This window comes from Taibaiella sp. KBW10, assembly GCF_003852495.1.
GTDB lineage: Bacteria > Bacteroidota > Bacteroidia > Chitinophagales > Chitinophagaceae > Edaphocola.
On record NZ_QAJI01000003.1, the window covers coordinates 341239 to 385588 of the forward strand.

Consider the following 44350-nt stretch of genomic DNA (forward strand, 5'->3'; position numbering starts at 1 on the left):
ATTAGTTGTACTGTATGTGGTGGCGAAGGCTGTAATTTGTGTAAACACAGCGGTTGGGTAGAAATTTTGGGTTGTGGTATGGTACATCCTGACCTCTTACGCAATTTCAATTTAGACCCAGAGGTCTATTCCGGCTTTGCATTTGGTATGGGTGTGGAGCGGATCACGCAAATAAAATACCAAGTCAACGATTTACGTTTATATTCACAGAACGATGTGCGTTTTTTGAAACAATTTACGCCCATTCAATAATATTTCAGATGCAGTAAGCGCTTGTCGCTTACTGCATTTTACCCTTATAAATATTCCAGCATTTGATTTTAGTTACAGGCGCAAGCGGCTTTCTGGGCGCACATTTATTAAAAGAGTTGATACCCTTATCAATTCCGATACGCGCTTTGTATCATAAAAACCCTCCCGCAGTACAAGACCCCCGTATAGCATGGTATGCCTGCGATCTGTTAGATCCTTATGCCGTTGAAGAAGCCATGAAGGGCATAACGATGGTTTACCACTGTGCTGCGATTGTATCTTTTGATCAAAAAGACCATCACCGTGTGATCAATGATAATCAGGCTGCGACTGCAAATGTGGTGAATGAAGCACTGGATGCAGGTGTCCGCAAACTGGTACATGTAAGCAGTATTGCTTCTTTGGGTAGGGCACTGACGGCTACCGATCCGATCTCGGAAGAAACACACTGGCAGGACAGCAGCAATAATTCTGCCTATGCGGTGGGTAAATATTATGCCGAAATGGAAGTATGGCGGGCAATGGCCGAAGGCCTAAATGCAGTGGTGGTTAATCCGGGTATTATCTTGGGAGAAGGTAACTGGGACGAAGGTTCGGCCGCACTGATTAAGACGGCTTACAAAGAATTTCCCTGGTATACCGAAGGGGTTAATGGCTGGGTAGATGTACAGGATGTAGCCCGTGCCATGGTCTTACTAATGGACAGTGATCTTATCGAAGAACGTTTTATTTTGACAGAAGGCAATCATAGTTATAAGAGCATTTTCAGCTTGATGGCCGGGGCTTTGGGTAAAAAACCACCTCATAAAAAAGCCAGCCCTCTCATGACTGCTTTGATCTGGCGCTTGTCTGCCGTAAAAAGCATGCTTACCGGCAAAAAAGTGACCATCACAAAAGAAACTGCCCGCACGGCACAAACACAATGTTTTTACGACAATCAGAAATGGCTACAGGCAATGCCCGGCTTTAGTTTTACCCCCATAAAAGAAACGATTGCACGCATGGCAGCGGCCTTCCTGAAGACACAGACATAAGACAAATCCACGTCTGATTTACTCCTGAATTTTACGATCCTGATGCGGATAAAAACGGGTTAATCAAATAGTATTACCCCCGAATATACATAGGGATTAACGTATTATTATTTTTTTGCAGTTACAGAAATATTTTGTAATCTTGCATATCACGCGGCGCAGACAAACCAGATTGCGCCAACCGCTTCCTTAAAAATTTTCTATACGATCACCTACTACATCCCCTTAAAATTCTATTCAAAGAATATTTTAAATTAATTAAATTCATTAAATGCCATACGACATCAATCAACTTCAAGATATGATTGTTCCAGAATTGAATGACATTGCGGAGCAACTTGGAGTGGCTAATTTTAAAAAATTAGAAAAGCAAGCTTTAATATATAAAATTATTGATAAGCAAGCTGCAACAGGCGCATTAGAGCCGGAATCCAAACCGAAAAGAACACGGAAACCTAAGGTAGAAAAAGGAGAAACACCTGAAAGTGAAGCCCAGGATGCCTTACCGCAAACACAGGAAACCCTGGAAATAAAAGAGATACAGGAAGTAACGGATGAAGAGAAACCTAAAAAAGAAGCAAGGCCTAAGAAACCGATAAAGAAAGTAAAACCTGCAGAACAAGCCGTAAATGATGCCGCAGACCTGGAATTTGATACTCCGGAAAGCAACCCTACCACAGCAGCTACGGCAACCCCAACCGAGTCTACCCCTAATAAAGAAGTTATTGTTACCGAAAGCGGAGAGGCCATCGAATTACAAGAGCCCAATCCCGTAACTGAACCACAGGCAGAAAGACCCCAACACAAGCATAAAAATCAGCAAAACAACAATAATAATAACAATAACAGACACCGCAATCCGCAACAAGAACAACCCACCAGTTTCAATATCGAATTTGACGGGATTATTGAAAGCGAAGGTGTCCTGGAAATGATGCCTGATGGTTATGGATTCCTGCGCAGCAGTGATTATAACTATTTGAGCTCTCCGGATGATATTTATGTATCACCCTCTCAGATTAAATTATTTGGCCTCAAAACCGGAGATACCGTAAAAGGTAATGTACGTCCTCCGAAAGAAGGCGAAAAATATTTTGCGCTGTTGAAGGTATCAACCATCAATGGCCGTCTTCCTGAAGACATCCGCGACCGTGTTCCTTTCGATTACCTCACTCCCCTCTTCCCGAATGAAAAACTAAACCTTGATATGGGCGCTTCAAATCTAAGCACCCGGATCATGGATTTATTTACACCAATCGGTAAAGGACAGCGTGGTTTGATCGTGGCACAACCGAAAACGGGTAAAACCATGTTGCTGAAAGAAATCGCCAACGCTATTGCCGCTAACCATCCGGAATGCTACCTGATGATCGTTTTGATCGACGAACGTCCGGAAGAGGTAACAGATATGCAACGGAGCGTGAACGCAGAGGTAATTGCCTCTACTTTTGATGAACCGGCTGAAAAACATGTAAAAGTTTCCGGCATTGCCTTACAAAAAGCCAAACGTTTGGTAGAAGTAGGACATGATGTGGTGATCCTTTTAGATTCTATTACCCGTCTGGCGCGTGCGCATAATACCGTTGCCCCTGCGTCGGGTAAAGTATTGAGTGGTGGTGTGGAAGCAAATGCGATGCAAAAACCAAAACAATTCTTTGGTGCTGCCCGTAAAATAGAAAATGGCGGATCCCTTACGATATTGGCCACAGCCCTTACCGACACGGGTTCCCGTATGGATGATTATATCTTTGAGGAATTTAAAGGTACCGGTAACATGGAGTTACAGTTGGATCGTAAACTGGCCAACAAACGTATTTTCCCGGCAATCGATATTACGTCTTCTTCTACGCGTAGAGATGATCTGTTGATCAGCAAAGAAGCCCTCGGTAAAATGTGGGTATTGCGTAATCACTTAGCCGATATGAATACGGATGAGGCAATGAAGTTCTTACTCCAGAATATGAAAGGTACCAGGAGCAATGAAGAATTCTTAATTACAATGAACAAGTAATTGTTCATCCCGATATATAAATGATAAAGCCACTTCTTTTGAAGTGGCTTTATCATTTATACACGATCAGGCTTACCCATTTAGATAAGCCAAATATCTAAGACAAGGCTTATATTTGAGATGAATAAGACAAGGCACTTTTATGCACTATAATACCTACGACCCAAGCCCGGAGCTCAACCCGGTGATCAAATGCTATTGGACCATAGATAGTCCCAGGGAGGAGACTCCTCAAAAGCAAAGGATTGTGCCGGATGGTTGTATGGAAATGATCTTCCATTACGGAGATCTGTACAAGCAGTATATAGACGGTCAGGGCGTTATACAACCGCGGGCTTGTGTGTTTGGGCAACTGACTGCACCGCTTGAGATTGAACCCACCGGCATAACGGGTATTTTCTCTGTACGATTTCATCCCGAAGGGTTTATGCCCTTTGCAACAATACCCATCAAAGCGTTTGAAAATAAAGCGGTATCTCTGGAAACCGTGTTTGGGGAAGAAGGAATCCAATTGGAAAGCCGTGTCTTAGGCACCAAAAATACGGAAGAAAAAATCAAGATTGTCGAAGCATTTTTGTTAGACAAACTGGCCCATAAAGACACCCGAGATCGCATTGTGAGTGCCGCGCTCAGCACAATTCTGGAGGGTAACGGACAACTCTCGGTAGAGGAACTGTCCCTGCAAATGAGCATCAACCGCAGACAATTGGAACGCCGGTTTGCCGACACCATCGGCCTAAGCCCTAAACAACTCTCCAAAATCATTCGCCTGCAGGCGGCCTTAAAACTATTGCTGAGTAAACAGTATAACCGGCTTACTGACCTGGCCTATGAAGGAGATTATTATGATCAGGCGCATTTTATAAAAGACTTCAAAGAGTTTACCGGCTTATCTCCAAAGGATTTTTATAATGAAAACAGTAAGATGTCTGCCCTCTTTCACGGCAGTGATTAATTGTCGCATTTTTACAATTTTTTGTTTTGCCTCCGGCCTAATTTTGTAGGGCAATATTGCAGCAGACTTAAAATTATTTTCTAAATGGAGCATTTGATCAATTGGTTCGAAATTCCCGCAACCGATATTAACAGAGCAATTTCTTTTTATACATCCATCCTGGACACTAAAATCGAAGAAGCCGATATGTTCGGCACGAAAATGGGTTTCTTTCCTTCTGACGGGCAAAATGTAAGTGGTGCTATTGTACAGGGGCCTGATTACCTACCGGCAACAACTGGTGTGGTTGCCTACCTGAACGGCGGTAAAGATTTGCAAGCGATATTGGATAAAATAGCCCCGAATCAAGGCACTGTAATCGTTCCCAAAACAGAAATCAGTCCTGAAATGGGATATTTCGCAATGTTTATCGATACAGAAGGCAATAAGATGGCCCTACATTCTCCTCAATAAAAAAACAATAAACATGATGAAAAGAATAGGCATACTCTTCGGCTGTGTCCTCTTGCTCTGCAGTAGTCAGGCAAAGCCGAAAAAACAAATAGACAAAGCCGGCTGGCTTTTGGGTACCTGGAAAAACGAAACGGCCAAAGGTACCGTTTATGAAAGCTGGCATCGGGTAAATGATACGGAATTTACGGGGAAAAGTTATCTTCTTGAAGGGAAGGACACCCTGATTTTTGAATCTCTAAAATTGGTTCAGGAACAGCGATCACTGGTGTATATACCAACGGTAAAAGGACATAATAACGATCTGCCGGTACGTTTTACTTTAACTAAAATATCAGATACGGATTTAGTGTTTGAAAATGCACAACACGATTTTCCCCAACGCATTACCTACAAAAAAATAGCTGCGGATACCTTAGTGGCCGAAATTTCAGGTATTCAAAACGGACAGCAGGTAAAAGAGACCTTTCCCATGAAAAAAATATGAGGCAGATACATCGGTAGCTGAATATAAAGGAAATTTCCTTTTATCAGCTACCGGTCGATCTATCCACAGATCAAAAGCGCGCTTCACCTAAAAAGCGCCATAACTAAAAAAATCTTACTTTTGTAATCTCTAAAGCATAAGTAAGATAGATGTAGACATAAATTTCTTTCCAAAAAAATAAATACCTGGCACAGCCGCTCCGTGGCTTGCTATTTTATTCCATTTTTAAAAGATCGAGATTTTATGCTTATACTGCAACAGATCGCTTATATACATCCCAATAAGGAAGTATTGTTTGACAATATCAACCTTACAATCAATAAAAACCAAAAAATAGCCCTGATCGGGAATAATGGTGCAGGAAAATCTACCCTGCTTAAAATCATGGCCGGCACTTTAATACCGGCAAGTGGCGTGTGTACAAGCCATGCCCGCGCTTATTATATCCCCCAGATTTTTGGCCAGTTCAATGAATACACGCTCGCACAGGCCTTACAAATTGAAGACAAATTAAAGGCTTTAGCAGAGATTCTTAGTGGGGTCGTGAATGAAACAAACCTTACGATATTGAATGATGACTGGTCGATCGAAGAACGATGCCGGGAGGCCTTATCATGCTGGCAACTCGACCACCTGGATTTGGGACAAAAGATGAGTGGCCTAAGTGGCGGACAAAAAACAAAAGTATTCCTCGCGGGTATCACCATACACCAGCCCGAGATCATATTAATGGATGAGCCCAGTAATCACCTGGACAGGCAAAGCAGGCAGATCTTATATGATTTCATACAAAATACTTCCGGCACTCTGGTCATTGTAAGCCATGACCGGACTTTACTCAATCTGCTCGATTCGGTTTATGAATTGAGCAAGCGGGGCATCACCGTTTATGGGGGCAATTATGATTTCTATGCCGCACAAAAGCTCCTGGAAAGTACTGCGCTGGACATGGATATCAAAAGCAAGGAGAAAGCCTTACGCAAAGCCAAGGAAACGGAGCGGGAAACCCTGGAACGGCAGCAGAAATTAGATGCCCGTGGCCGTAAGAAGCAGGAGAAAGCCGGGGTGGCCACGATCATGCTAAAAACAATGAAGAACAGCGCGGAGCAAAGTACCGCACGCAGCAAGGATATACATGCTGAGAAGGTGGGCAACATCGCCCGTGAGCTTAACCAGCTGCGTAAAGAATTGCCGGATGCAGATAAGATGAAATTCGGTTTTGATCCCGCCGATTTACATAAGGGCAAGATCCTGATCCATGCTCAAGACATCAACTTTAGCTATGGCCAAAAGCCGCTTTGGAACAGCCCCTTAAACGTACTCATCACCAGTGGTGATCGCATTGCCCTGAAAGGACAAAACGGTTCGGGAAAAACGACACTGATTAAAATCCTTTTAGGAACCCTGGAGCCACAAAAAGGCAGCATACAGCGCGCAACGGTTAAAGCGGTCTATATTGACCAGGACTATTCCCTGATTGAGGCATCACACAGCGTTTACGAACAGGCACAGGCCTTTAATCACAGTGGATTGCAAGAACATGAACTCAAAATACGCCTGAATCGTTTTTTATTTTCCAAAGACTACTGGGACAAACCCTGCAGCGTTTTAAGCGGCGGAGAAAAAATGCGTTTAATCCTTTGCTGCCTGACTATTGCCAATAAGGCCCCAGACATCATTATCCTTGATGAGCCCACAAACAATCTGGATATTCAGAATATAGACATCTTAACGACGGCCATTAATGATTACCAGGGAACGCTTTTGGTTATTTCTCATGATGAGTATTTCCTGAGCCAGATTGGGGTAAGGCAGGCGATTGAATTACCATAAAAGCGATAGGGAGCACGCTACTGTGCTCCCTATTATTGAAAATGATTATAAAATATGCTTTATGTACACCAGTAAATTGCAATGCTATTTTGCCTTAATGATAGTCCTGGGATTTATTTCCTGCAACCGTAAGACTACAGACTTCAAGCAGCTTACAGGCTTTAGTCCCGGCACCGATGTGCACAATATCCAATATAAGGATGATGTATTATCAGATGCCATTTATTGGTTAGCTTTTGACTGTAACGCTGCCACTGCAGAGAAGGTGAAACTGACCTTAGCTCTTAGTTTGGATACAGAAAAAAACAGGGATAGTTATGCCAGCTGCTGTTATTTTCCGAAACAATGGTGGGATACCGCTGCTATTGCCCGTTCACCACAATATAGTACCTTCCGGAATGGGAGCCGCATATTCTTTTGGTATCATCCGGAGACTAAAAAAGCGTTTCTTTTAAAGATTATCCCTTAGCCTTTATTTAATCTTTGTTGCCGGTATCACCTGCCCACCCTGGTACCAAAGTAATTTTGTGATCTGACCGCCTTCTTTTGTAAATTCAAGATGTGCCTCAATATCTTTTGTAAAGAATTTATCCTCAGCAGCAGCATATAACTGAATTCTGTTCTGTCCGGTTGCCTGCCCGTATAATTTATTGCCCTCCTTAGTAACCGTTAAGATCATATCGGGCAACAACTGGTATTGGCCTTCGTATATATTCAGGGCTGTTTCGGGCAATTGAATTTCCTTAAAAGCAGGTTGTGGCAAGGGTTTGCCGTCCATCAAGAGTTTAATTTCTTTTTTAGGAATGATACCGGATCCATTCTGCAATAATATCATAGTCTGATGCGTTTTGGTATTTCTTTCTATATACGTAATATAACCCGGCCAGCTGCCACTATGAAATACGATGGGATCGCTCTGGGCATTGGTTTTCAAAAACCATCCAAAGCCATAATGAACCGGTGTGCCGTCTTTTAAGGTTCCGGAGGTAAATAGGGCCTTCATTTCCGACGCGGAAAGCAGTTGATTCGTATACAAGGCTGCATCCCATTTCAAGAGATCATTAACGGTTGAATTAACCCCGCCATCTCCAACGATACCATCAAAATTGTACACATACCGGGTATACAGATAGTCATCAGGTAAGACCAGCTTTTGTAAAGAGTCATCCATCACATAACCAAAGGCGTAATTATCTACCTTCTTGGGTGCATACCTTCTGGAATATACCATGCTACGGTTCATCTTGAGGGGCTTAAAGATATTCTGCTGTACATAGACCTCAAAGGACATACCCGACACGCGGGCTACAATACTGGCCAGGAGCATATATCCGGTATTGGAATACTCATGCTTTGTACCCGTTTCAAAAATTAATGCCGGTTTATATCGGGCATAAGCTGCAATCATATCTTCATTATTGGCAATCTTTTGATCATCCCAAGTACTCCACAGGGTATCCAGCGACATATAATCTGAAAGTCCCGAGGTATGATACAGAAGATTATTGATGGTAATACCTTTGTAAAAGCCGAGTTCAGGAATATACTTAGCAAATTCCTCCTCTACTTTCAGTTTTCCCTGGTGTTGTAACAGGGCAATCGCCATCGCCGTAAATTGTTTGGAGCAGGAGGCCAGCTCAAACATCGAATGTTCATTCAATGGTGCTTTGGTCGTTTGATTGGCCAATCCAAAGCTTTTTTTATATAATACTTTCCCATTTTCCGCCAGAAGCACATTCCCGTTAAATTTCCCTTCTTTATGCAGGCTATTAAAGAGGCTGTCGGCCGTTCGGGTCTGAAATTTTTGTTGTGCGTAGCTTGTATGATACACGGTCGCAAATATGCAGACCGCAGCACAGTAGATTAATCTTTTCATGATTTATTATTTTTATAGGGCAAAGAAACGCTAAGCGGAGAGCTCCTGAACCGTTTTTTGACCAAATGGTGCCTATCATTGACGTAAACTTTAAAAGTGCTTTTTCTTATTTTTGTCTACAAAAAAAGGGGATTTGTCCAATATTTTAGTGTGTTTAAAAATTCCTTCTGAATATTTGCACTATGTTAGCATGGATTCATAAACACGGCATCCGAATTATCCTCAATATACTTGGCTGGGGGCTGATCCTGAACGCCGCCTATAATAACAGCCTGAATTACCATCCTGCAGCAGGAATGCAAATGGAATTCACCTGGCATGTTATCGGGTACAATAGCCTCTTTGTCCTCTTTTGCAGTATCAATACCCTATGGCTGATGCCTGCCTATTTCGTGACCCAACGATACAAAACCTATCTAGTGGGTCTGTTCACGCTGATCACAATATTTACCATAATCATCAGCCGGTATAATGTCTGGCTGGTAGACCATTTCCGGGGTCTGGAGGATGGACAATTCTCTTCCATCACCATCGGCACTATTGGCTCGGACATGAGCTGGATAAATTATTACCTGAGTGTCTTACCGAGTGTCTTAATAGTACTCTTTATTTTTTCTATTGGCTTTTTAACACAGCAGTATTTCAGAATCAAAAAAAGAGCCGCACTCATCGAAAAAAGACAAATCGCTTCAGAGCTCAGCCTGTTGAAATCACAGATCAATCCCCATTTTCTGTTTAATGTATTAAACAGTATTTACGCCCTATCGCTTAAAAAATCAGATAGTACACCGGAAATAGTCTTAAAGCTCTCTGAAATCCTACGCTATATGTTATATGAAACCCAGCAAGAAAAAGTAGCCCTCGAGAAAGAGATTGATATGATTGAAAGCTACGTTGGTATTGAGAAAATAAGGATAGGCAACCTGCAACAAATCTCACTTGAATTAAAAGGCGATTTCAGCACAGCTGTTATTGCCCCGGTGCTCTTAATTCCTTTTGTTGAAAATACCATTAAGCACGGCCTGGACTCCATGAGCGAACATGCTTTTGTTGAGATCAGCATCGAAATAAACAATGGTATACTTGTGTTTCATGCAAAGAATAATTTCAAACGCTCGGGTATCAAGAAGGCCGGTGGCATTGGCTTAGAGAATGTGCGCAAGCGGCTGGAACTGCTCTATCCACAGAAACATACACTCCGTATAAAGGAGGAAAACGCTATTTTTACCGTATCGCTAAACGTAAACCTGAACACATGAAATGCCTGATTGTAGATGATGAATTATTGGCTCAGGAAGTCATAGAATCTTATATTGCAAAGGTGGACTCCTTAGTGCTTGTGGGCAAATGTAGCAGCGCACTACAAGCCTTTGCGGCACTTAATAAGGAGACAGTCGACCTGATGTTTATGGATATTAAAATGCCGGAAATGACCGGGTTGGAATTCCTGCGCACCTTAAAGCAAACGCCTAAGGTAATTATCACTACCGCCTTTCATGAATATGCACTGGACGGATTCGAATTGGATGTCGTAGACTATCTATTAAAACCGATTCCCTTTAATCGCTTTTTAAAAGCCGTCAATAAGGTAAAGCCCAATGTTGCAATTAATCCCGAAAACAGGCAGGAGAACAGCTTCTATGTGCGCAGTGATCGTAAGTTGATCAAAGTAAATCCGGAAGAAATTATCTTTATTGAGGCGCTTAAAAATTATCTCTGTATCTATATGCCGCATCAAAAAGTGATGGTACATAGTACGATGCTTTATATGGAGGAGCAGCTCGCTAACTTTCCCTTTATACACAGGGTGCATAAATCTTTTCTGGTAAACAAACATTTTATTAAAGAGATTGACAATGGCATACTCAAACTAAGCTCCGGCGCTGAAATCCCCTTGGGTGGATTATACAAAGATGCCTTTCTGGATATGATGCGGATCCTGTAATTTTCCCAAAATACACACTGAGGATCTGGTTTTAAGCCATATCTCATTTCGTTTACCCTGCTGCAAAAGAAATAAAAGTACCTTATCCGCACTTTTCCAAAGGCGGGGTGCTTTTATTCTTCAGTGCGTCTGGCTAAAGAAATACATCATTTTTTCCTGTGCGCCTTCTGCATGCATCCATGCTACCATGTCCAGCGAATCCCTTGCTTCCGCCGCAGCTCTTATACGCATCGGTTCCTCGTAGGCTGCAATGGCCATCCGGATGTTTTCATAAGCATCATTGGTCAGGCATTCGCTCAATTCCAAAGCATCTAACATGGCTAAGTTTACCCCCTCTCCCGAAGGCGGCATGATGTGCGCTGCATCTCCGAGCAAGGTTATATTTGGCTGCGCCGCCCAGGTTTGGTCAAAAGGCATACAATATTGCGGCCGTACCAAAATAGGTAAACCGGCCTTTTCAAACAAGGTATACCATAGAGAATCCCATCCGGCAAACGCTTCCCTGACCCATGTCATTATTTGTGATTGGTCCGAAAAATCGACGACAGCATTTTTTGCCCAATTTTCATCCATTATACCGCTGATGTAAAAATCAATACTGCCATCTCCTTTTTGAGATACATGGAAGTACTTTCCGTCACTATGCGCATATATCTTTCCACCCTTCAGCAATTGGAACATACCGGGAATTTTCATTTCCGCATCCGCTACATTTCCCTGCAGAATAGTGTTCCCCGCATAAAAAGGGGCTGCATCCGTCACCAATGGCCGCAGCTTAGAGCTGGCACCATCTGCTCCGATAACCAGGTCTGCTGTGGCGGTTGTTCCATTTTTAAACACCAGCTTCCATTGCGCGCCCTGCCGCGACAGGCTTAGCACATGACTATCCCACACAAGGGTATCCGGTTGAAGGGAATTTAATAATAGCGCTCTTAGATCACTGCGATCTATTTCCGGTCTGAACAACTCATGACCAAAGTCTTTAGCGCCTTCTTTATCGTGCTCGTCATATAAAATATGGGTATGTTTATCCAGCAAACGTCCCTTTTCCGCACCAGGTCTGTATCTTTCTTTAAATGCATCTGTAAGGCCTGTCGCTTCAATTGCTTTGAGTCCCGATTCAAAATGAAGGTCGAGGGTTGCGCCCTGCATACGCACATCCTTATCAAAATCTCTTTCATACACTTTTACATGCGCTCCTTTTTGTTGTAAAAGACGCGCCAGGGTGAGCCCACCCGGACCGCCACCGACGATCGCGATACTTATATTTTCTACCAGCATACTTTAAATGAATTTATACCTGCAAAATTATTTATTGGGTATGGAGTGGAATAGTAAAAATCGGTCGTTTACATCTTTAGATAGTTCTTTAGGCAACACACCGGAAAGCCTTTTGATTTCCTTAATGAAATGATTTTGATCGGTAAAGTTCAACTCAGGAAAAAGTTTTCCTTCCAGCAGGTGTGGTAATGATTCCTTGAAACGGATAATGTTGCTATAGGCTTTTAACGAAATGCCAAAGTACTCCTTGAAATATCGATTAATCTGCCGGCTGCTCCAGAACACTTTTTCAGATAATTCTTTTACCGACAGCGCTCCTTTTGAAGTATAGATTAATTCAAATAATTCCTGCTTTCTATTATCGATATCGGTTCTGATAAGGGAACGCATTTTTACGGAGACTTTATAGCAAAACTGTTCAAAATCATTCAAATCATCCGAAGAGATTCCCCAAAAGTCGCTTGGTAAGGCGTAAGCCGTATTGATGATAGCCGCCGTTTTCATATCCAATAAATATTCAATGGCCAGTAGCCTAAAGCTTATGGCAAAGATGATGGCCTTAGGGGGAATGGTGCTTTTTTGCGGTTCTGTTTCCAGTCCCATCAGCATCACATGATAAGGATTGTCCGGGGTATGAAAAAAAACGATATCAAATCTGCCGTTAGGTACTACAACTATTTCATGTGCGCGGTCTGCTTTATTTTCAAGCATCCAAAAGCTTTCTACAAAGCCGGTAAGGCTTGTCTCGGGCTTTAGGCTCCTATAGCTGATTGTACTGTCTGTTACCAAGTCTCAGATTAAATATTTGTGTATTGTCTGTTAGGTTAATCGATACTCAAAAATACAGGCTGCACACTTCAACACCAAAAACAAATCATGCAGCCAAAACGCAAATATCTTTTATTTTTAGCGTGTTTTCATCTTCTACATTCATTATAAAAACGCAAGCAATTACTCAAAAGTGAAGACTAAAAATCGCTGTAGGAGCAGCTTTGGAAGGGTGCAGAGCACAAGAAAATTCTGTAAAAAGAGAACGCCAAATATGCTAAAGCATATTTGGCGTCTTTGTGGGCAATACCGGGTTCGAACCAGTGACCCCTACCTTGTCGAGGTAGTGCTCTGAACCAGCTGAGCTAATTGCCCTTTTAAAAAAAGCTTCACATTGTAGTGAAGCTCTTGTGGAGAATACCGGAATCGAACCGGTCACCTCTTGCATGCCATGCAAGCGCTCTACCAAATGAGCTAATTCCCCTTGCGGAGTGCAAATATAGGAGAAAATTATCGGAAATACACAAAATTATTTTTGAAAAATCCAGGCCCCTTCTTCGGAGACATTATGAACCGGTATTCCTAAATCTTCTAAGGACCGGGAGAGCCTTAATGCAGGCTTTCGGGGTATTCCGGAACCAATCACGACCTGCCTAGGTTCTAAGCGGTGTATCCACTCTGGATCGACAAAGTCCTTTCCCGATAATATCAGATAATCCATACCGGGTTTCGGCAACACATTTACCTGTGTCCATAACACAATACGTTTACCCTGTATACTCAGCTCAGTATTCTGTAAGGGCACTTTTTCCATCCTGCGGATCCGATATCCTATATGGGCCGGCTGCAACACAAATTTCGCTTGTGTTGTACTCAAAGTACTATCGCTATAAGTACATGCAGTATGTCCTTTTATCAGATCAATGACACTACGGTTGTTAGCAGCATATACAATTACCTTTTCCTGTTGTGCCGCAAGCCCGTCTTGTATCGCCAGGTTGATGAAGTATAAAAGCAGCACAGATAATCCGGCAAACAAAGACCATTTATGCCGCTGTAGTCCATATACTGCCAGTGCAATAATAGCACCCATTAAGAGCAGGTAATCCAGGCCATCCATTGCCAGCCACCGTGCCATATCGGGTGTGTATTTGTTTAAGGCCACAATAAGCTGATGAAAGGCGGTGGTGACCCATACGAGCATCTTTCCCATAAAACCTGCAAGCATGCCCAATTGCAGTGCTCCGAAGAACAGGAGCAATAAGGCCAAAATCATCAGCAGGAAACTAAAGATTGCGGCTACAAAATTGGCGGGCAAAAACCAAATCGGGAATTGATGAAAATAATAAATGACCAAGGGAAAAACCAGGACTTGTACGGACAGGCTGATGGCCACCGTGTCCCAGGCTAAGCGCCCAATTTTGGTATTTATAAAGACCAGTCGCCGGATGGGCCGGTAAAAAATAAGGATCGACAAAACAGCCAGAAAAGACAGTTGCACGCCCACATGAAAGAGCCACATGGTATTACTGCATAACATCACAAATGCCGTTAAGGCCCATAATTGTATCGGTTTTACCGGTCTTTTTAAGAGCAAGGCCAAGGCGATTAAACTGAAACTGACTCCCGCCCGGATCGCGGAGGGCGGAAAATCGCAAAGGGCTACATAGATCCAGACAAAAGGGACTACCATAAGGTATTTGATCCATAGCTTTCTTTTGTCCCGTATCCAGAAGAAAGGCAGTAAGCACAGGGCAAACAACATTTGTACATGCATGCCGGATATGGCGATGATATGGGTTATGCCGGTCGCAGCATAGGCATTTTTCATGAAAGCGTCCATATCTGCTTTTTCATTGAATAAAGTCGCCTTGCACAGGGCTTGGGTTGTTTGTTCCGGAATATACCGGTCCATATATCGCAAGCAGGATTGCCGAAGCACCGACAGATACCCTTTTTCAGTCATTCCTCCGGCAGGACAGAGGGCATCGGGTGTTAAAAAAGTATGGTGATAAAAGCCTTCTCTTTGCTGCTTCTGTACAAAATTAAAGGCAAAGGGATTTTGATTATGCTGCATATCCTTCAGCTCATTCGGAATGATATACTCCTGCCCCACCGTGTAAGGTATAGCAGTGCTATTTCTATAGACATAAACCAGCGATTTACCCGATAAGGGTTGCCACATGGAATCGCGCAAACCGGAAAGCACCTGAACCTTCAGTAAAACCGTCTTGGCCTTTATCGCCGGCTCTTCTATGATCTTGACATGAAACGCACTATACTTTTCGGGCTGATGGCCCAACCAATCAGGCGCACTCCGTACATCCTGAAAAGCAGTAAGCCCCATACCCAAAAAGATAATTGAGACAAAGGCCATTATTTTTGTCAGCTGAAAAGAGCGCTGCTTGTATTTTTCCAATACCAGCAAAAGCAATAAAAGAAGCAGGCAGGAGGACAGGAGCAGATACCAAAAAGCACGGCTGTACACTTGCAGAAGGTTATCTTCTATCAAAATACCTGCAATCAGGGCGATAAGCAGGTATAACAAAGGTACTTTCTTCGGTGTAGGAAAGAAAGACATAAGCTATAGGTTAGGTTATCTCCTACAAGGTACAAAAAAATCCCCCGGGCTGTAGCCAGGGGGATAGAAAATATATTTTAAGAAAACTTAGTTATTCAATTGTTTTTTGAAGACATCCATACCTTTATCTTCAAAGTTAGCCCAGATGGTGCAGGCGTGACCCACAACCATTAATCCCCATGCAGCAGTAACCCAAGCCGGCCAAGGGTATACCCATCCTGTTTCGCCTTTGTATAAAGTGTACCACATGATCACATTGGCAATAGCAAATACGACTAAATGGAGCAAAAACATTGATACTTGTTTACTTGTATGTTTGATTTTTTGGGGCATGACTATTTATTTTTCGTGGACAAAGATAATTCTTATCCCTTATTTATTAAAATATTTCTTGAAAATTTTCTTGCTGTGGTTCACTATTCAGTCTTTCAGAATCGATATAATCCTGCACCATGCGATCAAATACCGGTTTATCCTGTATAAAAGCAATTTCGATGGGCAATACCAGTATCGTAACGCCCCAACTCTTAAGCGTCTCCGCATGCAAGGCCAGTCGGGTCGCGTCTTTCTCTGTCGTAACCATAACCGGATGCTGCTCTTTCCAGTTTGCACAGGTTTGGCGGATCTCTTCCAGGTTATTCTGAGTAAAATAGTGATGGTCGGGATAGCGTAATAAATGCACCTCTGCTACCTGCTCCCGCAAGTATGCAAGCATGGGTTCGGGCTTGGCAATACCACTGACGAGGATCATGTGCTGGTTGGGCTGCAGGGGCACCGGCATTCCGCTAAAAAAATCAAAACAGCCCCCATATTGAATTTTGGTAAAGAACACCCGCTGATGGTCTAATGGTCTGATCTTTGCGATCATTTCTTTTCTGTCGGTTTCCGTAAGGTCCTCAGGACATTTAGAAACAATAATGGCATGCGCACGTTTATAGGCATTGCGGTGTTCTCTCAGGTTGCCAAAAGGTAAGACATGGTCGGTATAAAAAGGTTTTGCATAGTCGGTAATTAAAATATTCAAACCGGCCTTCACAGAGCGGTGTTGGTAGGCATCGTCTAGCAAAACAATGTCTGTATCGGGCCGCTCAGCCAGTAAAGCAGGTATTCCGGTCATGCGTTCTTCACAAACACTCACGGCCACTTCGGGAAACTTAAGGTGAAATTGCATTGGCTCATCACCAATCTCAAAAGCAGTGGTCTGATCGCCTGCCATTTTAAAACCCCGGCTTCTTCGTTTATAGCCCCTGCTTTGGGTAGCTACCCGGTATTCGTATTGTAATAAACGGATCAGGTATTCGATGTGGGGGGTTTTGCCGGTGCCTCCGGTAGAAAGATTGCCTACAGAAATCACGGGTACGCTAAAGCTAACGGAAGAATAAACACCGCTGTCGTATAATTTGTTCCGCAACCACATAATGGCTCCGTACAGGATAGAAAAGGGATACAGTAATAATTTTAATACCGTAACAAAAATCATCAATGGGTTCAAGTTCATAAGGGGCGAAATTAGCTTATCTGGCGCTATGTAACCGCAAAATTAATTTTTCTTTATATGACTCAATCTTAAATAAAATAGCCGAATTTCGCAGCCTATTCCGAAAAATATTTCTCTTAACCCTCTCTAAATCGAGCATTATGGAACATAATATCAAATCCATAATAGAAACGGCAGAACATCTTATCGAGTATGGTACCGATAGTGATTTACTGCAATTTTTAGAAGAACAGAATATTTCTGATGTAAAGGAACTGATCGACGAACTGCCGGAGCAGGCACCCCGATTTTTTGAACTCTTACCTATCGGACGCTCCGTACACGCTTTCCGGATCTTAGACTTCCCTACGCAAGCACGTATTCTAAAAAAATTATCCGGCCATAAGATTTCGGAACTGATCAATGAATTGCCGCCTGATGATCTTACGGCTTTGTTTAGTGAACTCAGTGGTGATGCGGTTAAAAAACTCATTATCCTGCTGCCTGATGAGGAGCGCAAGGAAGCCTTACGGCTTTTAGGCTATAAGGAAGATAGTGTGGGCCGTTTGATGACGCCCGATTATGTGGCGGTCAAAAAACACTGGAAGGTAAGTCGTGTACTGGACCATATCCGCAGATACGGAATCAATTCAGAAACCATTCACGTGATTTATGTAATTGATGATAATGGTGTATTACTGGATGACCTTCAAATCCGTAAATTGTTATTGGCCGATCCGGATACTTATGTAGAGGATATCGTGGATCATCGTTTGGTCTCGCTTAAGGCTAATGCCAACCAGGAAGAGGCGGTACAGGTATTCCGGATGAATAACCGCGTGGCCTTACCTGTAACAGACGATAAGAATATCCTGCTGGGTATTGTAACGGTCGATGATATCTTGTGGGTTGCCAACGAGGAATATACAGAAGATATCCAAAAGATCGGGGGTACCGAGGCTTTGGATGAACCTTATCTGGATACCCCGCTGTTCAGCTTATTTAAAAAACGCGTCGGCTGGCTGGCTGTATTGATGCTGGGTGAAATGCTGACCGCAACGGCTATGGGCTTTTTTGAAGACCAGATACAAAAAGCGGTGGTACTTTCTTTATTTATACCGCTGATCATCTCCTGTGGTGGGAATAGTGGCTCTCAGGCCTCTACACTGATTATACAGGCGATGGCTTTGGGCGAAATTACCCTGAAGGATTGGTGGCGGGTCATGCGCCGCGAGATTATTTCGGGATTGATGCTGGGCATCAGCCTTGGGCTTATAGGCTTTGCCCGTATTTACATCTGGCATCTGGCAGACCCTACGATTTATGGCGATCACTGGCTGTTACTTTCTTGTGCCATCAGCACTTCCCTTATCTTTGTGGTCTTATGGGGGTCTTTTGCCGGTTCGATGCTACCCATGCTCTTAAAGCGTCTGGGAGCGGATCCGGCTACCTCTTCAGCGCCTTTTGTCGCTACTTTGGTCGATGTGACCGGATTGATTATTTATTTCTCTTGTGCCGTATTATTTTTAAGAGGCGTATTATTGTAAAAATTTATAGCAAAAATGCAAACTGTAGATATTTTAAAAATTGTTGTTTTAGTCTTATTGGCTACGGTAGCCATCATGCGTTGGGTACGCTTTTTCAAAGCAAAGAAAAGAGGAGAAGACCATCAGTTTACGCGATTTGAAAGCATCAGCGTATTGGTTTTAATGCTTCTTTTCTTATACCTCACTTTGTGGTATAAATAGTCGGTAAAACGGTGTAAATACTCAGCGCGATAATACAAGGTATTATCGCGCTGAGTATTTTTATGTAAAGCATTCTTAAAAATATTTTTAAGAATGTTGCCCTTTATTTACAAAAGACCAAGCTATAGTTTTTCATTTGAAAGGTGACGCTGCGCATCCCGTTTCGTTTTCTTCTCGATATTTTTTTGCAGTGCTGCCGTCAGATCCACACCGGTTTGATTGGCCAGGCATAATAAAACCCATAATACATCGGCCATTTCATCGCCCAGGTCTTTCCCCTTATCACTTTCTTTAAAGGACTGCTCTCCATACTGCCGCACCATAAGCCGGGACAGCTCCCCCACCTCTTCCATCAAAATACCCAGATTGGTCAATTCATTAAAATAGCGCACACCAATGGTTTTAATCCATTCGTCTACCTGCGCTTGTGCTTCTTGTATGGTCATATGATTGGTTTTACTCCTTAAAAAAAGGAACAAAGTACGACACTTTGTTCCTTTCCTGAAAATAAATAAAAAAAATTAATCTGCGGTTTCAAGCACTTCTACGGTTCCTTTGGAAACGCAATATAAAGCACCGACCAGTTTTATTTTTTCTGCTGCAACCAGATCACGGATCACTTCGCTTTGCTTCATGATGCTACTGATGGAGTTATGTATATTCAAACGGGTCACTTCTTCTACAAATGAATCATTTTTGCTGCTGTTATCAGCACCTTCTGTAGCGGCGCTTTTTACTGCAGGCTGAATCTTATCCAGCAAACCGGTCAGGTTACCAAACTCAACATGATCACAAGCGCCTTTTATCGCTCCGCAATTGGTATGCCCCATGACCATAATCAGTTTTGAGCCACTCACGCCAACGGCATACTCCAAAGATCCCAACACATTTTCAGACACGACATTGCCTGCTATACGAATACTAAATACATCGCCAATACCCTGGTCAAATAGTATTTCTACCGGTGCTCTCGAATCCATGCAGCTTAAAATTGCGGCATAAGGTTTTTGTTGTTTCCCGGTTTCTTCTACTCTGTCTAATAAATTTTTATTTTTTGTAATGCCGTTTACAAAGCGGGCATTCCCGTCTAACAAAATGGATAAAGCATCACCTGGTGTTAATTCCTCTAAGTTATTATTATATGATTGTAACATTGTTTTTCTAAAATTTTAATAATGGATTGATTATTTGTCTTTGTCTCCATTGAGTTCTTTCAATAGTTTTTTATGCTTCCCGGACCATTTTTTGGCATCCTCATTCTGCTCCAATTCAGTCATCAGATAATGCACATTGGCACCTTCGGGGATTTTGTAATCATTTTTAAAGCCGACAAGCGAAACGGTAATGCCCCTGCTCGGTGCCTGTATCGTGTAAAACTCTCTGATTTCCTCCAAAACATCATAGTCTATATATTCCGTATTGCTGGCATCGATAATCACGGTACTGCCTTCTGCAAAGCTGTTCAGCGTGGTCTTGATACTACCCTTATTTAAAAAGGAAACTTCCTGTGCCAGTTCCAGTGTTGTAACATCCTTGTCTTCGGCCTGAATGCGACGATAGAAGAATGGTATACGCATATTGCTTCTCAGCAAATAGAAAATACTGATGAACATTCCCAATCCTACTCCTTTAAGTAAACCTAAGAACGGCAGCGCCACAGCTACAGCAGTCACTACAAACGGAATAAATTCCGTAGGTCCTACTTTGTACATGTGGATAAAGGTTGCCGGTTTGGCCAGGCGGTATCCGGTAAAAATCAGGATGGCCGCTAAAGCCGATTTCGGAATTAAATTCAGGATGGCAGGGATCGTTGCCACACACACCAACAATAAGAGCCCATGCACAATCGTCGATAATTTAGATTTGGCACCGGCATTAATATTGGCGCTGGAACGCACGATAACAGAGGTAATCGGTAAACCGCCGATCAAGCCGCTAAGGATATTACCGATACCCTGTGCCTTTAATTCTCCATTACCCGAAGTATTTCTTTTTAAGGGATCTAACTTATCCGTTGCTTCAATACAAAGCAGGGTTTCGATAGACGCCACTACGGCAATCATTAAGGCATATTGCCATACTTTGGGATTCATAAATCCTTCAAGGCTGGGCAGGGTAAACTGATTCAGGAATTCTTTAGCCGAATTAGGCACGTTTAATTGCACCAGATAAGCTTCGCTAAGGTGTAAAGAACCACCGGTAGTATGAAAAACATAGTTCAGCAAGGTACCCACGATAACGACGATTAATCCGGCCGGAATCATTTGTATTTTCCTAAAGCCTTTGGTTTGCCATAAGATCAATATGCCCACACAAATGAGGGTAATAACGATCGCCCCCAGGTGAATATTTTCGGTAATCCCGGTAAGGATATCCAGGTTCATCCCTCTTTCTCCATCACGCATACCCACAAGCTTATCCGGCCCGTTAAAGCCTACTGCATCGGGTAGTTGCTTGAAGATGATGGTGAGCCCGATACCGGCCAGCATCCCTTCAATAACGCTCGAAGGAAAGAAGTTGGCAAAAGTACCTGCTTTGGCATATCCCAGAATGATTTGGAAAATACCGGAAAGCACGACCGCGCTCAAAAAGATTTCGAAAGCGCCCAAATCGGTCATTGCACTGACAACGATAGAAACCAGACCTGCAGCAGGGCCACTTACACTAAAGTTGCTCTTGCTGAAAAAGCCGATGACAATACCTCCTATGATACCGGAAACGATACCAGAAAACAGGGGGGCACCTGAAGCCTGCGCAATACCCAAACAGAGCGGCAGCGCAATAAGAAATACAATTAAACCCGCTAAGACGTCATTCTTAGCATATGTAAATAATGATTTATTGTTTGACATGATGTTTTGTTACAATTGTTTTGTTCTAAATGATAGTATAACGAATACCACAGCTACACCCCTTCCCGATCACCCGGCGGCAAGGCCCGGCAATGGAATGACGATTTATGTATAAAACGCGTAATAAGGGGGGGATAACTGTATTATTGCACAACATCAATAATGTTCCTGCAATAAGTAACTAAACGATGTCGGGAGGTTGTATCAGGACTTCTAAATGATGTACTTTTATTAAAGCCTCGTCTAAGATAATATAGCTTGCCTTTTCCTGTGCACCACCATTTTCACTTTGCATACCGTAATGGAGATACCAAAACCTGTTGAATGCCGAATCTTTATCAGTAATATAACTATTATTATGGTGTACTTCTTCTTCAGAAATACGCTGCTTCGATATCACATCTCCTACCGCCCGCACAGGTATTAACTGTATGGCTAATAAGAAAAAAAGAAATATAGCAAGCAACACTCTCATTGTTGCGAAGATACGACATGAGTGCAAATTTTTTTTTTACATTAAAGTTAATATTTGCTAAACTTTTATAAAGGGTTTAAAAAGGGAATGGCATCCATAAAATAATGAATGCCATACCATTTTAAAATAACAGACTTATTATTTAATCACTTCAATTTTCCTGATGACGCTGCCCTTATCCGTTTCGATGCTGATCAGGTAAGTACCCGAAGCCACATGTCCAAAAGAGATTTGTTGTTTCGGTGCAGCAGTGGCTGCGGCATCATACACCAGGCTACCCAGCAATGTGTAGACCTGAATGCGGTTCAGTTTGACTTCCGGTGCTTTGTTTTCGATCGTTAGAGATCCGTCTCTGCTTGGATTAGGATAAACCATGATATCTGCGGTAATCCTGTTTTTTTGTTTCACAGAGCTGGTCAGCAGATTTACTTCTATTCGCAGGTTTGTATCTACAGATCCACAGTCGTTCGAGACCCTAAGGGTAATGTTATAATCACCGGATTGCAGGTATTGGTGATCGGGGCTCATAACGTTAGAAATCGGTGTACCATCTCCAAAATCCCATGCATAAGTCGTTACGGACTGTGGATTGATCGGGTTAAAGTGTACTAATCCGGGTTGCACATTAAACATCGGCACAAAATTAAATCCGTCTACCGTAGGATCATCATAGAAATCCACATGAATTGTGTCGCTTCCCTTACAGGTATACGTATTGGTTACCGTTACATTATAGTTTCCTGTGGTGGTAGGTGCAATGGTCTGTCCTGTTGCACCGGTACTCCATAAGTAGGTGCTCCCTGCATTACCCGCATTAAGGGTAAAAGGTGCATTGTTACAGATAATCGTGTCTGCCCCCAGATTAACCACTGGTAAGGGGCGCATTGTGATCACGGTGCCTGCTGTTGTTTTAGTACAACCCTGTGTATTGGTAATGGTTGCAGTATAGGTTCCGCCGCTTGTTACCGTAATGCTTTGGGTTGTAGCCCCTGTGTTCCATAAATAGCTTGCTCCGGGATTGCCGGCATTCAGCGTAAAGCTGCTTCCCTGACACAGGTTATGGGTTGCGGGCAATACGTCGGTTGGGCTAGGTTTAGTCGTTACAATGATAGTATCACGCTTGGTACAGGTATTAGCACCCGTTACCAGCACCCTATAGGTACCCGCAGCGGTTACCGCTAAAGTTGGTGTAGTCGCGCCGGTATTCCAGCTGTAGCTTGCACCTGCATTCGTTGCATTTAAGGTTAAAGTGGTATTGGTACAAATCGCCGTATCATTTCCCAAGTTCAGCACCGGGGCTGCTATGGTACTGATCACCGTGCCGGGTGTAGTGAGGCTACATCCTTGTGCGTTTGTTATCTTCACATTATAGGTACCCGGTGCGGTTATCGTTAAGGTTTGTGTGGTCGCTCCGGTATTCCATAAATAGGCACTGCCTGCATTACCGGCACTGAGGTTTAGACTGGCCCCCTGACATAGGTTAGCGGTAGCGGGAAGAATATTGGTCGGATTAACTCCTGCAGCAATCACAATCGTATCGCGTTTCACACAGGTATTGGTGCCCGTAACCGCTACATGATAAGTACCGGGTGTCGTTACACTAATATTTGCCGTAGTTGCGCCCGTACTCCATAAATAAGTTGCGCCTGTATTGGTGGCATTTAAATTGATGGTACCCGTACCACAAATAAAGGTATCATTACCCAGATTAACCACCGGTGCCGGGTTTACAGTGGCCAGTACAGCTGTTCTGGTACTTGCACAGCCCACCGTGGTATTACCCAAAGAAGCTTCTGCATAATAGGTTGTATTTGTCGCAATCGAAGGTGTTGCAAAAGAAGCCCCCGTTCCGATGGCCGTGCCGCCTGTTATCGCGGTAAACCATTTAATATTATTGCCTGCCTGCGCCGTTGCACTCAGATTGACCGAACCGGTACCACATCTTGATCCGGGAGTGGTAGATAAAATGGCTACGGTAGCAAATTGAATACATTTTACCGGGGAATAGCAATTGGTACCCCCTGTATTGATTCTTACTCGATAACAGCTTTGAGCACTCATTCCGGAAACCACATAAGTATTGGTATTAGCGCCTGCAATACTAGTCCAGCTGGCACCGCCGTTTATAGAGACATCCCATTGTAACGCATTTGCGGCATAACCAGTGGCTGGAAATAATTTCAAGGTATCCAGTCCGGTACCGCAAATCGTGTCGGCGGTGGCTGTGATGCTAAATACAGCCGGTGTTAAAACGGCATTAAGGGTATCGTTGGTAGGATCAGAATCGGGGCCTCCGTTAGGCAGCGTTGTCCATACCTGAAGGGGATTCACACCGGTATTAAAACTGTACGATCCGATGACAACGGTATCTGTATTATTTCCCGTCGCGGAACCTACAGGCACCAAAGTGCCGGTATAGGCAAAGGGTGTCTGCACTACCCCATTTACTTTCCAGTTGATTTGCGCGGTGCTAATGTTATTCGTACCGGAATTTTTAATCACCACTTTTACCTGCTGTACGCCGGAACAGAAATTTCCTGTCGGGCTCATCAAGGCCGGTAAAGAAGTATTGTTAGGACTGGCCACTATGGCTTCAAAGGCACCGAGCGTTGGCGTTGCCGGACGCAACAGTCCATTAATATCTGCAGGAACCAAGGCCGTTGTATTGGCACCGGTGCCCACTACTGCAAGATTGGTAGGGGTATAGTTTGCCGTAACTGCTGACACAAACTGCGGGTCTACTATCGGCGAGCCGATTTCATAGGCCGGGAATGCCGTTTGAAAAGCAGCCTGGGTCAAATAAGCCGTTGCCAAATAACCGTAGTTGGCGGTACCAGCCTGCGTGGTGTTGATATATACATCATTTTTTTGCGCGTCCGCTACACTGGTCGCAGTATTGTAGTAGAAGCCGTACTTGGTACTGGTTCCACCTGCGGTAATCGAAAGTATATTGTTCTTAAATTCTGTTGCGGTATTGGCACCTGTGGCATAGATACCATAATTTAAAGAAGTAGAAGAAAGATTTTGATCGATCAGTACGGTATTATGGTACACTTTATTGTACAGGGCAGTACTAAAGTATAGCCCATATAATGTTCCTCCCTGGTTGAGGTTGTAAAATAAATTATTCGCAACAATAATGGGTTGTGTTGCCGTACCATCTCCCAAAAGCTGAAAACCATAGAAGATACTGGTATTGCCAGCCGTTCCACCCGGTCTGTAGACCCTGTTATTGATCAGTTTGGTATTGGAAATATCGCCTGTGGTATAAATACCCGTAGTAGTGGTAAAAGATGTTGTTTTGTTGGTTCGGTGCATGATATTCCCATCAATCAGGTTGTTGGTGGTTGCACTCAGGTAGATTGCATAGAAATAAAAATTTTCGATCAGGTTGTTTTTCACAATATTAGAATCATTTCCACCACCGGAGATCGCAATACCATAATACATCCCGCCGGTACCGTTCGCACTCAGCAATTTATTGCCATAAATATAACAGCTTGCCCCGTTCATTCCCGTTGACGTTGCGGTCGAATTAGAAGAGGAGAATACAATACCACAATTGGTTGCCGATCCTACCGCCGTCACCAGGGTATTATCAAAAGTACAATTCGTGATACTATCATAACGACAGCCGTTGGTGATTAAAGCTCCCCAGGCAACTGAAGTGGATAAGGATTTAAAATTCACACTATCAATTCTTAAATATTTTGTGCCATTCAGCAGCAGCATATGCCGCTCTCCGGCATTTGTTGTGGTGGTAAATTGCACATTGGCGCCATTACCATTAATACGGATACGGTTTACATTACTGGCTCCGGGTATGTTGCCGAACTGAACCAATTCATTATATATACCCACTGTAGGCACAACATTTGCCGTAACAGGCCCGCACACACCATAAGTCGACAATGCTGTAGAAAATGCACCAAAACTGGCATAATTGGTTCCGCCGGTTGCTGAAGCACTATTGATGGTATAGACACCGGATAAAGAAGATTGTATATTGGTTCTGAATGTATCATTTGTCGTAAAACCATCAGCTACGCCATTCGGAAGTGTAGACCAGGCTTTAAAGGTAACCGGTACATTGGTAAAGGTATAATTGCCTAAAAGTACTTCTCTTTCATTGATCCCTGCACCACCAATGGTGTCCAGTGGTAAGCTAAGGTTGAATGGTGTTTGTGTGGTACCATTCAGCTGCCATTGGATCTGTACGTTATTCAGTACATTATTACCAAAGTTTTTAACTTTCACCTTAATATCATTGGCACCGGCACAAAAATATACAGGTGAGGTCAGGCTGGTGATCCCTGCATCATTGGTGGTGGTAATTTCCGAACTCACGGCAAAAACGTTAATAACCGATCCGGCATCACTGGTATTTGATTTCGTGAGCTGTATACTGGCTACCAATTTGCTTTGGTTGGCCGGGAGAATGGCTACGGTAATCTGGTATAAACGCGGCTCCGTGGCATTACTCTCCAATGCATCTGTACTGCGGTTGATACGGCCAAATCCCTGTAAAGCCACCGGTTGTGCCGTACTGTTAAACCAATCGGGTACAATGACATCCGTGCTGATCGGTTGGTTGGTACCGTCTGTAAAGTTTACCTGACCGGTAAAATAGCTGGTGCCACTGCCCGAGGTCATCAATAAAAACATTTTTTTTGTGGCAAGTGTATTGGCAAATGCAACCGTTGCACCGGTTCCGTTTGCCGCAATGCGTACACTGTTATTACTATTGTAAGAAGCCAAATTAAAGGATAACCCGGGCGTTGCTGCCACCGTACTGTTCACAATACCGGAAGCCGGGAAGCCCCAGGCCAGAGGCGTACTGGCTGCTGTTTGCTGCCAACCCTGTGCCACAAAAGCATAGCTTACACCATCTACATCCGAGGTGGTGGTTGCCAGGCCCGTACCAATTCCATTCACCACGACATCGGCACTATAACCGCTCGAGATATTCAGTGGTACATAAGCTGCATAAGTATATTGCACCGCAAAAAGGAGGGCTAATACGAGTAAAAAATTCTTTCTCATAGGAAAAGTTTATTATTATTTTTTGATGATGACATAAATATAAAAAACGGTGGCCATATTTTTTAACAAAACAATATATATTATTCACAAAAAAATATCCTAATAATAGAGACAGTACAAATAAAAAAAAGGTCAGTTTTTCAACCGACCTTTCTTGTGATATTAAAAGTATTTTTTAGAAGCTGGAGGTAATCATCACCCTCAAGCCATTAAATGCAGGCTCATAACGGCATACACCACCGGTACAGTTGATCCCTTCTACCTGTTTTACCCAGGCTGCAGAGAAACGGTGTGCACCTTGAGTATAAGCAACAAAAGCATTATAATAGTGTTGTGCTTTGCTTTCGCTGTGTGCCGGTTTAACATTGTACATATCGGATATCGCAAAAGACCATTTTGGTGCCAGGGCGTATTCTAATTGCAGAAATGCCCAGCTACCAAAGTCTTGTTTGGTATCCATATACTGCGCCTGAACGGTAATCGATCTCTTCGGAGATAATTTATAGGCAAACTCCATAAATGGTGTAATCGCTTTCACCAATGCATAGCCCGGTTTGAACTGATAATACTCCTGATTATATTGCATATAGTGTACGCCTAATTGCAGTCTTACATCTTTTATGCTTCTGATATTCGTTTCAAAATATGCTTCTCTGTACAGCTTTAATTTTTGGATTGTATTGATATGCGTATAGCTTACATTGAAATCGTATTCATCATTCGGGGAGTATAAGATATTACCGTTCAATGCCATTTCACTCCAGTCTAAAGACTGTGGAGTATAGCGGGCGATAAGGCGTTGCGGGCGGATCTGTGCCACAATAGGCTGCCAGTTGACCATACCCAGGTTAGCCGCTTCAGAAGGAGAGGTACGCATCACGAAGTTCTGTGTACGCTTAGCGGTAAGGTTAGCCGCCAGGCCTTTCAAAGCATAACTCATATTGGTATAAAATAAAGTCCCGTTGTTCACTTCGATATTACCATTGTAATTATTAAATGCTTCCTGACTTTTATAAGCACCTTCTACATACCATGAAAAATTACCGGCGGTCAGGGCATTATATGCCGTAGCAGCATACATATTATACTTGGGTTCTTTACGCTCATTTTCAGGCAATGCATTGATACGGGTAATGACCGCATCCATACTGTTTTTATCTAAAGTACGGTTAATGGCTCCGATACCGGGGTTAAAAAACACCTTGTCTTTAACCGAGAAACTACCTTCCACATTAATCCCTTTCACAATAGGATTATAGCGTTCAAACATATTCTTCTGCTGACCGGTAAAGGCTTTTACAGAAATCTTGTCTGTCAGTTCATATTTCAGCCTTAAACCGACCAGCGCATTATCGATCAGCAAGCCCCTGTCTTCATAGGCACGAAAGATAATACCACTACCGATCTGGTCGTAAATATAACCACCTGTAATGCTTAATTTTTCAAAATCTTTATTAATACTCCAGGCTCCGATACCAAAGCCCGAGGTGGGTTGCGTAGGTATTTTCAGATTGGAATTATGAAAAGCATCCATTCTCAAATAACCGGTAAAGCCATAGTTAGAGTAGCGTAGGCTCAGCCAGCTCTCTCCACCGCTTAATAAGTTATCATATAAAGGATTATCCGATGCTTTGATGGAGGTATCCCTGTTAAAGAAGTTGACATTGGTCATTAAATCTCCGGAGAGGGTTCCGGAATTATTTTGAGCAAATGACGTAACACCCGCTAGTAGGAGCGAGCTAAATAACATAGGTAGTTTTTGACCCATTAGATAACGAAGTTATTTTTTTGAATGATTAAACCATCATGCCCGTTTATGCTCTAAACTCATTAGTTAATAAAAATAGAAAAACAGGAACGATAAGCTAAAGTAGTGCTTTTTTACTATATTTGAAATCTTAAATTAAATAACCGTTAATAATAAAACTAAATGAAAAAAATATTTGCACTTGTGGCTGCCATCGCCATCGCTTTTCAGGTAAATGCACAACAGGGGTCTACATTGCCCGACACTAAGATTAAAGACTTGAATGGCAAGGCAGTAGCTTTTAATACGACTGTAGAAAAAGGTAAAGTAACCCTGATCAGCTTTTGGGCTACCTGGTGTATTCCCTGCAAAAAAGAAATCAAAAACATCAGAGGTAAACTGAGTGGCTGGCAAACTGAAACGCCCGGCTTCAATTATATGACCGTATCGGTAGACGATGCCCGTGCCATGGCACAGGTGCGCAGTTACGCAAAATCTCAGGGCTGGGATTTCCCAACCTATCATGATCCTAACTCTGATTTGAAACGCTCTTTAAACTTCCAGAATGTACCGTTCTCCATCATCGTAGATAAAGAAGGTAAAGTTGCTTATATGCAAACCGGTTTTGAAGAAGGCGGAGAAGATGTTTTATATGAAAAAGTAAAAGAAATTGCTGCGAAGTAAGCTCCTTTTACTGATCAAAAAGAGACCGTCAAGAACTGACGGTCTCTTTTTTTGCCTCTATCCCGTTTTATTCAGTTAGTTTTGCAGGCATATTTAATACCATACAAATGTCTCATTACACTTTTAATATAGCCGATATACTTACGGCAATGGATTTCGAAGCATTGAATGAAATGCAGGAAAATGCTATTGCAGCGGCGACCGAAAACGAAAATATCGTTTTACTCTCTGCTACAGGTTCCGGCAAAACATTAGCCTTTCTGATTCCGATTCTGCAACAGATAGATGCCGCACAGAAAAAGACGCAAGCTTTAATTGTCGTGCCTTCCCGCGAACTGGCCATGCAGATTGAAAAAGTGTTTAAACAAATGCGTACCGGCCTGAAAATTACCTGTTGTTATGGTGGCCATAAAAGAGAAATAGAAGAAAATAACCTTATTGAAGCGCCTTATGTAATCGTAGGCACGCCTGGTAGGCTCTGCGATCACCTCAGACGCAGCAATATCCAAACAGACGATATCAAGCACCTGGTCTTAGATGAGTTTGATAAAACGCTGGAACTCGGGTTTCAGGAAGAAGTTCAATTTATTATCGACAGCCTGCCCAATATACAGAAACGTATGCTGACCTCCGCTACCGCAGCCATGTCCATCCCGGAATTTGCCGGTATTACGGAACATAAAGAACTGAACTATCTTACCGGTGACAATACCCCGGAAGCTTTAGCGATTAAGAAAGTATTGAGTCCTGACAAAGATAAATCCAAAACAATCTTCGACTTGATTTGCCACTTAGGCAATCGTCCTACCATTATCTTCTGTAACCACAGAGAATCGGTAGAGCGTACCAGCCAATTGCTTTGGGAACAAGGTATTATCAATGAATATTATCATGGTGCGATGGAACAGCGCGACCGTGATGCCGCATTGAGCAAATTCCGTAACGGCAGCACCAGCCTTTTGGTCACCACAGATCTTGCCGCGCGTGGCCTGGATATTCCTAATATCCGTTATATCATTCACTATCACATACCCCTGACGGAAGACAGCTATACACACCGTAATGGCCGTACGGCAAGGATGGAAGCCAGTGGTACTGCAATCCTGATCTTAGGCCCGGATGAAAAAATGCCGGAATATATTACAGAAGAAGTAGAAACCATAGAACTGAAGGGCGCCTATGAAATTCCGGAGAAACCAAAATGGGTAACGGTTTTCATCCCCTTAGGCAAAAAAGATAAGGTCAATAAAATTGATGTAGTTGGATTTTTATCTAATGTAGGGGAACTGAAAAAAGAAGACATCGGATTGATCGAAGTAAAAGATTACAGTGCCTTTGTTGCAATCCGCAAAAGCAAAGCGACTCATGCCTATACCCTGATTAAAGAAGCAAGGATTAAAGGTAAAAAAGCAAAACCGGAGATCATCAAACAACAATTCCTGAACCGATAGTTTTTATCTGTCTTATTTATTGAATCATTCCTAATGCGTTCAAAACAGTTTATATACCTCATGCTTACCGGCTGTATGCTCCTGACATACGCCTGTAAGCATGTTTCGGAAAAGGACATTAAGGACGTTAAAAAGGAAGTGGCGAATACCATTGCCAAAGCGACCTCCGGCCCGGGTTTTATCCTTGATTATACCGCAAGCCCGGAAGCGGTTCAATTATTCTGGCAAGATGACAAAGGGCATACCTTTAAAAGCTTTGATAGCCTGGAACAATGGCTTGGAACGAAAAACCGTCATTTGGTTTTTGCCATGAATGCGGGCATGTATATGGAAGACAATAGCCCTTTAGGATTATACATTGAGCGGGGCATTCAAAAGCGGAAGATCAATACGCGAAGCGGAAAAGGCAATTTCTATCTAAAACCTAATGGTGTCTTTTATATTACTAAAGACAAAAAAGCGAAGATTGTAACAACTGAAAAATTTGTGGCAAGCAAGCAGATACTGTATGCTACACAATCTGGCCCTATGCTCCTAGTCGACGGGGCTATTCACCCAAAATTCACCAAAGATTCCAAGAATGTAACCATCAGAAATGGTGTGGGCATTTTACCGGACGGTAAAATATTATTTGCCATGTCCAAATCCTTCATTAGTTTTTATGATTTCGCGCTGTATTTTAAAGAGCAAGGTTGCCTGAATGCCTTATATCTTGACGGCGGTATCAGCCAGACCTATCTTCCGGAAAAAGATTATACCGATAAGGGTGGCAATTTCGGGGTGATGATCGGGGTTACCAAAGAGTAAGGATATGAAGAAGATTTTCTCCTTTTATTTCATTGCGGTTCTTTTTCTATTTTCACTAACCTCCTGTAACAGGCTAAAACCAGCTGGTTTCTGGTATAATTTCCAGTCAAAAGATATTAGCTATAAGGAATCTGATCATGGACCATGGGGTGGCCATACTGCCATATTGTGGCATTCAAAACACATAGGACATTTTGCTACCGAAACAGCGCTTGATTTTGCAAAAGAGAATGGTTGGATCTTTGTCGATAGCACCCAGGTAGCCAAGCTAATAGTGAACGGATGGGTCTATAATGAGAAAAATATTTTCCCTTTATCATATTCAGATACCTTTAGGCCACATGTTATCAGCTTCTCTGCTACATTTGCCCATTTCCCCAGGCAAATTAATACTGAAATGACGGTTTATCGTTTTAAAACAGGTTGGATAAGCATACATGCGGAAACAACCCAAGCGGAGGAAATCAATGGATTCCTGACCATGAGTATGGATAAGAAGGAAATGGCGATTTACCACAAATGGGGTGAGTAGCTCCTTACCGACACAAACGATTAGCAACAAAGAATACACCAATACCCATTAAGGCTCCGAGCCCATCGGCAAGCGCATCATACAGATCGAAACTGCGACCGGTTACCCAACCACTCCCCTGCAATACCTCTAAGGCATAGCCATAAGCGCTGCAAAAAAATAAGACCCTGAAACTTTGTATAAACGAGGGGTTCCGGAAAATGCACAGAAGCAGGAAAGCCAGGGCAGCAAATATGCCAAAGTGTACCAGTTTATCGTATTCAAAGATACTCAGGCTGGGAATATCTTTCCCGGGTAGTAAGCAACCCACAAAAATAAGCGCAGCCCATCCTATAGAAAGAAGTACTGCGCCCGTTTTATGCGTCACCAACCAATTGAAGATGGTTTTCATGACTGTTTATGACTATATCTTAAGCAATTACCGCTTGATAAGCAGCAGCATCTAATAATGCTTCTACATCAGCAACATTGTCTACTTTTACTTTTACCATCCATCCTTTTCCATAAGGATCGCTGTTTACCGCTTCCGGCTCTGCAGCAAGGTCTGCATTTAATTCCAATACCGTACCGGCAACTGGCAAATACAAATCAGAAACGGTTTTCACCGCTTCAACCGTACCGAAAACTTCGTTAGCACCTAATGGTTGTCCTACCGTTTCTACTTCTACAAAAACGATATCACCCAATTCTTTTTGTGCAAAATCGGTAACGCCAATTGTAGCGATATCACCTTCTAAAGATATCCATTCGTGTTCTTTAGTGTACTTTAAGTTAGCAGGAATGTTCATGTTTGTTTGTGTTTTTTTTAAATTATGTATGTTGCGAAAATACAATTTTTACGTATTCTTGAAAACAAATTTATAAATATATAATTTCAATATAAAACTTATCACTGATAGAATAGCATTAAGCCGTTCTCTTGTTGGCCAATAGCCTTACTGAGCCACGCAAATCGTGTATAAAATTTACTCTGCCAATTGGTAAATGCTCGGGATATTTCTACCCAGTCCATCATAATCCAGGCCATAACCCACTACAAACTTATCGGGGATTTCAAAACCCACATAATCCGGGTTTACATCAAACAAACGTGCAGAAGGTTTGGTCAGCAAAGTAGCTATTTTTAAAGACTCGGGTCCTTGTTGCAACAATTCCGGGATAAACTGGAATAAGGTTCGGCCGGTATCCAGGATATCTTCCAGCAGGATGATATGGCGGTCTTTTAAGCGTTCATCCAGTCCAATAGCAGTAATTACTTTTCCGGTAGAAGTAGTGCCTTTATAAGAGGCTAATTTAATAAAGGATATTTCCGCTTCGATACTGAGTTTGCGAAACAAGTCTGCTGCAAACAAAAACGATCCGTTCAAAATAGCGATAAACAAAGGTTTCTTGCCCGCATAATCGGCACTGATTTGTGCCGCCATCGCGACACATTTGGCATCGATGTCAGATGCAGAGATATAAGGTACGAATTGCTTATCGTGTACAGTAATTTGATCCATTTCTTGAGACTAATAAGATAGCGCTGCAAAAGTAGGTAATTATATACTCTTTAGCCACAATAAAAAAGCATCAATATGACTAGGATTTCAATTTAAGCAGGTCCAAAACACCTTCATTTTTCAAAACGATAAAGCCTATTTTATCGTTAGATACGCCTTCTTTTAAGGCATAGGTAAATTTATAATCACCCTCTTCTGTAATATTGGTATGGCAATAGCGAAATAAAATATTCGGGGCGCCTTTCAACTCATCATACAATTCGTACAAATGGGTAGACAGGGCAAACAGATTGTTTCGGTGTTGTAATAAATGCTGGATTACGGCCTTGCTGCATTCATAAGCATCATGCACATTAGTTCCTTTAAAAAGCTCATCCATCAATACAAGTTGCCGGTTGCTCTGTTGTATTTTTTGCGCGGTTAATTTCATTCTTTGCACCTCTGCAAAAAAGTAGCTTTCCCCCAGGAAAATATTATCTTCTACCTGCATATTGGTAATGATACCATCCAAAAAACTGATCGTATAGGCCGTGGCGGGTACTCCCATACCGATATGCGCCAGCAAGGCACTAATCCCCAGGCTCCGCAGCAATGTGCTTTTGCCCGACATATTAGCGCCAGTCAGAAAAAGCATGTTCTGCATATCGGTCAAAGAGAGGTCGTAAGGCACCGGTTTTTGTAGTAAGGGATGGTACAGTTTTTCGGCCGATAGCTGTATTTCAGGATCGTCTATGACCACCGGCATAGTAAAACCTAATGCCATCGTGGTTTTAGCCATCGCACACCAGGCATCCATCTTTGCAAACTGGTCCAATACGGCAGGCATATATTTCTTCAATACGCGCCGGGCATGGTAACCGACATGCATCAACTTACGCAGTGGCGTATGCTTATCCATCTCAAGAAGATCCTTACAAAGCGGTTCTTTTAGTAATTGTACAAAGGTTTCCTGCGCATGCATAATTAAAGCCGGCTCATCCTCGTCGGGAATGGCAGACAGTGCTTGCAGGCCTTTGGCCAGGTCGATCAGGTGCATGACCGAAAATTGTAATAAAGAATACGCATTCTTATTGAAGACCTTTTGCAGGGCTGCATCTACAGAGAATAACCAGGAGCTGGGTTTATAATGTAAGCCTTCATTAGATTCGAAAAATTCACGCAACATAACCACCGTTCCGTTAGAGATCTGCTCCGGCCATTCGGATTGATGCCGGATCCAGTATTGTACCGCAGCTTGCTGCTGCTGCAAATCCGCATACTTTTTCTGCGGATGCATCACAAAATGCCGGAGCTGTTTGCTTCCCAAATGTGTGGAACAACGATTCATCAGGTCGAATACATTCACGGTTCCGGTAAATATGGAAAGGTCTTTTAACGTTATCGTATCAATATGCACAGAAAAGAGTTTGGTGGTTGCTACAGAGACGAAAATAATTGTTTTTTCACCAAAATAATACGCCTTATTTTTTTCAACAATAATTTCACGATCCATATTATGCAATACGGTTACCTTTGTGACAAAACAAATAATTTATGCCCTTAAGCAATATTGAACCTCAGATTATCTGGAAGAATTTTTCCAAATTAAATGCTATTCCCCGCCCTTCTAAAAAGGAAGCCCGCGTGATTGAATTCATCAAAACCTTTGGTGAAAGTTTGGGTCTGCCCACTACGGTAGATCCCGTAGGTAATGTGATCATCAAAAAGCCAGCAACGGCAGGTATGGAAGATCGTAAAGCGATTATCCTGCAATCTCACCTGGATATGGTATGCCAGAAGAACAATGACACAAATTTCGATTTTGATACGGAAGGCATCAAAATGAAAATAGAGGGCGATTGGGTAAAAGCAGAAGGAACTACTTTGGGTGCTGACAACGGCTTGGGTGTTGCCTCAATCATGAGTATATTAGAATCAAATGACATTCCGCATCCGGCTTTAGAAGCGTTGTTTACGATAGATGAAGAAACCGGTATGACGGGTGCTTTAGGCTTAGTAGCCGGGCAATTAGAAGGGGATATCTTGCTCAATCTGGACACAGAAGAAGATGATGCCTTCAGCATTGGCTGTGCCGGTGGGGTTGATGTAACGGCCACACAAACTTATGAGCTGACTGAGGGTAGCGGCGATGCCGTTATGGTAAAAATATCCGGCTTACAAGGTGGGCATTCCGGTATGGATATCCATAAGGGCTTTGGCAATGCGAATGTTCTTTTAGGCCGTTTCTTACACCTGGACATTGATGACATTCAATTGATCAGTATTGATGGAGGTGGTTTGCGTAATGCAATTCCAAGAGAAGCAGCCGCGACTTTTTATTGTGTGGGATTTGAGGATTACCAGGAGGCTTTTGAGGAACTGAAAGAAGCCGTGATGGCCGAATTTAAATCGATAGAAGCCGGATTAAAAATAGAATTATTAAAAGCAGACACTACCGCGCAGGCTTTATCAACAGAAGACTCATCGATGATTGTATATGTACTCAAAGCCTTACATAATGGCGTGTACCGTATGAGCCCGGATATCGAAAACCTGGTAGAAGCGTCAAATAACCTTTCCCGCGTGTCTTTAAAAGACGGCGCACTGTCTATACAATGTTTAACACGTTCTTCGGTAACCTCTACTAAAGTTCAGGTGGCAGAGCAATTACAATCGGTATTTGAATTGGCCGACATGAGCGTTTCTACCGATGGAGATTATCCCGGCTGGAAACCCAACGTTGATTCTGCTATTTTGAAAGTAATGGTGGATCTGTACACGCAGAAATTTGGGCAGGAACCGCATGTAGAAGCTTGCCACGCCGGACTGGAATGTGGGATCATCGGTGCCCATTATCCAGAGATGGAAATGATTTCTTTCGGACCAACGATTAAAGGGGCACACTCGCCGGAAGAACGTGCCAGCATCAGCTCGACGCAAAAATTCTGGGGTTTCTTAAAAGATATCTTAGCGAATATCCCTAAAAAATAAGACTGCAGTAAGCGTATAAAATTAAAGCCCCGAAATGATTTCGGGGCTTTAATTTTATAAAGAATATATGTTACCCTATTTCTTCTCCTGATCTTTGGATAAGATGGTTGAACCTTGTGCAATAGACATCATTTCTTGTAAGGTGCGTTGCATGCTGTTGTTGCTACCGTCTAAGAAAATAGTATTTCCTTTACCGTTCTCTGCAAAATGCTTGATCGCATCAGTCCACATGGAAAATAAGATAAAGGAAGCATCCAGATTGGCTTGTTCCATTTCTTTTGCTGCTGCAGCCATACCATGCGCGACTTCTTCACGGAATAAGGCTACCCCTTGTCCTCTTAACTGTGCGGCCTGGCGCTCTGCCTCTGCCTGAATTTTAATGGCATTACCATCGGCCTCGGCACCTTTTGTTTTAGTGATCAATAAAGCCTGCCCTTCGTTTTCAGCAGCGGCTTTCAGGTTATTGGAAGCCACGACCTGTGCCATCGATTTCATGATAACCTCATCAAATGTAATATCATTGATCTGTAAATCGATCAGGTGATATCCCCACTCTTCCAGCGATTTATCCAATTGTTCTTTTACATGCAAGATAATTTCACCACGAAGGCCTAAGATCTCGCTTTGTTTCTTTGTTGCCACAAAAGCACGTACGGAACCTTCTACGGAGCGCACCAAGGCCTGCATCAGACTACGTTCGTCCATAAATTTAAAGGCGACGCTTTTAATGGTTTCTTCTTCCTGATTAAATACTGCATATAACAGCATGGCAGAGAAGTTTACATTGGCCTGATCCTGGGTAATCGCCTGGAATTTCAGTTCAATCGAACGGTTTTGAATAGAAATACGTTTAAAGATCTGTTCGATAAAGGGTATCCTGAAGTTCAGACCCGGACGTAAGACCCGTCTGAATTTTCCGAATATCGTAACCACTGCTACGGTTCCTTGCTTTACCGTTACAAAAAAAGTGAGTAATAGCGCAGCTACGACAGCAATGATAATGTACGTTGGGGACATAGTTTCTAAATTTTATTTGAGAGAATGCTGCTAAAATAAGTAATTTTAGCCATCTAAAGATAAAGGACTTTTGGAACAACTCACCCTCGATATCGGAAAAATTGAAGATACTTTTTTTGGCAACTGTCAATTATTGGGTATCCAGACGACGCTAAGTGCCACCCGGCTCTGTTGGTTACTGGAGCACAACCTGGGTTTATGCTTCCAAAGAAAAATGATGGATGATATTGATGTGCGCCGGATTTACGACATTCCAAAAGCCCCGCAACTCAGCGGAACGCTGTTTGACGACATTGATACGCCGGAAGAACCGATGCATTTTTCGGTATACCGGCATGTATTCAATCATACCGATTCAGGCATTTTGCTCTACGCCAACCACCGAAACGGATATTACCTGTTACCGGAGTCGCGCAATCAAAATTTCCTCCTTCTGATCCAGGATGAAGATTTCTGTATTATGGAAAAATCATTACCGGAATGGCTCACCCACATTCCTGCGATAGAGCAGGTCAACCACTTACATCTCGATAAGATCAAAAACAAAGCCAACCTAATTATATAATAATAGGGGGTATCGCTAAAGCGATACCCCCTATTATTATGCAACGATTATAATTTTCTTAGTGGGCCGTCCAGCCGGCATCTACCGACAGCGCAATACCGGTCGTAACCGATGCTGCAGCACTATCCGTCAGGAATAATACGGATTCCGCAATCGCCTCTACCGTGATAAATTCTTTTACCGCATGCTCTTTTAAAAATACATTTTGAATCACTTCCTCCCGCGTCATATTGTGTACTTTCATCTGATCGGGAATCTGACGTTCTACGATAGGCGTAAAGACATAACCCGGACATACCGCATTTGCTGTAATGCCGAACTCGCCTCCTTCTAAAGCCAGGGTCTTGGTAAAGCCGACAATACCGAATTTAGAAGAGACATAGGCACTTTTAAAAGGGGAAGCAATCAAACCATGTGCCGAAGCAATGTTGATGATCCTTCCGAATTTTTGTGCTTTCATTTTAGGCCATAAAGCCTTGGTCATATGAAAAGCCGCATTTAAGTTTATGTCAATGATCGCATCCCACTTTACTTCCGGAAATTCTTCTACAGGTGCCACAAACTGCACCCCTGCATTGTTGACCAGGATATCTACTGTCCCGAATCGCTCCAGGCTTTGCTCCGCCATATCCTTGATCTGTGCCGGATCAGACATATCTGCCGGAAAAAACAAATGCTGGATATTATGAGCCGTCGCAACTTCTGCTGCGATCTCAGCACCATTAGGTTCTAAGCCATTGAAGACAATGTTATACCCTTTTTGTGCATACATTTTGGCTATTGCCAAACCGATACCACTGGTACTTCCTGTAATTAAAACGGTTTTCAATTGAGATACAGACATTTTATTATTTTTTAAAAAGTAAGTTGTCTATTAAACGCACTTCCCCGATAAAGGCAGCAACGAGTGCAATCATATTGCGGGAAGCATCATAATCCTCTAAAAGCTCCAGGGTATCGGCATCGGCAAGCATCACATAGTCTGGCCGAAACCCTTTATGAGTGAGCAGATCGAGGCATTCCTTCTGTACGATTGAAAAAGATTTTTGGTTGTTTTGTGCTTCTATGGAAATCAGGCATTGGTAGATCGTACCTGCCAGTGCACGCTGAGATTCGGTAAGCCTGCGGTTACGCGAACTCATCGCTAACCCGTCTGCTTCTCTTTTGGTGGGTACAAAATGGATTTGAAAAGCATCACCACGTAAGGCCATCAATCGTTTAATCACCATGCACTGCTGGTAATCTTTTTGCCCCATATAGAGATCATCAGGTCCTACCGCATCGATCAGTCGACTCACTACCTGCGCTACACCTTGAAAGTGTCCGGGCCTTGATGCGCCATCTAAAACGGTTTCGATATATCCAAGAGCATACGCTTCCAAACCGGCGGTTCCTTCAGGGTACATCTCGGTTACATCAGGCAAAAAGAGCAGATCGCAACCGACTGTAGTCAACAGTTCAATATCGCGTTCTACCGTAACCGGATACTTTTCAAAATCCTTAGGATCGTTGAATTGCGTGGGGTTTACAAAGATGCTGCAGATAATGATGCGGTTCTTTGTTTTTGCTGTTTGAATAAGGGAAACATGGCCATCATGTAAGGCGCCCATGGTAGGTACAAAACCAATTGTAGCTCCTTCGGAGCGGTATTGTTGAATCAAAGCTTGTAAAGCTGCTTTTGATTTAATTATTTTCATTATTCTAGATAATGTAGCTTATATGTAAAATATTGGTGAAAGGCTTTCAAATTATGGATATATCCATATAATATTCGTACCTTTGCCGTCAAACCTACCATAAAAAATGGTTAAAAACAAAAAAACGTGAAATTTATAACATTTTACATTGCCCCCTCTAGATCAGTCTCTTATCTGAATGATTGATTTGCTTAGCTACAGTGTTATAAATATTTGTAAATTTTAAAAGTGCTTGAATGTCTAAAAAAAGAGTTTTAATCATCACGAGTGAACTTTCTCCATATTTGGAATCTTCAGATTTTGCAGAATTATTAAACAAACTATCCGTAAAAACCTTTGACGCCGGAATGGAGATCAGGGTTATTATGCCGAGGTTTGGTACAATAAATGAGCGTCGCCACCGTTTACATGAAGTAGTGCGCTTATCCGGAATCAATGTAGTTGTAGATAAAGAAGACCATCCATTACTGATTAAAGTGGCTTCTTTACCGAATGCAAGGTTACAGGTTTACTTTATGGATAATGAAGATTTCTTCAAACGAAAATTCGTATACCGTGATGCTGAAGAGCAATTTTACAACGATAATACCGAACGGATGATCTTCTTTGCAAAAAGTTCTTTGGAAATTGTAAAAAAATTCGGTTGGCCTCCTGATATTATCCACTGTCATGGTTGGATGACTACTTTGGTACCGATGTTCTTAAAAACAGCTTATAAAAAAGAACCCGTTTTTGCACAATCTAAAACCGTTTTCACCGCACAACAAAAACAATTTGAAGAAAAGTTGTCGGATGATATGTTTAAAATGGTACTAAACAGCGTTCCTATTAAAGATAAAGATCTGGAGCCTTACGGAAATGATTATGACGGGCTTAATTATGGCGCATGTAAATATGCCGATGTCGTTATTCATGGTCAAAGCATGCTTAATGATAATATAATTAACGATTTCAAATCGAATAAAACGAAAAAAGTGGTACCTTACAATACCGAATGGTCTGAGGATATCAGTAGTTTATTCGAAGTATATCAAACACTGGCAGTAGATTAAATTATAACACAATATAAAATTAAAGAATCAATTGGTTACTTCAATCAACAAAAACATTTTAAAAGCCTTGGCTGTTTGCACAGGCTTTTTTTCTTTAGCATCCTGTAGAGAGCATTCTATATCTCCAAAAGGGATTATGCCGGAAGTAGATAACATTAATACCTTTGCCCTTGGTACCGGTGATTTCGATATCTCTTTTTACAACAGGCTCTCTGATTCTATCATCACCAGCAAGTTTTTCCTGACTACAGGTACCACAACCAATTATGCAATTGGCCTGGGTGGCTATACCGATCCCTTCTTTGGCAAAACGATTGCTTCTGCTTATTTACAGTTCACGCCCTATAAGAGCAACTTTAAATTTCCGGCCAATATCACGATGGATTCTGCGGTGCTGGTATTACCTTATGCTATCAGTACAAACGGCAACAAGAGTTATGGAGACACGACCAAGTCGCTGAATCTAAAAGTGTATAAAACAACCAATAAAGTTGAGGTAACGCAAGCTTATTACAGCAACTCCAATATTGCGACAGAAACGACGCCTATAGGAAGTGCCAGTATTCCTTTTTCCCGCTATAGTAAATATAGTTCTGCGATCTTGGCAACAGGCGATACGACTACAGGACAATTGAGGTTAAAACTCGATAATACTTTTGCTCAGGCCTTTAAAAATGCAGATACCCTTAATTTCATCAATACAAGTGCTTTCCAGGAATATTTAAAAGGGATTTACATTACACCCGATCCGGCACAGAGTATGGATTTGATGAGTTATTTCATCATCCCGACTATTGCTTCGGGCGATCAGAAAAGCCTGAGTGCTGCACGTATCGAATTCCACTATCATACACCGGATTCGGTAATGATGAGCAGTATCATTGCAAAATATGAGGTATGTGGATTCTTTAGTAATTACAACCGTATCTATACCGGTGCCCCTGCGGCAGCTTATCTGAATAAAAATTCAGATTCTGTATTGATCCAATCGGAGCCGGGCTTTAGTACAGACATTACCATTGATCAATTAAATAAAATACCACAAGCGGTAATCAATAAAGCCGAATTGGTCTTCACAACCGTGAACCTGGCAGGCACACTCAATAGCATTTTCACGCCGATTGATGTTGTTACCCCTGTTTTATTGCAAAATAACCAGGAGCTTCCTTTATATGAAGTACTGGACAATAATGGTAATGCCAACACGGGCGGTTCTTTGTTTGTAAATCCTTATGCCCAAAAGAAAACAATCGGGGGTATTGAATATACCCAATACCGGATCAATATTCCACGTACCTTGCAACATATAATTGCGGAAGGAAAAACCAAAATTACTATCCGTATCAGAGGCTCCAAAAACTACCCGGGTATGTACAGAGTCTTAGCACCGGGCATCACTTCCGGCGCAGATACGAAATTTCAATTTAATATCATTTACACTAAAAAACAATAATATCATTTATGTGTGGTATCGTAGCATACATTGGGAAAAGAGAGGCTTATCCTATCTTAATTAAAGGGCTTCAAAGACTGGAATACAGAGGTTATGACAGTGCGGGAGTAGCATTACTGAATGATACTTTGCAGGTATATAAGAAAGCAGGGAAAGTATCAGATCTACTGAAATTTACAGAAGATAAGGATGTTACCGGTACGATCGGTATCGGTCATACCCGTTGGGCTACTCACGGAGAGCCGAACGACAGAAATGCCCATCCGCATGTATCCAATTCCGGTGAATTTGCTTTGGTTCATAACGGGATTATAGAAAACTATTCTGCCTTAAAAGAACAATTAAAAAACAGCGGTTACACGTTTACTTCTGATACCGATACGGAAGTATTGGTTAATCTTATTGAAGAAGTAAAGAAGCAAGAGCAGGTATCTCTGGAAGATGCGGTACGTATTGCCCTGAATGAGGTAATCGGTGCGTATGCTATTGTGGTAATTGACAGAGCGAACCATGACAATCTTATTGTAGCCCGTAAAGGCAGTCCTTTAGTATTGGGTATCGGCGACCAGGAGTTTTTTGTGGCTTCTGATGCATCTCCGATCATTGAATACACCAAGAATGTCGTCTATCTTGACGATCAGGAATATGCTGTTGTAGACAGACAAGGTAATTTTACGATCAAGACCCTGGGTAATGTAACGATTACACCGTTTATCCAAAAATTACAGTTAGACTTAGAATCTATTGAGAAAGGTGGCTTTGAGCATTTTATGCTGAAAGAAATCTATGAGCAACCGCGCGTAATCGCTGATGCGGTCAGAGGTCGTATGAGTGCTTCTGAAGGATGGATAAAATTAGGTGGGGTAAATGAATTTGCCAACCGGATCAATAAGGCAAAACGCTTTGTGATCACGGCTTGTGGTACTTCATGGCACTCTGGCCTGATCGGGGAATACCTGATCGAAACACTGGCGCGTGTACCGGTAGAGGTAGAATATGCCTCCGAGTTCCGCTACAGAAACCCGATTATTAATGAAACAGATGTAATTCTGGCAATCTCCCAATCGGGAGAAACAGCCGATACCTTAGCGGCCATTGACATTGCCAAAGAGCGTCAGGCACTGGTATATGGTATCTGTAATGTGATTGGCTCTTCTATTGCCCGTGTATCGCATGCCGGTTCTTATACCCATGCCGGTCCGGAAATAGGCGTTGCTTCTACAAAAGCATTCTCTACGCAGGTAGTGATCTTAACCTTAATGGCTTTACAGATTGCCCAACAAAAAGGTACCGTTTCCAACTCTTATTTACGTCAGGTGTTATATGAATTGGAGAACCTGCCTAAGAAAATGGAAAAAACGCTGGAATTAAACGACCAGATCAAAGCGATTGCGGAAAAGCTGAAAGACTCGCAAAACTTCTTGTACCTGGGTCGTGGTTACAACTTCCCGGTTGCCCTGGAAGGTGCACTGAAGCTTAAAGAAATTTCTTATATCCATGCCGAAGGTTATCCGGCTGCCGAAATGAAACACGGCCCGATCGCCCTTATTGATGAGCAAATGCCGGTAGTGGTATTGGCCACCAATGAAAGTGCTTATGAAAAAATTGTATCAAATGTACAAGAAGTAAAAGCACGTAAAGGTATCGTAATTGCTGTAGTGAATGAAGGTGATAAACAGATTAAGGAGATGGCAGATTATGTAATCGAAATTCCGCAAACTGAAGAAGTATTAACTCCTTTATTAACTGTTATTCCATTACAATTATTGTCTTATCATATCGCTGTTATGCGTGGTACGAACGTA

At 42.4% G+C, this 44350-nt stretch carries 39 protein-coding genes, 2 tRNA genes and 1 pseudogene; 21 read left to right on the forward strand and 21 right to left on the reverse strand.

The window, feature by feature from the left end:
- From DBR32_RS15710 to DBR32_RS05835, 8 genes and pseudogenes are all read left to right on the forward strand, one after another.
- Nucleotides 1-252 (forward strand): annotated as a pseudogene (locus DBR32_RS15710) (phenylalanine--tRNA ligase subunit alpha); the annotation flags it as partial.
- Nucleotides 253-314: 62 nt separating this feature from the next.
- Nucleotides 315-1286 carry an NAD-dependent epimerase/dehydratase family protein gene (locus DBR32_RS05805; protein WP_124635358.1) on the forward strand — a complete coding sequence of 324 codons (972 nt, stop codon included), beginning with the start codon at nucleotides 315-317 and terminating at the stop codon, nucleotides 1284-1286.
- Between the two features lie 301 nt (nucleotides 1287-1587).
- The gene (gene rho / locus DBR32_RS05810) at nucleotides 1588-3297 is read left to right on the forward strand and encodes a transcription termination factor Rho (RefSeq protein WP_233559674.1); all 1710 of its coding nucleotides are present in this window, start codon (nucleotides 1588-1590) and stop codon (nucleotides 3295-3297) included.
- Between the two features lie 142 nt (nucleotides 3298-3439).
- Nucleotides 3440-4252: a helix-turn-helix domain-containing protein gene (locus DBR32_RS05815; RefSeq protein ID WP_124635360.1), complete on the forward strand. Its 813-nt coding sequence runs from the start codon at nucleotides 3440-3442 to the stop codon at nucleotides 4250-4252.
- Nucleotides 4253-4336: 84 nt separating this feature from the next.
- Nucleotides 4337-4705: a VOC family protein gene (locus DBR32_RS05820; RefSeq protein ID WP_124635361.1), complete on the forward strand. Its 369-nt coding sequence runs from the start codon at nucleotides 4337-4339 to the stop codon at nucleotides 4703-4705.
- A 13-nt stretch (nucleotides 4706-4718) separates the two neighbouring features.
- Complete coding sequence (locus DBR32_RS05825; RefSeq protein WP_124635362.1) at nucleotides 4719-5189, forward strand: DUF6265 family protein; 471 nt, start codon at nucleotides 4719-4721, stop codon at nucleotides 5187-5189.
- A gap of 243 nt (nucleotides 5190-5432) precedes the next feature.
- Nucleotides 5433-7022: a ribosomal protection-like ABC-F family protein gene (gene abc-f / locus DBR32_RS05830; protein WP_124635363.1), complete on the forward strand. Its 1590-nt coding sequence runs from the start codon at nucleotides 5433-5435 to the stop codon at nucleotides 7020-7022.
- Between the two features lie 61 nt (nucleotides 7023-7083).
- Entirely contained in the window at nucleotides 7084-7491 is a 408-nt protein-coding gene (locus tag DBR32_RS05835; RefSeq protein WP_124635364.1) for a hypothetical protein, read from the forward strand.
- A gap of 3 nt (nucleotides 7492-7494) precedes the next feature.
- On the opposite strand, the gene DBR32_RS05840 is transcribed toward DBR32_RS05835, so the two are convergent.
- Nucleotides 7495-8898 (reverse strand): serine hydrolase, encoded by a 1404-nt coding sequence (locus DBR32_RS05840; protein WP_124635365.1) that lies wholly within the window; start codon nucleotides 8896-8898, stop codon nucleotides 7495-7497.
- 182 nt (nucleotides 8899-9080) lie between these two features.
- Between DBR32_RS05840 and DBR32_RS05845 the strand changes: the two genes are divergently transcribed.
- Complete coding sequence (locus DBR32_RS05845) at nucleotides 9081-10157, forward strand: sensor histidine kinase (RefSeq protein WP_124635366.1); 1077 nt, start codon at nucleotides 9081-9083, stop codon at nucleotides 10155-10157.
- Nucleotides 10154-10843 carry a LytTR family DNA-binding domain-containing protein gene (locus tag DBR32_RS05850; protein ID WP_124635367.1) on the forward strand — a complete coding sequence of 230 codons (690 nt, stop codon included), beginning with the start codon at nucleotides 10154-10156 and terminating at the stop codon, nucleotides 10841-10843. The genes DBR32_RS05845 and DBR32_RS05850 overlap by 4 nt, the downstream gene beginning before the upstream one ends.
- Nucleotides 10844-10963: 120 nt before the next feature.
- Here DBR32_RS05850 and DBR32_RS05855 read toward each other — a convergent pair whose 3' ends face one another.
- The 7 genes from DBR32_RS05855 to lpxK form a co-directional block, all read right to left on the reverse strand.
- Nucleotides 10964-12124, reverse strand: coding sequence for an NAD(P)/FAD-dependent oxidoreductase (locus DBR32_RS05855; RefSeq protein ID WP_124635368.1), 1161 nt, complete (start codon nucleotides 12122-12124; stop codon nucleotides 10964-10966).
- A 27-nt stretch (nucleotides 12125-12151) separates the two neighbouring features.
- Nucleotides 12152-12913, reverse strand: coding sequence for a helix-turn-helix domain-containing protein (locus DBR32_RS05860; RefSeq protein ID WP_370453696.1), 762 nt, complete (start codon nucleotides 12911-12913; stop codon nucleotides 12152-12154).
- A 279-nt stretch (nucleotides 12914-13192) separates the two neighbouring features.
- Nucleotides 13193-13267 (reverse strand) — tRNA-Val (locus DBR32_RS05865).
- 36 nt (nucleotides 13268-13303) lie between these two features.
- A tRNA-Ala gene (locus DBR32_RS05870) sits at nucleotides 13304-13376 on the reverse strand.
- 45 nt (nucleotides 13377-13421) lie between these two features.
- Nucleotides 13422-15473 (reverse strand): ComEC/Rec2 family competence protein, encoded by a 2052-nt coding sequence (locus DBR32_RS05875; RefSeq protein WP_124635369.1) that lies wholly within the window; start codon nucleotides 15471-15473, stop codon nucleotides 13422-13424.
- Between the two features lie 87 nt (nucleotides 15474-15560).
- Nucleotides 15561-15806: a 2TM domain-containing protein gene (locus tag DBR32_RS05880; RefSeq protein WP_124635370.1), complete on the reverse strand. Its 246-nt coding sequence runs from the start codon at nucleotides 15804-15806 to the stop codon at nucleotides 15561-15563.
- Between the two features lie 46 nt (nucleotides 15807-15852).
- A complete protein-coding gene (gene lpxK / locus DBR32_RS05885; protein ID WP_124635371.1) occupies nucleotides 15853-16971 on the reverse strand; it encodes a tetraacyldisaccharide 4'-kinase in 1119 nt (372 codons plus the stop codon).
- Between the two features lie 140 nt (nucleotides 16972-17111).
- On the opposite strand from lpxK, the gene mgtE reads away from it, so the two are divergent.
- Together mgtE and DBR32_RS05895 are read left to right on the forward strand one after the other, a co-directional pair.
- Nucleotides 17112-18497: a magnesium transporter gene (gene mgtE, locus DBR32_RS05890; RefSeq protein WP_124635372.1), complete on the forward strand. Its 1386-nt coding sequence runs from the start codon at nucleotides 17112-17114 to the stop codon at nucleotides 18495-18497.
- Nucleotides 18498-18512: 15 nt separating this feature from the next.
- Nucleotides 18513-18698 (forward strand): hypothetical protein, encoded by a 186-nt coding sequence (locus DBR32_RS05895; protein ID WP_124635373.1) that lies wholly within the window; start codon nucleotides 18513-18515, stop codon nucleotides 18696-18698.
- Nucleotides 18699-18820: 122 nt separating this feature from the next.
- Here DBR32_RS05895 and DBR32_RS05900 read toward each other — a convergent pair whose 3' ends face one another.
- From DBR32_RS05900 to DBR32_RS05925, 6 genes are all read right to left on the reverse strand, one after another.
- Complete coding sequence (locus tag DBR32_RS05900; RefSeq protein ID WP_124635374.1) at nucleotides 18821-19144, reverse strand: nucleotide pyrophosphohydrolase; 324 nt, start codon at nucleotides 19142-19144, stop codon at nucleotides 18821-18823.
- Between the two features lie 75 nt (nucleotides 19145-19219).
- Nucleotides 19220-19852 carry a carbonic anhydrase family protein gene (locus tag DBR32_RS05905; protein ID WP_124635375.1) on the reverse strand — a complete coding sequence of 211 codons (633 nt, stop codon included), beginning with the start codon at nucleotides 19850-19852 and terminating at the stop codon, nucleotides 19220-19222.
- Between the two features lie 30 nt (nucleotides 19853-19882).
- Nucleotides 19883-21550 carry a SulP family inorganic anion transporter gene (locus tag DBR32_RS05910; protein ID WP_124635376.1) on the reverse strand — a complete coding sequence of 556 codons (1668 nt, stop codon included), beginning with the start codon at nucleotides 21548-21550 and terminating at the stop codon, nucleotides 19883-19885.
- Between the two features lie 181 nt (nucleotides 21551-21731).
- Nucleotides 21732-22016 carry a hypothetical protein gene (locus DBR32_RS05915; protein WP_124635377.1) on the reverse strand — a complete coding sequence of 95 codons (285 nt, stop codon included), beginning with the start codon at nucleotides 22014-22016 and terminating at the stop codon, nucleotides 21732-21734.
- Between the two features lie 147 nt (nucleotides 22017-22163).
- Complete coding sequence (locus DBR32_RS05920; protein WP_124635378.1) at nucleotides 22164-27068, reverse strand: PKD domain-containing protein; 4905 nt, start codon at nucleotides 27066-27068, stop codon at nucleotides 22164-22166.
- A 175-nt stretch (nucleotides 27069-27243) separates the two neighbouring features.
- Entirely contained in the window at nucleotides 27244-28836 is a 1593-nt protein-coding gene (locus DBR32_RS05925) for a DUF6029 family protein (RefSeq protein ID WP_124635379.1), read from the reverse strand.
- A 162-nt stretch (nucleotides 28837-28998) separates the two neighbouring features.
- Between DBR32_RS05925 and DBR32_RS05930 the strand changes: the two genes are divergently transcribed.
- From DBR32_RS05930 to DBR32_RS05945, 4 genes are all read left to right on the forward strand, one after another.
- Nucleotides 28999-29499 (forward strand): TlpA disulfide reductase family protein, encoded by a 501-nt coding sequence (locus DBR32_RS05930; RefSeq protein WP_124635380.1) that lies wholly within the window; start codon nucleotides 28999-29001, stop codon nucleotides 29497-29499.
- 107 nt (nucleotides 29500-29606) lie between these two features.
- Nucleotides 29607-30950, forward strand: coding sequence for a DEAD/DEAH box helicase (locus DBR32_RS05935; protein WP_124635381.1), 1344 nt, complete (start codon nucleotides 29607-29609; stop codon nucleotides 30948-30950).
- A 33-nt stretch (nucleotides 30951-30983) separates the two neighbouring features.
- Entirely contained in the window at nucleotides 30984-31757 is a 774-nt protein-coding gene (locus DBR32_RS05940) for a phosphodiester glycosidase family protein (RefSeq protein WP_199724370.1), read from the forward strand.
- Between the two features lie 4 nt (nucleotides 31758-31761).
- Nucleotides 31762-32289, forward strand: a complete 528-nt coding sequence (locus DBR32_RS05945) for a hypothetical protein (protein ID WP_124635382.1) — start codon at nucleotides 31762-31764, stop codon at nucleotides 32287-32289.
- Between the two features lie 4 nt (nucleotides 32290-32293).
- On the opposite strand, the gene DBR32_RS05950 is transcribed toward DBR32_RS05945, so the two are convergent.
- The 4 genes from DBR32_RS05950 to DBR32_RS05965 all read right to left on the reverse strand — a co-directional run bounded on the left by DBR32_RS05950 (nucleotide 32294) and on the right by DBR32_RS05965 (nucleotide 35283).
- Nucleotides 32294-32680: a VanZ family protein gene (locus tag DBR32_RS05950; protein ID WP_124635383.1), complete on the reverse strand. Its 387-nt coding sequence runs from the start codon at nucleotides 32678-32680 to the stop codon at nucleotides 32294-32296.
- Between the two features lie 19 nt (nucleotides 32681-32699).
- Nucleotides 32700-33077: a glycine cleavage system protein GcvH gene (gene gcvH / locus DBR32_RS05955; RefSeq protein ID WP_124635384.1), complete on the reverse strand. Its 378-nt coding sequence runs from the start codon at nucleotides 33075-33077 to the stop codon at nucleotides 32700-32702.
- A gap of 177 nt (nucleotides 33078-33254) precedes the next feature.
- Complete coding sequence (hpt, locus tag DBR32_RS05960; protein ID WP_124635385.1) at nucleotides 33255-33791, reverse strand: hypoxanthine phosphoribosyltransferase; 537 nt, start codon at nucleotides 33789-33791, stop codon at nucleotides 33255-33257.
- A gap of 79 nt (nucleotides 33792-33870) precedes the next feature.
- Complete coding sequence (locus tag DBR32_RS05965) at nucleotides 33871-35283, reverse strand: hypothetical protein (protein WP_124635386.1); 1413 nt, start codon at nucleotides 35281-35283, stop codon at nucleotides 33871-33873.
- A gap of 41 nt (nucleotides 35284-35324) precedes the next feature.
- On the opposite strand from DBR32_RS05965, the gene DBR32_RS05970 reads away from it, so the two are divergent.
- Nucleotides 35325-36761: an aminoacyl-histidine dipeptidase gene (locus DBR32_RS05970; RefSeq protein WP_124635387.1), complete on the forward strand. Its 1437-nt coding sequence runs from the start codon at nucleotides 35325-35327 to the stop codon at nucleotides 36759-36761.
- Between the two features lie 75 nt (nucleotides 36762-36836).
- Here the strand turns inward: DBR32_RS05970 and DBR32_RS05975 are convergent, their stop codons facing one another.
- A complete protein-coding gene (locus DBR32_RS05975) occupies nucleotides 36837-37778 on the reverse strand; it encodes an SPFH domain-containing protein (protein WP_124635388.1) in 942 nt (313 codons plus the stop codon).
- A gap of 70 nt (nucleotides 37779-37848) precedes the next feature.
- Here DBR32_RS05975 and DBR32_RS05980 point away from each other — a divergent pair, with 70 nt between their 5' ends.
- Complete coding sequence (locus tag DBR32_RS05980; protein ID WP_124635389.1) at nucleotides 37849-38343, forward strand: IPExxxVDY family protein; 495 nt, start codon at nucleotides 37849-37851, stop codon at nucleotides 38341-38343.
- Between the two features lie 58 nt (nucleotides 38344-38401).
- Here the strand turns inward: DBR32_RS05980 and DBR32_RS05985 are convergent, their stop codons facing one another.
- Together DBR32_RS05985 and panC are read right to left on the reverse strand one after the other, a co-directional pair.
- Nucleotides 38402-39187, reverse strand: coding sequence for a 3-hydroxybutyrate dehydrogenase (locus tag DBR32_RS05985; protein ID WP_124635390.1), 786 nt, complete (start codon nucleotides 39185-39187; stop codon nucleotides 38402-38404).
- 4 nt (nucleotides 39188-39191) lie between these two features.
- Nucleotides 39192-40040, reverse strand: a complete 849-nt coding sequence (panC, locus tag DBR32_RS05990; protein ID WP_124635391.1) for a pantoate--beta-alanine ligase — start codon at nucleotides 40038-40040, stop codon at nucleotides 39192-39194.
- 236 nt (nucleotides 40041-40276) lie between these two features.
- On the opposite strand from panC, the gene DBR32_RS05995 reads away from it, so the two are divergent.
- From DBR32_RS05995 to glmS, 3 genes are all read left to right on the forward strand, one after another.
- Nucleotides 40277-41092: a glycogen/starch synthase gene (locus tag DBR32_RS05995; RefSeq protein WP_124635392.1), complete on the forward strand. Its 816-nt coding sequence runs from the start codon at nucleotides 40277-40279 to the stop codon at nucleotides 41090-41092.
- A gap of 136 nt (nucleotides 41093-41228) precedes the next feature.
- Nucleotides 41229-42545, forward strand: coding sequence for a DUF4270 family protein (locus DBR32_RS06000; RefSeq protein ID WP_124635393.1), 1317 nt, complete (start codon nucleotides 41229-41231; stop codon nucleotides 42543-42545).
- An 8-nt stretch (nucleotides 42546-42553) separates the two neighbouring features.
- Nucleotides 42554-44350 (forward strand): glutamine--fructose-6-phosphate transaminase (isomerizing) (glmS, locus tag DBR32_RS06005; protein WP_124635715.1); only part of this gene is annotated, 1797 nt, incomplete at its 3' end.

Bases quoted from the DNA above. Each gene is read 5' to 3' on its own strand.
- rho (WP_233559674.1), top strand. From the start codon at position 1,588: ATGATTGTTCCAGAATTGAATGACATTGCGGAGCAACTTGGAGTGGCT.
- DBR32_RS05815 (WP_124635360.1), top strand. From the start codon at position 3,440: ATGCACTATAATACCTACGACCCAAGCCCGGAGCTCAACCCGGTGATC.
- DBR32_RS05820 (WP_124635361.1), top strand. From the start codon at position 4,337: ATGGAGCATTTGATCAATTGGTTCGAAATTCCCGCAACCGATATTAAC.
- DBR32_RS05825 (WP_124635362.1), top strand. From the start codon at position 4,719: ATGATGAAAAGAATAGGCATACTCTTCGGCTGTGTCCTCTTGCTCTGC.
- abc-f (WP_124635363.1), top strand. From the start codon at position 5,433: ATGCTTATACTGCAACAGATCGCTTATATACATCCCAATAAGGAAGTA.
- DBR32_RS05835 (WP_124635364.1), top strand. From the start codon at position 7,084: ATGTACACCAGTAAATTGCAATGCTATTTTGCCTTAATGATAGTCCTG.
- DBR32_RS05840 (WP_124635365.1), bottom strand. From the start codon at position 8,898: ATGAAAAGATTAATCTACTGTGCTGCGGTCTGCATATTTGCGACCGTG.
- DBR32_RS05845 (WP_124635366.1), top strand. From the start codon at position 9,081: ATGTTAGCATGGATTCATAAACACGGCATCCGAATTATCCTCAATATA.
- DBR32_RS05850 (WP_124635367.1), top strand. From the start codon at position 10,154: ATGAAATGCCTGATTGTAGATGATGAATTATTGGCTCAGGAAGTCATA.
- DBR32_RS05855 (WP_124635368.1), bottom strand. From the start codon at position 12,124: ATGCTGGTAGAAAATATAAGTATCGCGATCGTCGGTGGCGGTCCGGGT.
- DBR32_RS05875 (WP_124635369.1), bottom strand. From the start codon at position 15,473: ATGTCTTTCTTTCCTACACCGAAGAAAGTACCTTTGTTATACCTGCTT.
- DBR32_RS05880 (WP_124635370.1), bottom strand. From the start codon at position 15,806: ATGCCCCAAAAAATCAAACATACAAGTAAACAAGTATCAATGTTTTTG.
- lpxK (WP_124635371.1), bottom strand. From the start codon at position 16,971: ATGAACTTGAACCCATTGATGATTTTTGTTACGGTATTAAAATTATTA.
- mgtE (WP_124635372.1), top strand. From the start codon at position 17,112: ATGGAACATAATATCAAATCCATAATAGAAACGGCAGAACATCTTATC.
- DBR32_RS05895 (WP_124635373.1), top strand. From the start codon at position 18,513: ATGCAAACTGTAGATATTTTAAAAATTGTTGTTTTAGTCTTATTGGCT.
- DBR32_RS05900 (WP_124635374.1), bottom strand. From the start codon at position 19,144: ATGACCATACAAGAAGCACAAGCGCAGGTAGACGAATGGATTAAAACC.
- DBR32_RS05905 (WP_124635375.1), bottom strand. From the start codon at position 19,852: ATGTTACAATCATATAATAATAACTTAGAGGAATTAACACCAGGTGAT.
- DBR32_RS05910 (WP_124635376.1), bottom strand. From the start codon at position 21,550: ATGTCAAACAATAAATCATTATTTACATATGCTAAGAATGACGTCTTA.
- DBR32_RS05920 (WP_124635378.1), bottom strand. From the start codon at position 27,068: ATGAGAAAGAATTTTTTACTCGTATTAGCCCTCCTTTTTGCGGTGCAA.
- DBR32_RS05925 (WP_124635379.1), bottom strand. From the start codon at position 28,836: ATGGGTCAAAAACTACCTATGTTATTTAGCTCGCTCCTACTAGCGGGT.
- DBR32_RS05930 (WP_124635380.1), top strand. From the start codon at position 28,999: ATGAAAAAAATATTTGCACTTGTGGCTGCCATCGCCATCGCTTTTCAG.
- DBR32_RS05935 (WP_124635381.1), top strand. From the start codon at position 29,607: ATGTCTCATTACACTTTTAATATAGCCGATATACTTACGGCAATGGAT.
- DBR32_RS05940 (WP_199724370.1), top strand. From the start codon at position 30,984: ATGCGTTCAAAACAGTTTATATACCTCATGCTTACCGGCTGTATGCTC.
- DBR32_RS05945 (WP_124635382.1), top strand. From the start codon at position 31,762: ATGAAGAAGATTTTCTCCTTTTATTTCATTGCGGTTCTTTTTCTATTT.
- DBR32_RS05950 (WP_124635383.1), bottom strand. From the start codon at position 32,680: ATGAAAACCATCTTCAATTGGTTGGTGACGCATAAAACGGGCGCAGTA.
- gcvH (WP_124635384.1), bottom strand. From the start codon at position 33,077: ATGAACATTCCTGCTAACTTAAAGTACACTAAAGAACACGAATGGATA.
- hpt (WP_124635385.1), bottom strand. From the start codon at position 33,791: ATGGATCAAATTACTGTACACGATAAGCAATTCGTACCTTATATCTCT.
- DBR32_RS05965 (WP_124635386.1), bottom strand. From the start codon at position 35,283: ATGGATCGTGAAATTATTGTTGAAAAAAATAAGGCGTATTATTTTGGT.
- DBR32_RS05970 (WP_124635387.1), top strand. From the start codon at position 35,325: ATGCCCTTAAGCAATATTGAACCTCAGATTATCTGGAAGAATTTTTCC.
- DBR32_RS05975 (WP_124635388.1), bottom strand. From the start codon at position 37,778: ATGTCCCCAACGTACATTATCATTGCTGTCGTAGCTGCGCTATTACTC.
- DBR32_RS05985 (WP_124635390.1), bottom strand. From the start codon at position 39,187: ATGTCTGTATCTCAATTGAAAACCGTTTTAATTACAGGAAGTACCAGT.
- panC (WP_124635391.1), bottom strand. From the start codon at position 40,040: ATGAAAATAATTAAATCAAAAGCAGCTTTACAAGCTTTGATTCAACAA.
- DBR32_RS05995 (WP_124635392.1), top strand. From the start codon at position 40,277: ATGTCTAAAAAAAGAGTTTTAATCATCACGAGTGAACTTTCTCCATAT.
- DBR32_RS06000 (WP_124635393.1), top strand. From the start codon at position 41,229: ATGCCGGAAGTAGATAACATTAATACCTTTGCCCTTGGTACCGGTGAT.